Genomic DNA, 57671 nt, shown 5'->3' with positions numbered 1-57671 from the left:
ACTTGACATTGCTTATTTAATTTTAAAAAGCGCAGCTTTCAGAACTGAGAGTCGAGGTGGACATTACCGCACAGACTTTCCATCACAGAATTCTAATTGGCAGTCACATACACTAGTGCAAAATTACAGTTGGTATAAATCGTAAAAATTCGCTTGTAGTAAGGTGTGTGACGCTACTCAACTATAGCTTCGTTTTCCAATTGTTCTGGCATCACACACACCCTACCTTGTGCCGCTACCGTGTTCACTTTCGGGTGCCCCATAATTAGGTGGTTCGTATTCTACGACGGAATCTTGTATTAACTGAGCGTTATTTAAAGTTGGTTCACTCCTAACTGAATTTGCCAAGCTATTAGTTACACCTACAGTGTGATTAAGTTTTGCTGCTGCATCAGCAATCCTAGGAACTAATAAATGGGCGCCAACAAAGAAAAATAGCGCGCTTGCTATTTTTAAACTGCTTACCATAATCTTCCGTATCACTCCTTACCTGGTTAATAAGTACTATTACTTAATTGTTTTTACTGACAAAATTTTCTCAAAAGTTAAGAAACTATAAAGTTTTGACAAGAGCAACATTAAACAAAATTTAATTTTCCTAGTGAAGCAGATGGTTTAAAAGTGATTATACGGGGTAATCTGACTACAACCACTTAGAAAAGAATTTTTAATAACAACTTAGTGATACTACTGCAAAGCTGTCCCTTACATCACCCCTAAGGGTGATATTCCTTCAAGAGATAACATAGCAATTGCTCAAAACATGGTTTTCTTTTACAATATCTTAATTCTCTTCAGTGTAATTACTGTGCTAATTAGATAAAAAACATACTAATAAATCCTGTTAGGTAGTCAAAGTAGGCTCTAGTAAAATCTATGTCAATAGAGTAAGTAACCCAATTTAGAGGCGAAATGTTGTTATTTTGCCAATTGTTGCAATATCTAATAGTTTCAACAAAGAAAATCAATCCAGTATTATTACGTAGTTTGATTACTACTTAAGAACTAATACTTAAGGCATAGTAGTTAAGAGTCACTGTTGTCGGAAGAAGCTTTTTTAGGCGAGCGTTTTCCATTTAAGTTACTTAAGCGAACTCATAACGATTTTTGCCCATATTTTTCGCGCAATACATTGCGGCATCAGCTTGTTTAGTTAAAGTATCAGAGTCATCACTATGAAGTGGGTAAATACTAATACCAATGCTTGCGGATACTCTCACGACGTTGCCTTCTAAAAGAATTGGTTCAGTTATTGTTAATAAAATTTTTTCAGCAACTTTGGCTGCAACTTCTTCAAAAGGTATCGCGCGCAGAATAACTGTAAATTCATCACCACCAAGTCGCGCAACAGTATCGCTTCCACGTAAGCAGTTATTGAGTCTAGCAGCAATGGCAATTAATAGACGGTCACCCATTTCATGACCAAAGGTATCGTTAACTTTTTTAAACCCGTCTAAATCAATAAATAACAGTCCTACCATTAAATCATTGTCTTTAGCCCATAAGAGTGATTCTTCAAGTTTCTCAGCAAATAGTTTGCGATTGGATAGCCCAGTAAGGGGGTCGTGGTATGCTAGGTAACGTAGACGGTCTTCTTGTATCTTTAATTCGCTGTTAGAACGAACCAGCTCAGATGCGGTACGTCTGAGGTCTTCTTCCATCCGCTTGCGTTTAGTAATATCACGAATAACTCCGACCAAATAAAAATTGCCCGCAGCGTCTTTGTGGAGCGAACGCTTAGTAGCTACCGAGTAAGTATTACCTTTTCTATCGGTAAACTCTTCCTCGTTTTCGTGCGGTAGTTGGGTCTGAAAAACTAAATCGTCAATAGTCCGAAATGTTTGAGCTTGAGACTGGGGAAAATAGTCATAGTCGTACTTTTCTAGCAGTGTTTCTTTGGAATAACCAATAAATTGGCAATAAGCTTCATTTAAAACAATCCACTGATGTTTATTATTTTTGACAAAAACTGGGTCAGGAATTGTGTTTATAATTTGATCTAAAAACTCTTTGGAGCGCTTCAACTCTTCTTGGACATAGGTAATTTGAAAAGTAATTACAAGTACAGAACCCCACAAGCTAACCAACCCAGGTACAATTGGTATCCACCAACCATCAAGAAATATTACAAATGCACTACCTGTTAATACACAACTGCTAAGTAGAATGGTTAAAAAACTGGCTGTTGTACCTTGAATTCGATATCTTGTAACCGCACCTAAATACGCGCACATCAAAATCCATAGGTATTCAATTAAATCTGGCCATACTTTAATTAACGCTCTTGAGTCTAAGGCGCCACTTATAAGTTCGCTAATAAAGTAAGCTTGTAGTTCGACACCAGCTATAGTTTTAGCAGTACCAGCAAATTGATTAGAATATGGTGTCAGTACATAATCTTGTAGTGATAGTGCAGTTGAACCAATTAAGACAATTCGGTCTCTAAGCAAGTTTTCAGGAACTTTATCGCTCAGAACATTCCGCAACGGCACCTTATGGAAACCCCATTTATCAGGAGAACAAGTTATACAACTAGGTTTACGAAAATTTGATATAATTTGATAGCCTCTGTTGTCTGCTCCTATATACGAACCATGATGAGGTTCAAAGCGGGTGAATACTGCTTTACCCAACTGTAAAAACTTTGGGTCACTTTGTGCTGCTTTCGGTACAATACCTTTTGACTTTAAATAAAGTTTCGCTATTTTGAGTGCAAAACTTTCGTGTTTTTGATGCTCGTAAGTGTGCGAGTATAACAAACTTCGCCGTACCTTTGAATCAGCGTCAAATATTATATTATTAAAGCCAACTTGATTTCGAGCTAAACCAACTGGTGGTAAAACACGGTTATCCTGATTTTGCGATAGCTTTTCAATACCAATTAAATTAGGTGTAGATTTGTAAACAGAAAGTAGCTGTTCATGACCAGGATTAACCTTGAAATCGCGGTAAATATCCAAACCAATTGCACGAGGTTGATATTTATTTAATTTTGTCAATAATTCTGCGATTACGCCATCTGGTAGTGGCCAAGTACCAACCTTTCTAAGAGATGCTTCGTCAATCGTTACAATTGTAATCCGCTGCTCGGGCGCCTCAAGTGGACGTAACTGAAAGAATTTATCTAATGCACTCCATTCAAAGAGTTGAAAAAAAGTTAATGCACGCAAAGCAATAACGCAACTTGCAACACCAAATGAAACAAGAAACTCCTTTTGCCCTTGAAAAGGCCGCTTCGGCTTCCGTAACCTTTGGTAAAACTTGTATCGCTGCTCACTCATGGACATTACCCATTTGGGTTTCTAAACTTTTGACTGTTCGCTATTACAAAAGTTATGAAAATACGGTCATTAAAATATAACTACCACTATAGCTACTATTAAGGTGTACGTGTATTCAAATGGGTTTGTCAAGATTAATAGAGCAATAATCTTTGACAATACCAATTCGTAAATATGAAATTAACTTATTCAGTCTATGTAAAAAAATTAACTTGCTTACAATTTGTTACAATTGTACATAATTTCTATATAGTTATTTATAAATATGAAAATACCCTCTTGAAATAAAAGAGGGTGTAACTTGAATAAAGTCTTAAATACTATTGTATCAAGTGTATCAAGACTTAAAGTATTTGAAATCACGTGAACCTGTGTAACCAGATGCCTTAGCAAGTTCATCCAAGTTTTGGACACCACCGTAACTTTTGCCGTTAATAATCCAAGTTGGATATCCTTTTACACCAGCAGCTTGGCAGTCTTGTGGTTTACCAACAGGACTATCTTCGCCACATTCAGTCTTGACATTATTTTCAGTAATTATGTTGTAAGCTTCTTTACCAAAAAGTAATTTTTGCTCGTGACAATGTGGGCACCAATAAGCAACATATTCTTTGGCGCCAATTTTAGCCAAATGCGAAGCGAGTTGTTTTTCAGCTTCGCCGGAGGTAGTAGTAATTACCCAACCTGATTTAGGATCAGGTTTACCAGCTTTGCGGGGGTCGAATATAACTTGTCCACCGCCGCCGGAACCAGCTTGTACAATAGTTACACCTAACCGATTCGGGTTGCCTGGGTCTCCATTATTACCATTGGCAATTGAATTGTTGATTGGAGCATAAGCTGCAAGAGTAGCAATCAGCGTTACCATACCAACAATAACCGCCGTAAAAAAGATTTGACCGACATCTTCCCATGAACGACCAATAATAGTTAGTACTAAAAGGCTGAGTGAGAATAACGCTGAGGCGATACAGTAATAACAAACGGCTTTGATTTGAAAAGCGAGCAAGTACATTAAGTAACCGCTAAACACGGTCATAGCAATGCTGCCAGCAAGTAGCAGTAGCCATGTTACATTTTCTAAGTTTCTGCGCTGCTCTTTATTCTTTTCTGGTTTGATTGCTAGTGGCGCCAATGCAAATCCAACCATGCTACTGTATGCCAAAAAACCGAATATAGCTAATGGCACACCGAAAACTGTTGCCCAAGGACTTGAAAGAACATCATTACAACCAGCAGCTTTCTGCGCGCAAGCAGCGGCGCCTCCGCTCAACTTAACAATGCTAAGATAGCCAGTGTTTAAAGCACCGAATCCAGCTATGGCAGCAATCAGAAAGCGTGAATAACGATGAATCCAAGGGATAGAACGACGGCGACTCATAATTTTACATCAAGGAATGGAGTTAGGAGTAGGGTGCGTGACGCTATAACTATTCTTAAACGAAGCTAATCATCAGGTGGCGTCACGCACCTTACGAGGAGCTAGTTCCTATTCTCTATTTTAAGAATGTAGTTTTACCGACGAAGGAATAGACTTGTTGTTGCTGTTAGAATTGCGACTCATTCTAGCTGCTTCGACAAATGCAGCAACACGGATAGGGTCGATAGTTTGCTCAATACGCCCTTGACGTTTGAGTGAACTTGATACAATTACACCATCCGCAGCTTGCATTAGTGTAGCGATATTATCCACGCTAGCACCACTTCCTATCAATACTGGAGTACCATTAGACGCAGCAGAGGCAAGCTCTAAATCTTCTAGGTTTGGTGGACTACCTGTTGCCCAGCCGGATAGAATTACAGCATCAGCTAAACCGCGCTCGATTGTATCTTTAACTGCAACGGTAAGATTAGGGGAACTTAAGGGACGTGCGTGTTTAACTAGCACATCAGCAAGAATTTTCACATCGCTGCCTAACTCGCGTCGATACCGTAACAGTTGATGTGCCTCTCCTTCAATTAATCCTTGATCAGTTGCCATTACTCCAGTTAAAACGTTGACGCGAATAAATTGCGCGCGAACGCAGCTAGCAATGGCCATAGCGCTTTTGGCATCATTCCGTAACACATTTAACCCAAGCGGTTGGGTGACTAAATTTTGTATTCGCTGTACTGCGACTGTTATAGCACTAACAACCGCTGGGTCTACCTGGTTTTTAGTAAATGGCGCATCGAAAAAATTTTCGACTATAATACCGTCAACTCCTCCACTCGCAAGAGCAGCGGCTTCTCGTTCGGCACGGTCTATTACCGCTTTCAAACTTCCTCCCCAACGCGGAGAGGTCGGCAGCGGCAAAAGGTGAACCACGCCAATAATAGGTGTTTGGGTTTTAAATAACTGATACAAGTCCACTCTTCAATTAAACCGCTTTGCGGAGTCCTAATTCTAAAGTCACAGCCTCTTCTATTGAAAAACAATCAATGCTAAAAGGGAAAGGGTAAGGAATGAGGTAATTATTTTCGTATTTTTTTCAAATTCATGCTATAAGGTTCGGTTTTCTGCCTCCTCCTTAAGGAATAATTTAATATCAAAGTTTTCATAAGTTATGTTAAGATAGAAAGTGGCTACAAGAGGAGACTGCCGCTTAATAAAATGCACTCTGACTCGTACTATATGGTAAAGTCTACCAATAAGGTACACTTTCCTGTAGAATGGCAACGTGATAAATAAAGTTAGGTTATCAGCAGCCCACAGCTTTACGCTTTTCATTTGAGCAGCAAGCTGACACACCGCACGGCAGCATAACAATGCGCTTGCGATATTAACCTAGGGGTTGCGACTTCTTTTGGATACGCCACAGACAAATGTTTACGCTTTCTTACCGCGTATTCACATTAGTCATCCAGAGGGCGGACTTTACTACGGGTGAATTCACAACGCATTTCCCGGTTGCGGTAATGTACAATACTTACAGCTAACAATTTTGTAGAATTGTAAAGAGTGTTCAATTTACCCTAAAAAGGAATCTTGTATTTTCTCTGGAGACACTGTTATTAAGCATATCATAGTATGTCTCGTCAAGACTATGAGCAGTTGTATAGTGCGTAATGGAGCGCGCCTGATTGAGGAGCATTTGTAAGGAAATTGAGCCGACCGAATGTTTTTTGATCAAATGTCAAAGGTAGTGATTTGAGAATGATGCTTGAATGTTTGATAATTTGTAGTGAGTTAAACGTGACAAAAACCTGAAAAATATATTAAAATATGGGTGAAAAGCCAACGATTGCTATTTCTCATCTGGGCTGCGAAAAAAATAGAATTGACACGGAACATATGCTGGGACTGCTTGTAGAAGCAGGTTACGGCATAGATAGTAACGAAGAGTTAGCAGATTACGTTATTGTTAATACATGTAGTTTTATTGAAGCGGCGCGCGCTGAATCGGTTCGGACTTTAGTCGAACTGGCTGAAGCGAACAAAAAAATAGTCATTACCGGCTGTATGGCACAACATTTCCAAGAGCAATTATTGGAAGAGTTGCCCGAAGCGGTTGCAGTAGTAGGGACAGGTGACTATCACAAAATTGTGGATGTGATTGAGCGCGCATCAAGTGGCGAGCGAGTAAAAGAAGTTAGCGATGAGCCAACTTATATAGCTTCGGAGTTGACACCACGTTATCGAACGACAACGGAGGGAGTAGCTTACCTACGAGTAGCGGAGGGATGCGATTATCGGTGTGCATTTTGTATAATTCCACATCTAAGAGGAAATCAACGTTCGCGTACTATAGAATCTATTGTTGTTGAAGCCGAGCAATTGGCATCTCAAGGAGTAAAGGAAATCATTTTGATTTCTCAAATTACTACAAACTACGGTATGGACATTTATGGCAAACCGCAGTTAGCTGAATTACTACGCGCGTTAGGTAAAGTAGATGTGCCGTGGATTCGGATGCATTACGCTTATCCGACAGGATTAACAAGCGATGTAATTGCAGCAATTCAAGAGACACCAAATGTTCTGCCTTATTTAGATTTGCCCTTGCAGCACTCACACCCCGATGTTCTTCGTGCGATGAATCGTCCTTGGCAGGGGCGGGTAAACGATGCGATAATTTCACGCATTAAAGAAGCATTGCCAGATGCAACACTGCGGACAACATTTATTGTTGGGTTCCCGGGAGAAACGGACGCGCATTTTGACCATTTGTTGGAATTTGTACAGCGTCACGAGTTTGACCACGTTGGAGTATTTACTTTTTCAGCAGAAGATGGTACACCAGCGATTAATTTGCCCAATCAAATACCGCAAGAAATAATGGATGCAAGACGGGATGCTTTAATGGCACTCCAGCAGCCGATTTCTCAGAAAAAGAATCAACAACAAATAAGTAAAGTTGTCGATGTTTTAATTGAACAGGAAAATCCCTCTTCAGGTGAGTTAATCGGTCGAAGTAGTCGTTTTGCCCCAGAAGTCGATGGGCTTGTGTACGTTAAAGGACAGGCCAAGTTAGGAAGCATCGTACCTGTTGCAATCAACAGTGCAGATGCCTATGACCTTTATGGTCAAGTTAAACAGCTAGTAGCTATCAGTTAGCAGCTTATAGTTAGTAGTCATGGCTAGTAGATATTTTATGATTACAATAATTACCCTTTTTTCTATTAGCCGTTATTAATACCCATTACCGAATTAGAAGAGTCAGGAGAATTAATGAATCCTTCGTTTCAAGAATTAGGTTTATCAGAAGAACGTGTTCAACAGTTAGAAACACTTGGTTTCGCAGAACCTACTAATATTCAGGCACAAGCAATTCCACATTTGCTTTCTGGACGTGATGTTGTTGGTCAATCACAAACTGGTACTGGTAAAACTGCTGCTTTTTCCTTACCAATATTAGAAAGACTAGACGTTAATCATCGTGCTGTACAAGCTTTAGTTTTGGCGCCGACTCGTGAGTTAGCAATTCAAGTACATGACGCTGTTTCAACATTTATTGGCAACTCTGGCTTACGGACTGTTGCGATTTATGGTGGTCAGTCGATTGAACGTCAAATAATGCAACTGCGACGTGGAGTACATATAGTAGTTGGTACACCAGGACGTGTTATCGACTTGCTAGAGCGTGGTTGTTTAAAGCTCGACTCTGTACGCTGGTTTGTATTAGATGAAGCCGATGAGATGTTGAGCATGGGCTTTATCGATGATGTGGAAAAAATTCTTTCCCAAGCTCCAACCGAGCGTCAAACGGCATTATTCTCCGCAACAATGCCTCCAAGTATTCGCCAGCTTGTCAACAAGTATTTGAATGACCCTGTTACTGTTACAGTACAACAGCCAAAAGCGGCGCCAAACAAAATCAACCAAGTTGCGTATGTAGTACCTCGTAACTGGAGTAAAGCAAAAGCATTACAGCCGATTTTGGAAATGGAAGACCCAGAGTCAGCGCTAATCTTTGTTCGTACTCGTCGTACTGCTGCCGAACTTACAAACCAACTTCAATCCGCAGGTCATAGCGTGGATGAGTACCACGGTGATTTATCACAACAAGCCAGAGAGCGCTTATTGGGAAGATTCCGTAATCGTCAGGTACGTTGGGTAGTAGCAACTGATATTGCAGCGCGCGGTTTAGACGTTGACCAGTTGTCCCACGTAATCAACTTTGATTTACCAGATAGTGTTGAAACTTATGTACACCGAATTGGTCGTACCGGTCGTGCTGGTAAAGAAGGCACTGCGATTACATTAGTACAGCCATTCGAGCGTCGTAAGCAACAGTTATTTGAGCGGCACGTTCGTCAAGCTTGGCAAGTGTTGCCAATTCCAACACGCGCGCAAATTGAAGCACGCTACATCCAAAAGTTACAAGAGCAAGTGCGCTCTGCGCTAACTGGCGAAAGATTGGCTTCATTTTTACCAATTGTCCGCGAGTTGAGCGAAGAATACGATGCTCACGCAATAGCAGCAGCGGCGTTGCAATTAGCTTACGATCAAACTCGTCCAGCTTGGTTACAAAACGAAGTTGATATTCCAGAAGAAGAAATGTTATCACCAACACCCAAACCGAAACTTCGTGGAGGTGGTGGTTCATCACGTCGCGAATATTCGGGTGAACGTCGCGGTCGCTCCTGGGATGGTGAAGCTGGGCGTGAAGGTGGACGTAATAGTTCCGTCAAACCCAAATTGAAAGGTGGTTCTTCTACACGAACTCGCGAGTCATCGACAGCAGGCGCCAAGAAACTTGGTTCTGTAAGTACTGCTCAAGAATCAGCAACATAGCTGTAGCAAGATAGCTCTAAAAAAGGCGCCCGTTACCCGTGGGTACTTTCAAAGCGGGGCAGCAAGTAAGTTAATAAAATTGGTTTATTGGTATTCCCAAAACCATTTTAAATTTCGCACCCCGCAATACACTTGCTACCACGTTTTTAACCCGCGCTTAAGTAAGTGGCGCCTCTAATCTTTAGATAATTTTTTTAATTAAAATTTAAATAGCATAAGATTCCCGACTTCTTAAAGAAGTCGGGAATCTTGGCCTTGCGTGAGAGTCAAAATTTAATTTCTCTCCAATTTTGAGCTTCTGCAAAACGACTCAAATGCTTAACATTACCTGTCGCTATCACTACATAATGACCAGGAAATTCTTCTTTTAACATCTGCCAATGGGCACAAATAATCACATCCGCATCAAGGCTTTTGTTGTCAGCAGTGGGTATACCTTGACTGCGCGCGGATGCCCAAATTTCAGCAGCTTGTAAAAGTACTTCAGAAGTAACAGATAAAAAAGTGATAAATTCTTGTAATGCATTTAAATTATAAAGGCTATTTGAATAAGGCTTACTGCGAGTTTCTAAAATCAAGCTTCTTCTTACTTCATAATCACATAATTCGGAAGAGCGAACATCAACGCCTTTAGCCATTAAATCATAAAGCCACTCTAAGCAATCATTAATTCCACCAACTTGATTTGGATTTACAATTTGTCCTAGCACACCTGAGTCAAGAAAAACAATCATGATTCTGAGTATAATTTTTGTCCGGAAGGTCGTTCAGCATCTACTGTTTGCTTAAAGCTTTCAAAAAATTCTTGCTGACGCTTTGCTTCTTCGTCAGACATATTTTTATTACGTTCGATATATTTTGCTAGAGCTACCATTTTAGGAACGTTTCGTCTTAACTGTTCCTCCATACTCCAAGCTGGTTTCTCGTTAGCATAGGATGTATTACCTAAATTTAAAAATTGCCTAATAATATCGGCCTCTTTATGATCGACATGAATAGGGGTGGGGTATCCCTCCAAAATTAGGTCGTAACTGTCGTCTTGTGTGTTCTCTGTTGGAATAAGAGCAATAAAGCGCGCGAGATTAATTATTTTACCACTAGGTAGTTCTACAGTCGTATTCATACATAAATTTCCTTGAATGCAAATGTAAACGTTACGTTTACACATTGTAACGCGCGCTCCGAGGCACTTAAATCCATATTTTCCCTAGCTGACCGATTATACCGTGGTACGTTCCAATCAAACAAGCCCAAATTTTAATCGGTTTCTTACTGTTATCGAATAAAAAAATCTTTGCAATGGTATAAATTAAATATTTGATGCGATGTTTCAAGCTAAATAAACGACACCATCCTTTTGCGTATCTCATTTCTAAATAGGTGTGATTGCGACATATATAATAATGTCGTAATCCAGAATATTTATGTATATAAAGTTCTTTATGTAGAAAATAAACTACATGAGGTTCACCAAAGTTATGCTGCATAATAGCTTGGGTAATAATTAAGTTAGAATACCCTTTTTGTTTTAATCTCAGTCCAAAATCAAGGTCTATTCCATCAATAAATAAGTCAGCGCGCGGAGGATGAATAGTTTTGGCTTTGTCGATAGAAATTAGTGAACCAGAGGTAATGGGAGCATCACATTCATAAAAGTCTATTTGATTTGTGTGTTTACATCCAATAAAGGAATGCTGTGCAAATACGGCACCTTCAACAATAGTATTAGTTTTAATATCAATTGGAGTTGGGGCAATAATGCCAATTTGATGTTGTGTAGATAATCGTTGATATACTTCTATTAGTCTTTCTAAGCAATTTGGTGTCGGTACACTGTCTTGGTCAAAAGTCCATAAAAAATCATACTTTTGTACAAGTGCTAAATTGAGTGCTTTATTTAAGCCGGCGCCGATGCCTATATTTTCTGGATGACGCTCTATAATTATATGATTTGATTCGGGAAGTGAGACTGTATCAACGTGAGAGTTATCGATAATAAATATTTTATCGATTGGAAACGTTTGATTTTTAAGAGCTTGCACGCAATTATTTACAGCTTTGCTATCTTCATAAGCTGTAATATAAGCTAAAATTTTTAATTGTTTCACGTTTTAATTATGAAATGGTTAAAATTGATTGAAAACAATAGATTCGTAGATTATTTCTAGCTCGTTGACTTGTTCTTCAATTCTTCGTATGTGTTGAGTATTAGATGTAAGTTGCTGTTGATATTTCTCTGGTTTTTGTTCTATTCTTTTCAAAATGACTATTAACTCGTTGATATCGTCATGGGAAAATACATCTCCTGTGGCGCCTGGAAAAATATCTTCTGCAAGTCCACCTTTATTGGAAGCAACTACCCATACTCCTGCGGCCGAAGCTTCGCGCGTTATTAAACCAAAGCTTTCTGACCACAGTGACGGCGCCACTAAAACATCAATTTGACTATAAAAGTCTGACATTTTTTCTGGTGGTAGCTTTGGTATAAATTGAACTGAAGTACTGCCCCAAGTTTCGTGTCTTACAGTATCTGATGCGAACAAGTCAATTACTATCACTTCTGTGTTGTGGAGATTAGCTGCTGTGATAGCTTGTTTGAGAAAGTAATATCCTTTATGAACACAAATTCCACCCGCATAACCCAAGCGAATTCGTTTTGATGAAGTTCGCGGTAGAACTGGTAATAATTTGATGCCGTTACGATTTACTTGAGTGTGGGTAAAACCGTTGAGACGATACAGGGAAGCTTGAAACTCTGAAACAGCGAGGATAAGTTTGGCGCCATTAAGCTGTTTTGCTAAATAACGGCGCCTAGCGAGCGACTTATTTAAATCATCGGCGTAGCGCGCGACTACTAAGGGGTCATTTTGGTGAAAATTTCTTTCGACTCCATCACGGTCGAGCATAAATTGATGGTCGCATATCCACCACGCATCATGAACAGTAACGATGAAACTCATATTTAAATCAGCGGCAGCTTCGAGAACCGATGCAGTTAGTCGCTGTACACAATGAAAGTGAATTAAATCAGGTTCTGTCAATTTTAGATATTGACAAAAGATTTCATATACCCTTTGGTCTTGATAACGCCAGTCAATATCAGGAAATGGAGGTAAGCTTAGACGGGTTACATGAACATTATCTTGAAGGTATTCACATAGTTCATAACCGTTGGGGTTGTGCAAGTCGTAAGTAAAAACAGCAATATCATAACGGTCATCAAACTTTTCTTTGAGGGTATCAACAGTATTTTTGACTATACCAGTTGCTCCCCCTAGTGCTTGAGGTGGATATAAAACATTGACGAATAATAATTTTGGCTTTGGTTTGTTGAGTATCGCGCGTCCTTGTAATACTGCTTTTTGAGTTGCTGAGTTTAAAATATCTCTAAAATTTTCTGCCATTACCTGCGGACTGTATTCGCATAAGGCTTTTTGTTTAGCTTGAAGCGCAATATTCTGACGGTACTCAGCATCTCCAACTATTCTGTCAAGCTTCTTTAACCAATCTTCCTGTGTACTGGCAATTAATACATCTTCTTCGTCTCGTAAGACCTCTGTATACATTTTTGTGTCGCTAACTACCGAGGGAACTCCTAAAACTGCCGCTTCCAACCATTTGATTTCGCTCTTACAGTCGTTAAATAGGTTTCGTTTGAGGGGCGCAATATTAATGTCAGCTTGAGACAAAAATTCCCAATATACTTCTAAATTACTTAGCAACCCAATTCTATCGATTCGGTCTGTGTAAGGCGCCAGTAAATCTGGAAGTGTTAAATATCCAACGATAGTTAACCGAACGTTTGGATATTTTTCGAGAATTTGAGCAATTGCAGGCGCCGCAATTAAAAAATCAGCATCGTGGGTTTTTGTGCCACTACCGTAAAAAATCGATATATAATCGCGCGCAATTTTCGGTGACTGTGTGTACATGAATTGCAACAGCGTGCTATCAATTCCATTGCGGTGACACCAAAGGTTGCCATTACCTATTACACGTTCCATTTCGGAAGCGAGTGAAGGAGTCGAAGCGATAGCATAATCACATAGCGTCAAAGCTTCGCGATAAAGCTTTACTCCGCGCACCAAACCCTCGTATTCATCAACTGAAACTTGTCCTACCAAGTTTTCGTATGGTTCAGGATAAGCCTCATGATTAAATATCAAGTCATCAATATCAAAAAATACAATTTTCTTAAGTGATTTTGCGTATTTAATTGTTTCTATAACTTCTCGAAACGCTGGCACTCGATAAAATATAACAATGTGACAAAAATGTAATTGCGCTTGTGCTTGTTTGTAATGGCGCCAAGATATCCAACTAACTTGATAATTCAGTGCTTGTAACTGTTCTAACTTTTGCTGTACACGATAGCGAAAACACTGTGGTAATGTTTCTTCGACTATCAGTAAGACTGTAGGTTTTTCAGGAATGTAGCGAGGTAAGTTGATATCATGAAAGTTAGGATTTGAAGATGAAATTGATGAAGTTTGTATAAAATGCTTCTTTGGTAATAGAGTGTGTAACTTTTGTTTAAACTTGTTTTTAAATTCTATAATTTGATGACGAGCTTTCCAAAACTTGCTCGTCTGCATCCAAGCAACTGTTCCTTGTGATTGCGCTAACTCTGCTTGTGTTGTTTGTAACTGTGATTTTATGTGTTCTAATTCTAACTGGGTTGTGCGTAATTGAGTTCGTGTTTGCTCTGCCTCAAATTCACTAACCATTGCTCTTGATTCCTATATTTTTCAGTTATATTTGTTTCAATAGTTTTTGTTGATCCCCCCAACCCCCCTTAATAAGGGAGGCTAAGAGTTGTTTTATACTCTTAATAAGGGGCTAAGAGTTATTTTTGTCATTTTTAAGCAGGACTTTAACTCCGGTTCCCCCCTTATTAAGGGGGGTTAGGGGGATCAAAATAATATGAAACTTATTTTCTGTTTGACTATTTATTCATGAAAAAATATTTGTATCAGGACACTCAATACTTGAAATTTAAAATTTTATTTTTATACCATCGTTATTCATGTACCCGACTTACTCAAAGTTATCAACTATGTTTAATAGCTCTTTAGCTCGATGTAAATACGAGTGATTCTCTGTAACAAATTTTTGTACCGTCAATGCCGCACGATTTCTAATTTCTGAGTTTTGTTTGGCTTGAATAATTGTATCTATTACTTCGCGTGCGTCTTGTAATTGAAAGATATAGTCTTTTATCTCTGGGTAAAATTCGCCTATGTTGATGTCATTTGATACAATGATTTGACCTGTTCCAGCTAAGGCTGTTTCATAAAATCTGTTGGTTGGAGAACTTTGTGGTTTAATATTACCGTCACCCGAAAAGTCTCTAAACAGTGTTAGCGCGAATAGCGAGTGGTTTTGCAGCTTCGCTAAATCGGTGGGCGCCAGTCGAAAGTCACGCTCAAATTTGATAATGTCTATACCTGATAGTGTGTCTGGTATATGAGGGTTTGTTGGTAGTATAAATCTACTTGTAAGGTGGTTTTGTTGGAGTAAGCTAATTAGTTCTTTGAGAAAGTTGGTACGGTTAGGCCAAGCTGTGCCAATGAAGACTAAATCGTATAGTAGATTTGAGGAATTAATAACTGGATGGTAAAACCAATCTTTTGATGCTGCAAGAGGAAGGTAGTAACAATGCGGATGGTTGTATATATGTTGACTGGCTTTATCTGATGTGAAGATTATATTAAAGTAATTTGATATTGATTTGTTACGATTTATTTCAAATGGATCCTCAGTTGTCCATAGTACCCATTTGATGTGATTGGATTTTAATTGCCTGATTAAGTCTAATGATATTTCTTCTCCTCCGAAGCATATAATTAGTTCTGGTTGAAAGTTTTTGATGAATAACTGTAGTGTTTGAGGTGGAGATATTTGTGCTTGTAAGGGTATTTCTTTGAAGGCTTGCCAGAGGGAGTGGATGAGATGGAAGTTGTTGTTGGTTGTTTTGGAGTTGTATATTAATATACGAGTCATCATTTTTTTAATTTGAACCGCAAAGGACGCGAAGGACGCAAAGAGAAGAGAAAAGAAGAGAAGAAAAGAGAAGAGAAGAGAAGAGTTAAAGGTTGTTGAAGACTTGTTGAATTAGTGTTTGTAGTCTATGTCTGTATAAGTGTTCTCTATGTACTCTTTGCTTGGCTTTGTTGGCTATGTTGTGACGTAGTTGAGAGTTATTGATGTATTTATCTGCTAGATGTGCAAATTCTTGTTTGCTGTTGAAGCTGATTATTTCTTGTTGGGTAAAATATTCGTACAGTTCCGGTCGGTCGAAGTAGACTAGTTGAAATATTCCCATTGCCGCTACTTCAAATGTTCTCGGTGCCAATGTTGATGGTACTATTTCATATATTTTGTTTTCGATGTTGAAGTTACGCGATAAGTTTAAGACTATTTTGCTGTTTCTATATATAGATAAGAGTTCGTTATAACTAACGTAAGGACGTATAAAAAAGTTCTCGGCTATCTGTGTTGACCAGTTTGACCCAATAATTAATGTTGAGTAATTTTTGAGGATATCTTGCAAACCTTCGATAATATCAATACGATTGGGAAACCCTACACCACAAAAAACAAAGTCCCATTCGGGTTGGTTTGTTGGTTCTAATATATCACAATATATATCACAAGATGAAGCAGCTAGAGGTAAATGATAAACGTTTTGAGAATGATAATATTTACATGAGTTTTTGTCATTGCTGAATACAAAGTCAACTAGTTTGGGTAAAAAGTAATTGCAGTCAAACTCGTAAGGGTCTTCTGTAACCCAAGCAGCTATACGTGTACCTAAGTGAGCGCGCGCTTGTGTAACTAAGTTATATATATCAATATTAAGTTTGTAGAATGACCCGAATAAGATAATTAGTTCTGGTTGTTGTGTTTTGTTAGCTTCTTGTAAATAAGATTCGCTTTGAAAAAATTTGATTACACTATCACAGTGTATAGCTTCCGAAATTAACATTTCACGGATATGCTGATTACTATCTAGGTGTTCTGGAAGCATCCAAATGCAGTGGACTGTATGTGGTTTACTCATAGCAACGGATTATAACGGATGTAACGGATAGTTTATTTATTAGAAACAAGAATTTATTAGAGGCGCCAAAGTACACGAATCAAGTTCGTTGCCAAGTATAATTGGAGCAGCGTTTGATGCTAGAAAGTAATCCTTCTCGTTTGTAATATTGCCATGCTCTGTATACAAGATGTTTCTTAGGCGTTGGAGCGACAGGTAGTTGGGCAGGTGATTGGCTATCGTCTAATTGCTGTACTTCTAAATGTGCTTCAATTTGATGTTCGGTAACGACGCGCGATAGTAGTTCTATAGGGTTGAGATTACTGGGAGTTTGCAGTGTCGCGTATAGTGATAAGTATTGATTGATATTAGATTCTAAAGAGGGGTATTCTACTTCGCTAACTCCTCGCAGTAAATTCGCAAAGTCTTGTGCGCTCATTTTAAGGAAACTGTTTAATACTGTGATGAGGGAACCACAGTCTTTGAAATTGTAAAGAAACCCATTTTCACCATCAGCTATTCGCTCACGAAAAGCTCCTATACTGGGAGCTATCGGAATTAAGCCACATGACCACACTTCTGATAAAGTTAGTACAAAAGTTTCAGGCCAAATTGAGGCGAATAATGCCACATGACAATGTTGTAGGAGTTCAGGTAAATCTTGAGGTGTGTATTGACCGTATAATTTAACTAAGTTTAAATTTTTACTTGCCATTTCAGACACAATATTTGAGTAAGGGTCGCGCGCGTCTCCATAAATATGAAATTGAATCTGTTGTTGCGTACACTCATAATAATCAATGACTTGTAGAATTAACTCTGCCCCTTTGTTAGTGTCAAAATTTCCAACACAAGCAACCTTTAATGGCAGTACAAAATTATTTAATTTATCTAATATATTTTCTTTGCAAAAGTAAGAATTAAGGTAACCGTTCAGGGGGGCGCCAATAATACCTAGACCCATTATCATGCTAGATTTATTCTGTAAATGGTGATAAGCTGAATTCATTCTCTGGTATTGGTCTTGACATAAGTAATGAACAGCATCAACATGATAAAGCACTTGTGATATGAAGTTTCTTCGAGTTAGTTGTGTACCTGCTGGAGAATTAAAATTTTGCTTTAAACATAAATCACAGGTTGGGATAGTAATATTCGGGTAATCACAAAAACTATTGTCCTTCTTTAAAAAATTAAACTGTCGGCAAATGAAATAGTAGTCGAAAAAAGAAACAACAGTTTTTGCTCCAGCTTTTTGAGCTATTAACGGCAAGTTCAATGGAAACCTAAGTAGATGAAAGAAATGAACAACATCAATTTTGTGCTGTATAATGAGAGACTCAAATAAAATAGAAAACTCTTGATGGGAGTAACAATCAGAACTAACATGGTAAGTTAAATTTACTTGTTTTAAAGTTTTGTCTTTGATATTCAAAAGTAAATAATTAGTACAATCACTTGCTATTCTTGCATCGGGAAACAATACATAAACTTGGTTATTATTTGTTTGAGAGAATGCTTGAGTAATAGATAATGCATGAATTTCTGTTCCACCATACGGAGTATAGCCAACCCAATTATGTATGACAAATAATAAGTTCATTACTGGCGTTGCAAATAATTTTTCAACTTTAACCATTGTTCTCGAAGCTGCCAAAACTTACTGCTTTGCATTCCCACAATCATATACTCAAGCTCATGTAAATTTGATTCCTTTTGTTGAATTTGAGATTGTAAAGTGTTTATTTGTAGCTGATATTTAAACTGTTCAGCTTGAACTTGTACTTGAGCTTGTTGCAATTCCTGAAGTTTTAATTTTGTATCCGTTAACTCTGATTGTATCTGTTGTAACTGCAATTTTAGTTGGGTAGTCTGTCCAACTAACTGAGAGTGTCGGTCATTTAGACAAGTATACTCAGCTTTCAATGCAGTATATTTATCTTCAATCGTAGTTGGAAATGCTTGGATGACAAACTGTAAAGTATCTGCTTCGTCATCTTGCTCTACCTGAGTAATTATTTCCTGATGAAATTCATCACGGTTAAACGAGGGTACAAGGTGAACTGAAGTAAAAACTTCTAGTTTAGTACGGTCTATTCCTTTAATAAAATACCCTGTTGCTTCAAATAAATCTTCTATAGTTTTTTTTGTAAAGAATCTTAAATGAGTATTATCTAATATACCAAACTGTGTGTACTCAAATTTACCTTGCAGTAAAGCTAAACGAATAGCTCCATGAGCAATATTAGGGATAGAAGCAACTACATATCCACCTGTATTTAAGATATTTTTCGTATCTTCAAGAACCTTCCAAGGGTTACGAAGATGCTCCAAAACATCTCCAAAAACAGCAACATCAAACTTTTGGTTAGGAAATATTTCTGAAACACTAGTAAAATCCAAATCAGCTACTATCACTTCTTGGCAATACTGCTCGGCAATTTTAGAAGCTTCTTGATTATAATCTACTCCTGTAACAATACAATCATTTAACTTGAGTAACTGAGCTAAATAACCAGTTGCACAACCAAAATCAACTACACGTTTATTCTTACCAATAAAATATAATGTTTTTTTTAAACTACTATTATCTTCAAGAGATTCTTCAGTTAATCCATCAAAAGAAGGGTAGTCTTTAATCCAGTCTTGATCTTTTTCCATAATATCATGTAATATAGTAATTATTTTCTTCTTTCTTTGCGACTTTGCGTGCTTTGCGGTTTGTTAAATAAACATTTTTTTATAATTGTTGGGTTGCGCTACGCTTTCTTTGACACTTACATCTATTGGGTGGTCAACTAAAGCGTAAATTTGTTTTCCTGTTTTTGGTGGTAAAATTTGAAACACCATTGCGTTGTCAATCCAATCAAAAGTCAAAGCTTGATTATTTTCGGCGCCAGCTACCGTCAAGCTATAAGAAGCGGGTCTAAGTGGCAATTTAAATTTAAATTTGACAACGACTCGTTGTCTAAATTCTAGCTGGTCGATTTTGGCATTTTCCTCAAAAGTATTAGTACCGATGATTTCATTACCGTTTTTATCACAAATATAAAATCCTAAAATACAGCTAAGGAGTTTTGTATACGCTTCTATCTCTACAACTAGCGTGACTTCTTCGTTGAAACCAAAAACAGGAGTATCACCAGCGTCTTCACCCAAATGATTGAGCATTTTTACTGTTATGATTCTTGCTTTGCCACTTCCTCTACGCGCGATACTTGTATCCTTATTACTTTTACTTTCGTGATGTTCTTGTGCTGCGTTCGACTCGGATGCTGATATACCTAACTCTAAATCTGTGAGTAATTTAAGATACGTAATCGTGACTTCGTTCGGCGCCCCAGTAGTGTATATTTGTCCATCATGAATCATAACTGCTGAGTTACATAACGTTTTGATGGTGCCAGCGTCATGGGATACAAATAGTGTGGTGACACCAGAGTCCATAAGCGCGCGCATCCTTCGCATACAACGGTGTTGAAAGACAATATCACCGACAGCAAGCGCTTCATCAACAATAAGCACCTCTGGGTCAACATTAACTGCGACTGCAAAAGCTAAACGGACAAACATCCCGCTAGAGTAAGTTTTTACAGGTTGGTAAATAAAATCACCTATATCAGCAAACCCAGCAATATCATCAAACTTTGACTCAATTTCATTCTGACTCAACCCCAGCAACCTACCGTTAAAAAATACGTTTTGTCTTCCAGTAAATTCTGGGTTAAAACCACTGCCCAACTCTAAAAGTGCTGAAACACGACCTCTAACTGTTACCTCTCCTGTAGTTGGTGTCAAAGTTCCTGCGATAATTTGCAGCATTGTGCTTTTACCAGAACCGTTACGTCCTATAATTCCTACCGTCTGACCCTTGGGAATATCCAAACTAATATCGCGTAAAGCTAAAAACTCATTGCCTTTACTAGAGTTTGGCAACAATAACTCCTTGAGTCGATCCATTGGACGCGCGTAACGCTTATAACACTTGGATACATTTTTGAGTGAAATTGCGATTTCCTCACTCATTATTTAACACCTTGATGACTATATAACGATTATTGAAATTAAGCAGTAAAAAGAAAAGGACATCACTGTCCTGTTTCTCTTTTTCCTTTTTCTACAGAATTACAACACATCCGCAAAGGCAGGACGTAGGCGCCGATAAACCCACAATCCGCAAACAAATAATACCAGTGAGGTTGCAGTCGCGACTCCAAACTCACCCCAGTGTTTGACTTCGCCATTTAAAACGATATCGCGGTAAAATTCGACTACTGCAGTCATTGGGTTCAACCAAAATATCCAAGTTCGCAGTTCTTCAGGAATCGCTGTAGCAGGGTAAATAATTGGTGTCGCGTACATCCAAATGTTTAAAACAACACCCAAAGTTTGTGGAATGTCTCGTAAAAATACTGTTAAACCAGCTGCTAAATAACCCATTCCCGCAGTTAAAAGCAACTGTGTGAACCAGACCAGAGGCAATAATGCTAAAGTCGTATGTAATGTGTGAGAAGTAAAAGCGACAAAAATAATTAGCAGTGTTAAGCCAAAAGAACTTTCAATAAAAGATGATAATATTGGCACTAAAGGCAGTAAAGACAGCGGGAAAACGACTTTTTTGACTAAATTAGGCTGTACTACTACAGAGCTTGCCGACTGCATCAAACCACCTGAAAAGGCAATCCAAGGTAACAACCCCGCAAATAGCCATAATCCAAAAGTAAAATTATTGTCAGGCAGAGCTTTGAGAGTAAGCTTGACTTTAAGTACAAACGAGAAAACGTAAGTATAAATTAATAGCTGCGAGAGTTGATTTAACAACGGCCAAAAATTTCCCAGTACCGAACCTTTGTAACGTGCTTCCAAGTCACGTCTCACCAGCGTTCGCAGCAAATCATATTTTGCTAAGAACTTTTCGTTGACAGGGAGCAAACGCTTTAACTTTCTTAGCTTACGGCTAATACCTTGCACTTCCATATAATTCCTATGCCTCACACACACATAATATTTTAAGGAATGAATCTGAGTTATACTCTCAGGTTCCGATTAGTTCCTTTATTGTGGCAGATTCGGATAAACTGAGTCTTGGTTTACTGCATAGTTTATAGTTGGCATGGAAATCGGACAAAGAGTTAAAGTATATCGCTTACGCGACCGCGTTAGTGCTGCAACTGTTAAAAAATTAGGACAAACCGGCATAGTCCAAGGTTATAAGATAACCGATTCTAGCGGTGTCGGTGTTGTGGTACTGTTTGATGACAATTATTCTACCTGGTTCTTTGAGGATGAAATCAAACCAGTGTAGAGAGTGCTGAGTGCTGAGTGCTGAGTGCTGAGTGTAGAGAGTGCTGAGTGCTGAGTGCTGAGTGCTGAGTGCTGAGTGCTGAGTGCTGAGTGCTGAGTGCTGAGTGCTGAGTGCTGAGTGCTGAGTGCTGAGTGTAGAGTGCTGAGTGCTGAGTTAACTATCTAGCGACTATCTGAGAAATGCATTTTACTTCTTCCAAGGTTTACAACTTTGGGGGAGGTGAAACTGCTGCATTAAGAGTGCTAAGTTATGAGTGCTGCATTAAATTAACGAGTATAGGAATATTTTTAAATGGCGCTGATACTAACATTTTTAGGTAAAGGCAGTACCGCGCGGACTAAAATTGCAATCGCTGCTGCTATGAAATACGCACGCGATGGTAAGCGGGTACTATTAGCTGGTAACTCCGAACCAGCGATACAAAGTCTTTTGGGGACAACGCTTTCCAATGAACCCGTGGAAGTGGCGCCTAATTTACAAGCAGTACAATTTCATGCAAGCACGTTACTCGAAAAAAACTGGGATGAAGTAAAAAAGCTCGAAGCACAGTATTTAAAAACACCCATTCTTAAAGAAGTATACGGTCAAGAACTCGCCGTTTTACCAGGAATGGATGCAGCTTTGGCTCTTAACGCGATTCGGCAGTATGATGAAAGTGGTAAATTTGATACCATTGTTTATGATGGTGCAGGTGACTCTACAACCTTACGTTTACTAGGTTTACCTGAATCACTAAGTTGGTACGTGCGACGGTTTAGACAGTTGTTTATTAACTCTGATTTAGGTCGAACCATTTCTGAGTCACCTTTAGTTCAACCTCTGATTAGTACATTTTTTAACATTAACTGGACATCAGACAATTTTTCTGAGCCTACTAATATGGCAAATAATTTGCTTGACAAGGGTAAAGCTGCACTTGCTGACCCTAAGCGGATAGCTGCTTTCTTGGTGACAAACGATGACCCTGTTGAAATTGCGTCTGCTCGCTATTTATGGGGTAGTGCCCAGCTAGTAGGGCTAACGGTAGGAGGTGTTATATTCACAGGCGCCACTTCAAATCCAATTAACTCACAACTAAGCGAACAATTTGCGCCTTTAAATGTAACCGCAGTAGACGATGCTAACCAAGGGCAGTATGAAGCGATGGTAGATAAATTACCCGACTTTGCAGCCCAAGCAAAAATGGCGCCTCGACCTATTGAGATAGATATAAATTCCAGTCAAGTACGTTTGTTCTTGCCAGGATTTGACAAAAAGCAAGTTAAACTAACTCAATACGGTCCAGAAGTAACCGTAGAAGCAGGAGACCAACGCCGGAATATAGTTTTACCTCCTCCGTTGAGTGGAAAACCTGTAGCTGGCGCCAAGTTTCAGAATGGTTATTTGATAGTCTCGTTTTGATAAAGTTGCTTCTAACTAGTAAGGTGCGTGACGCTACTAGATAGCTGCTTCGTTTTAAAATTGTTGGTAGCGTCACGCACCCTACCTTTCCAAAAAAAAAGCTTATGTCAGAAACACCGATTACTCCATCTACTGAGGAAGTCAAACCAGCAGTTGACCGCAGTGCGAAGACCAGACAATTACTTGGTATGAAAGGTGCGGCGCCTGGTGAAAGTTCGATATGGAAAATTCGCCTGCAATTAATGAAGCCAATTACGTGGATACCCTTAATATGGGGTGTCGTATGCGGTGCCGCTTCGAGTGGTGAATATACATGGACACTGGAAAATGTTCTGAAGTCATTGACTTGTATGTTGCTATCGGGACCACTGATGGCAGGATATTGTCAAATTACAAATGATTATTACGACCGAGAAATAGACGCAATCAACGAACCCTATCGTCCCATACCCTCTGGAGCAATTTCTATACCCCAGGTATTGACGCAAATTTGGGTATTATTAATAGCAGGTTTGGTATTAGCGTTTGCTCTCGATAAATGGGCGGGTAACAGTTATCCCACTATCACTACTATTGCTGTTATCGGCGCCATTATTTCATATATATACTCGGCGCCACCTTTAAAATTAAAACAAAATGGCTGGCTTGGTAGTTACGCACTTGGCGCCAGTTACATAACTTTTCCTTGGTGTACTGGTCATGCATTATTTGGCGAACTGCACTGGCAAATAATAGTTTTGACAATGTTTTATAGTTTAGCGGGCTTGGGTATTGCCATCGTTAATGACTTTAAGAGTGTGGAAGGAGATACACAACTTGGACTAAAATCACTCCCTGTGATGTTTGGTGTTCAAACTGCCGCTTGGATTTGCGTGTTAATGATTGATATATTTCAAGCTGGAATTGCTGTTTACCTTATCTCTATTCATCAGCAATTATACGCAGCTATTTTATTATTACTCGTGATTCCGCAAATTACATTCCAAGACATGTACTTTCTACGTGACCCATTAAACAACGATGTTAAATATCAAGCATCAGCACAACCGTTCCTCGTTTTGGGGATGTTAGTAACTGGTATTGCAATTGGGCACGCAGGGTTGTAATTTTTACGAGACGCGATATGTTGTGGAGACGCGATATATTCCCTGCGGGACACTCCGTGAACGCGTCTCCACATTATGTATAGATTTTTATCAATAAATTTCAAATTATAACAATCTCTCTTTAGCGGTAAGCTAAAAATATATAATCCAGTTTAGATAGTATTTATGCTCTGTTCTTGTATTTAAAGTTACTAACTTAAGATATTACTGTGTTACAAATATTATTGAAGATAATTAGCGGAATTCAGCCTTTACTTGCCCCCATTTGTTTTGTAGGCGCCTGGGGGTTAATTGTTCTAGTGATTTGGAGTTTATGGGCAACTGCGCGCGATAGTGTATCGACAGCAAAGCAAATGCATCAAATTCCCTGTTCGGGTTGCCAATACTTTACTTCCGACTATCGACTCAAATGTACTATTCACCCGTCAAAAGCAAACACCGAACAAGCAGTTAACTGTATAGATTATCAGGCAAAGACAAATCCGATGTATTACTAATATACTACTAAGATTCGCTCATTTCGAGTAAAACCTTCATTACACCGCGCGTTTTTGCTTGTTCAAACGCGGTAATTCCTTCATTCAGAGGAAATATTGAATGAATTAGGGGTTTTACGTTTATTTTGCCTGTAGCTAGTAATTGAAGTGCAGGTGCGAATGGACCACAACGTGAACCAATTAGAGTTATTTCATCAACAACCAAAGCAGAAGCATCTAAGCTAAGATTTCCGGCGTAGGTGCTTTTTAATACTAATGTGCCGCGTGGACGTAAAGCGCGACGTGCAATATCGAAGCCAGCAGCATTACCTGTACATTCAACGGCAATATCAAAGCTACGTGTTTTTACGGCATCAGTATAGCCAACTTTGATACATTGAGCTTCTAAATTTGCAAGTTTTTCAGTATGACGCCCAATAGCCAATAAATCACAACCAGTTAGCGCGAGTGTTTGTGCTACTAACTGTCCTAATTTACCATCTCCAACAACGAGTACTTGGTCTTGAGAAGAAATAGATATTTGTTGCTGAATTTCTAGTGCTGCTGCTACAGGTTCAGTGAATGTTGCCACATCAGTAGGAACATTATCGGGAACTATGTGTAAGTTTGTTACGGGTAAAGATAAATAATCAGCAAAGGCGCCGTTACGGTTCACAATACCTAAAACCGTGCGGTTTTCACAGTGAGTAGGAATTCCTTTGAGACAATAACGGCATTTTCCACAAGCTGCATTAATTTCTCCAACAACCCGTTTACCAACTAAATCATCTGCTCCACTTTCAACCACACCAACAAATTCGTGCCCTAAAATACCAGTGTAGGGATAATAACCGCGCGTCAGTTCAATGTCAGTGTTACATATACCCGCTTTACATACCCTCACCAAAGCTTCTCCTGAAGAAGGTTCAGGAACTGATATATCAGTACGAAGTTCAAGCTGTTGATTTTCGAGCCAAAGTCCTTTCATAAGTAAATAATATACGTAGGATAGGCGTCCCGCCTGTCCTTATTAATATTGCTAAGGCTAGTAGGGCAGGCAAGATGCCTACCCTACGGTAGCAAATCGCGCGCATTTACGGATATGCTAATTTTAGATGGTGCTACAGAATGAATAAAACCTTTACACTAAACTTGACACGAATATTTGTCTTAACATTCGGATGTTTTGTGCTTTCTACTTTACCAGTAGGCGCCTTACCACAAAACGCAAAAACCTGTGAAACTCGTTTTCCTTTGAGTAAGTGCGTTAACAGCGTCACTCAACTCGTTGCACAAATCGCACGGGCAAACGTAATATATTTAGGAGAGACGCATGATAGCGCATCTGACCACGAAAACCAGTTGAAAATTATTCAGGAATTATATAAACGAAACAAAAAAGTTGCTATCGCAATGGAAATGTTTCAGCGCCCCTTCCAAAACGTTATTAATGAGTACTTAGCAGGTAAAATAACCGAAGAAGAACTGGTTAAGCAAACCGAGTATGAACAACGCTGGGGTTTTGAGTACTCATTATACGCCCCCATTCTAAGATATGCTAAAGAGAATAAAATACCAGTTTTAGCAACAAACACTCCCGCAGAAATTACCCGTAAAGTTTCGCGTCAAGGTTTAGAAAGCTTAACACTCGAAGAGAGTAAGTTGATACCACCATTTTCAGAAATTCGCACCTCTCCAGAAGAATACCGCAAAATGGTTTTAGCCGCATTTGAAGCGCATCAAAGTGCAGGACATGGAAAAAGCAATAGCGCAGAAAGATTTTTCCTTGCACAAGTTTTATGGGATGAGACAATGGCAGAGAGTATTGCCAATTCCCTAAAAACTAATCGCGATTATCAAATTGTTGTTTTAGCTGGACAAGGACACATAGTCTACAATTATGGTATTCCTAGCCGTGTAGAACGGCGCCTACAAGATAAACAAATAACTCAGTATTCAGTACTATTAAGTCCACCATTAGATGATAATCTACCCATAAATAAACAAATAGCTGACTTTATTTGGCACCAGTAGAGGGACAGAATAGTAATTTAAACGTACTAATAGGTGCTAAAAATGATCTCAATATTGTTGTGACGCATATCACGTCAACACAATTTGTCACAAAATATACAAAATTTATCAAATGTTTTCAGCGAATCTATCGTTCCATTTAAAGGATACAAAGCAAAGCATTATTCGCTTAATCCTGAGTATAATAAGTGGCTAGGCAATTTTTTACTAAATTCCGTAAGGTTTGTGCATGAAACCCGGTTTGCAAAAAGGACAGCTTGTAAGATGGAAAGATGAGCGAGGGTTTGGATTTATACAACCTGTAGACGCGAGCAAACAAGTTTTTCTACACATTTCTGATCTTAAAGACACAAGTCGGCGCCCAATAGTAGGCGACACTATTTACTATAACGTTGTACCTGACAAAGGTGGGAAAGTTCGCGCCAGTAACGCTTTGATTGAGGGTGCAAACGAAAATGCATTATCAAAAATTTCATCTAATAGCAACAAAGCTGTATGTAAAAGGTCTTTATCTAAATTTCCAATATTCAAAACAATGCTGGTGTCTAGTTTACCGTTATTCGGGGCTATTCATTTTGCATTAACAACTACCATTATGTTTCCACTCATTGTCTATGCTGTGATGAGTTTATTGACATTTGGTCTGTACGCTGATGATAAATCTCGTGCTAAACACGGAGGATGGAGAACGTCAGAAAAGACGTTACATTTGTTTGAACTTGCAGGTGGATGGTTTGGAGGATTTATTGCCCAACAAATTTTGTATCATAAAAGTAGTAAAAGTTCGTATCAAGCTGTATTCTGGACAATTGTTGTGATTCATTATGCGCTTTGGTTAGGATGGCTACTTTGGGTAAACCTTTATTAAGATAGTTCTCATAAACCTTGCTAGAAATATAGATATAGATAGTAGGTGGTTGTTTAAGTAAGGGTTATGATGACAGCGAATGATAAATTTAGCTTGAAATCTAAAAACGAAGATTCAAAAGATTGGTCTTGGCCATTTTGGTTTGCCGTACCATTTTATCCTTACGGCAGGCGCCGGACTGTGAAGAAAGAAGTAATAAAAGATACGATTTGGACTTTCGACCAGCTTCACGGTATTCTTTACACTATTACACCGATTCGGATGATGGTTGTAAAATTAAAAGCAGGTGGTCTTCTTGTATATGCACCAGTGGCGCCAACCCGTGAATGTGTACGTATGGTTAATGAGATAGTGGCAAAGCATGGTGATGTTAAATACATAATATTGCCAACTAGTTCAGGCTTAGAGCATAAAGTATTTGTTGGTCCGTTTGCACGATGTTTTCCTACAGCACAAGTATTTGTTGCCCCTCACCAATGGAGTTTTCCGTTTAATTTACCGCTAGGTTGGCTAGGGTTTCCTCAAAAGAGAACTCAGGAACTACCAACTGATGTAGAAATGGCGCCTTTTAAAGACGATTTTGATTATACAGTGCTAGATATAAATTTGGGGCGTGGTTCTTTCGTCGAAGTTGCAATGTTTCACAAAAGTTCGCGTACATTGCTTGTATGTGATTGTGCATTATCTATTCCTGAAGAACCGCCAGAAATAGCTCAACTAGACCCATATGCTTTATTATTTCACGCGCGAGATAATTCCACTGAAGTTATAGAAGACAACGCAGCAAACCGTCGCAAAGGATGGCAGCGCATAGCATTATTTTCAATATATTTCCGTCCCAGTGCTTTGCAAGTAGCTGGAACATGGGAGTCACTGCGTGATGCTTTAAAAGCACCTGATAAATCTAGAAAAGCATACTTTGGCTTCTTTCCATTTCGCTGGAAAGACAACTGGCAAGAGTCTTTTAAGGCTTTGCGTGCTTATGGGCGCCCATTTGTCGCACCCATTTTACAAACCCTTATTTTACCACAGGCGCCAAAGCAAGTACTCGATTGGGCAGATAAAATAGCCACATGGAACTTCGCGCGTATAATATCCTGCCACTTTGATTCCCCAATTCAAACAACACCGCACGAATTCCGCAACAGCTTCGCCTTCCTAGAACAAAACTCTTCTACGAGTCAAGCATTTGGATGTGCAAACGAACCCTTAGTAGAAGAAGACTTTAAATTTATTAAAGACCTCGAAGCAAATCTCGTCCAACGTGGTATGGCTACACCACCAAAAGAAAAAGTTTAACACCTGTTGTAAATAAAAATTTACCTCTTGTGGAACGGGCATCCCTGCCGTTAAACATTTAGGGCAAGTCAGCATTAAAAAGCAGGGCTTTCGATACCTTAAAATTTTTAAATTTAAGTAATTGTATGCAAAAAGTAGCGGTGTTTGGCAATGCTGGAGGCGGTAAATCAACTCTAAGCAAGAGGTTATCAGAAATCACTGGTTTGCCACTTTACGTTTTGGACAAGATAAAACATCAATCAGAGGATGCTGAAGTTCCATATGAAGATTATAAGCGCGCGCATCAACAAATTTTAGCTAATGACAGATGGATTATTGACGGGTTTGGTTGCATGGAAACAATTTGGCTACAACTAAACGAGGCTGATAGTCTGATTTTTGTCGATCTACCACTGTATGTACATTTCTGGTTGGTAACTAAACGATTAATCACAGGTTACTTTAAATCGCCAGAAGGATGGCCTGAAAATAGTCCAATATTGGAGAGTTCGTTACTTAGTTATCGCGTACTATGGTTATGTCATAAACATTTGACTCCAAAATATCGTGAGTATATCAAGCAAGTAAAAAGCATCAAAAGTGTTTATCACATTCGCTCGACTAAACAGATTTCGCAATTTTTGGAATTAATTCAAAATGATACTAACGCTCACAATTTACCACAAAGGCAGTAGTGGTTCGTGTCAATAGTTTTGGTGTGTTGTAGCATAGGTGTCTCGCCTGTGCGCGCGGTCAGGCGAGACGCCGTGAGCCGACCAAATTAATTGACACAGACCAGTAGTGGTTCGTGTCAATAGTTTTGGTGTGTAGGCGCCAATAGTAAGCGTGGCGGGCGCCTACCGTTACGGTATGGTAGGGTGTGTGACGCTACGAAAAATTTCACTCAATATGAAGAGACTTGTAGCGTCACGCACCGACACGAGCAATGGATGGTGCGTCAAAGCACATGATTTTTCGTTTTCTTGAAGACCCTAATAGCTTTGACGCACCCTACATACTACAACACACCATGTAAATTAGTTGCTATTTATTGAAAAAAATGCTGATTAATGATAATGATAAGGTGGTAATAATTTATGCTTTACAAAAGTTAAAAAATATTAAAGATAATTAGCAATGGATGAAAAGAATAATTTAAAAGAAATATATAAATTTCTTCAAGAAACTGGTGTTAAATTTGTACGATTTCTTTGGTGTGATAATGCCAATATTATCCGTGGCAAAGCCGTACATTTGGAGATGCTATCTCACTACTTTGAGCATGGGGTAGGTATTTCCGCAGGACAGCAGGGAATTCCTGTGATGTATGATGCAGTTGTACCAGAAACTGATTTAGGTCCAGTAGGTGAAATTCGCTTAGTAGCAGATTGGTCTAGCCTACAGTCTTTACCTTATACTCCTAACCATGCTCGTGCTATGGGCAATATGATATTAAATGGTTCTCCTTGGGCGTTATGTCCGCGAGATTTTTTGAAGCGAATGATTGCAGCTGCTAAGTCTCAAGGTTTGGAAGTGCGGGCAGCTTTTGAAAACGAGTTTTACTTGCTGCGACAGACACCTGAAGGTATTATTTCTGCTGACTCCACAGTGTTTGCCTCAACTCAAGCAATGGATATCAACTATGAAGTAATTGATGAGATTGCCGATGCACTTATCGCTCAAGGCATACCAGTAGAACAATATTATCCAGAATCTGGACCTGGTCAGCATGAAATTTCTATACGCTACACTAATGCTTTGCAAGCAGCTGATTGGCAGATTGCTTTTCGAGAAACTGTTAAAGCAATTTCCTGGCGCCATAAACTCACTGCTTCATTCTTACCCAAAATTTTTGCGGATGCACCTGGTAGCGGTTGTCACATTCATTTTAGCCTTTGGCGTGATGAAAAAAACCTCTTACCCGACCCACAAGGCATCTGTGGTCTATCTCCAGTGGCATTACAATTTATCGGTGGTATTCTGCAACATTTACCAGCACTGATGGCAATAACTACTCCAAGTACTAATTCTTACCGCCGCATTCGTCCTCATAGTTGGAGCGGAGCTTTTCGGTGTTGGGGAATAGATAATAGAGAAGCATCTGTGAGAGTTCCCAGTGACCCTAGTTTGAACTGTCCCAGCCACTTGGAATTAAAAACTGTAGATGCCTCAGCTAATCCTTACTTAGCTTTAGGTGCATTAATTGCTGCTGGTCTTGATGGTGTGCAGTGTGGTCTGGCGCCTGGAAACCCAGTAAATCAAGACCCAGGATATTTATCAATTGAAGAACTTAATGCTAATCAAATAGATCGATTACCAGATAATCTAGGAGAAGCAATAACTCATCTCCAGCAAGACAATATTTTATTAACAGCTTTAAATCCTCAGTTAGCGCAAGCTTTCTTAGCAGTTCGTACTGCAGAGTGGCAAGCGATGAAAGATTGGGAATTAAAGACAGAAGTGAATACATTATTAGAAAAATATTAATGATGTTTAATTTGCACAATGAATTTAGCTGATATTCCTTTAATTGACCAACACGCCCACAACATATTAAAACCAGAGGTAGCTGCTCAATACCCTTATGCAGCTGCCTTTACAGAAAGTTATCATCCAGAAATTATTAATCATCATGCCCGTTATACCTTTTTTTATCGGCGTAGCCTGCGCGAGGTTGCCGCTTTGTTAAACTGTGAAGCAGAAGAAACAGAAATTTTAGCACGGCGCCAAAGTTTAGGTTTAGAAGAGCTAACAAATATTTATTTTAAAGCTGCCAATATAGAAGGGATTTATTTAGACGATGGTTTACAACCAGAAGCTATCTTACCTCTATCGTGGCATGAAAGATTTACTACTGTACGACGAATTTTGAGATTAGAACAGTTAGCAGAACAGCTAATTTCACAATCACCAGATTTTAACACTTTTTTAGCCAGATTCAACAGCGAACTTGACCCGCCACCACTTGGAGTAGTTGGTTTTAAAAGTATTGCCTGTTATCGAAGTGGTTTGGATATTCAACCTGTAGCTTTCGAGGTGGCTAAGGTTCATTTTGAAAACCTCAAACAAAATTCGCCAACTCAAACAATACGACTTACAGATAAACCCCTGATTGATTTTTTGCTGCAACATGCTTTATTAGTAGCAGCGAAATATCGTCTCCCAGTGCAATTACATACTGGCTATGGCGACCCCGACTTAGATTTACGATTGGCTAATCCCTTATATTTGCGACAATTACTAGAATCTCCAGAGTATTCCCGTGTACCAATAGTATTGCTACATGCTTCCTATCCTTATATGCGGGAGGCTGGTTATTTAGCTTCTGTATATCCTCAAGTTTATTTAGATTTTGGGTTGGCAGTACCCTTTTTAAGTGTCTCTGGGATGCGGGAAACTATTAGACAGTTATTAGAATTAACTCCCACTACCAAATTAATGTATGCTTCTGATGCCCACTCAATTCCAGAATTGTACTACTTGGGTGCAAAATGGGGGCGCCAACTGTTAGGAGAAGTGCTGTGGCAAGCAGTTACAGATTCTGACATTACTGTTGCGGAAGCTGAAGCGAGCGCTGTGGCAATTTTACGCGAAAATGCTTTATTTCTCTACCAAGTTGTAGTATGAGTGGTACTGGTTATTGAATACTTGAATCGCATACGTTATTATTGGGCAACATCCGATTGTTTAAAGGCTTCCATCAAAACTGCGCCAGTTCCAAAATAATCATATGGAGTTGGCAAGTCGTAGGTTTTAAAAGGTTCTAGAGGAGAAATATTCTCTACTACATCTAAATCTATTGTAAGTTGGGTTAAGCAAAGCCTCCACCCAACCTACAAGCCTTCAGCTTAAAAAAGGTTTAAAGGTAGGTAATAATTCCGAACGACTTAAAACAAGAGTTGGATAGGAAATATTACTGTAATCAACTTCTGGTTTTGCAGGGAAAGGCTGTGATTTTAGAGGTATCCATGTACCACCTGCTGCTTGAACGATAACCCATGCTGCTGCTATATCCCATATTTTGGGTGTGGCTTCAATACCACCTAGTACGGCGCCAGTCGCGACAGTAAGAAAATTATAGCTTGCTACTCCCAGCATCCTTATTTTACATGGGAAGTCTTTTTGAATTACAGAAGTACTGCGCGAACAAACGTTGAAAAAATGGTTGCCGCTTGGTGCATCGTTACTTGTATGTATAGGATGATTATTACGAAAGGCGCCTATAGGTGTATTTAATCCGGAATTACCTGAGTAATATCCATGATAAAATTCTCTCAATGTTGGAACGTAAACAAAACCGAAAATAGGTGTGCCTTGATACAGTAAACCTAGTGAAATTGACCAGAGTGGAAGACCGCGCGCGAAGTTTGTAGTACCATCAAGTGGGTCAATTACCCAGCACCACTCAGTATCAGGCAATACTTTATTACCTTCTTCAGTTAAAATACCGTAATCCTTAAAATTAGAAACTATAGCATCACGAATTGTTTGGTCTGCCCATTTATCAGCTTTGGTAACTAAACTTCCATCAGCTTTTTCGTCAGCTTGCACTTTTCCAAAATCTTGAAGAAGTTGATTACCAACTGTTTCACAGGTTGTTTGAGCAAATTCAAGAATTGTTGTCCAAAAATCTATCATTTTTTAAGGTTGGGAGGTAGGGTGCGTGACGCCATAACAATCGTAAAGTGAAACTAACGAACTAGTCGCGTCACGCACCTTACGAGGAGCGGAGGCGCGGAGTTAGAACTCCGCGCCTCATAAATGTTAATCCAATTCTTGTTCCAAAATTGAAGCCATTGCGTCTTTTGCGTTGCGCTGAAATTTACTGACTGGAAAACTATCGAAAATACCAGTAAGTAAGGTGCGTGACGCTACTAGTTCATTTGTTTTATCTTACGATTGTTATGGCGTCACGCACTTTTAATCTAATTCTTGTTCTAAAATTGCAGCCATTGTGTTTTTTGCATCACGTTGAAATTCACTAACGTTAACGCGCGCTAAAAACGATAGTGCTGCTATCATGCCAATTGATTGGACTGTAAAGACTAATGCGTATGGCAGTAACGGTGTACTGAAAATATTTTTACCAAGATTTAATACGGCGCCTCCTGATACTGTTGCTAGCGCGCGCGACATAGCTTGTGCTAAACCCCAGGCGCCTACAAATGTTCCTGCTGTTTCGGCGGCGGTTAGGTCTAACATTAAACTTAGGGCGCCTGTCGTCGTGATACCAGAAGCAAACCCAAATAATATTAAACAAAATTGTAGTAATTTTGGGTTAGCTGTTACTCCGGCGAAGATAAGTAGTATAAAGCAAATTGCAACGCCGATACATCCAAATTTTGTGGTAGTTTTTTTACCAATACGTGGCGCTATTAAAAGTCCGGTTAAGGCTAAACCAAACAGCGTCCCGGTTCCAAAAAATGCATTTAATTTTGTAGTTTCGGCAATTGTCATTTTAAATACTTCGCCCCCGTAAGGTTCCATCACCGCGTCTTGCATAAATAAACTGATGGTCATTACGAGTAAGAAGGTGAAAAATATTCCTGTTTGGCGACTGGCAGTTAAGATGCTGAATGCTTGACCTAGAGTAATTTTATCTTCTCGAACAGTTGGTGCAGAACGTTGAGAAAGACGCGAGTATTTTTTCTCAACACCGACTGTTGCAATAATACACAGCAGTAATGCAACTGCTGGTACTATTATAAATAAGCGGCTGACTTGGGTTTGAATGACTTCAACTGGTGCGTTTAGCTCGATTTGTTTTAGTAAGCTACCGCTAGTTATGGCGCCAATAATAATACCCACCATTAACATCGACCAAACAATACCGACTAGTTTGGAGCGGTTGTCTTCGTCAGAAATATCTACAAGTAGTGCTGTGAAAGGTGTAGAGCTAGCACTCAATGCAATTCCATATACAGCAAATATTAACCCTAGCAGTGCTACCCACATTGTAGTTTGACTTGTCCAGGCGCCTCCAGGTTGCAAACTGGCGCCGAGAAGCCAAACAACCTGCACAGCTAAAAATGCCGCAACCGCAAATAAAGCGGCGCCTAACCATATATAACCTGTACGATGATATCCTAAGAATGGCTTCGAGTCAGAAATTTGTCCAAACCATATGCGAACCGGAGCAACAAATTGATGCATCGCAATTGCCAGTGCTGTAATTAACGCTGGAACCTTTAGTTCATCAATCATGATGCGGTTAAGCACACCCAGCGTCAAAACTGACATTATCCCTAGAGCCATTTGAAAAAAGCCCAGCCGAAACATCGTTAAAGTATCGACTTTTGGGAGACTATGTGCATTGTAATCCGAACTTGATAAATTTCCGCTAGCCATTGTGCTTAGTTGTATATAGGGGCGAATAAAAGTTTTCTTATCTTGTTCTAGGATAAACGCCCCCAGCACAAGAGTGAAATCAGAAATAAACTTTTTCCATCAAGTTCTTATGCACTAACTATAATGTTCGTAGGTTGGGTCGAGGAACGTTAACGTAGTTTGCCTTTATGCGAGACCCAACAAAAATGACTGAGAAACTATAAATTTGCAACGGATACAACGGATGTAACGGATGAATTATTGGTTACAAACAAACAACAATGAATTTATATACAAAAACAGGTAGTAGATAGTAACGCTTAGAACTATCTACTACCCGTCAAGCAGAAGTAGGAGAACATTATTACCGGAATTTAGGGAGTCCTTGAAAGACCGAGGAAAGTATGGCAGATAAGGAGGACTACCCTATCTGCCACGGAAAGCTTTGAGGCAACAACTAGCTCAAAACGTTGATTACATAATCAATGTAAGAATTGGCTTCTACAGCTGGGTCTCCAGTTAGACCATGATTAGCTTTGATATGTTTCAGAGCTTCAATATACCAGCTAGGAGACAATTCAAAAGTTTTGTTGATTTCAGCTAAACCAGCAACCAGATAGTCATCAATTGGACCTGTACCACCTGCAACTAATGCATATGTAATAATCCGCAGATAGTAACCAATATCACGCACGCATTTTTGCTTACCACGTGCGTCTGATGCGTAGTTCGGACCTTGCAGTTGAGTCGTGTAAGGAAACTTCTGGTACACAGCGTTTGCAGCAGATTCAGCAAGACTTTGCGCTCTACTAGACAAACTTTTCACCGCTTCAAGTGAAGCTGCTGCTTGTCGAAATCGTCCGAAAGCGACTTGAAATTCAGTGCTGCTCAGAAAGCGACCTTGCGAATCTGCTGTTGCAATTGCTTCTGTTAAAGGGGTTTTAGACATGATTTGATAATCTCCCTGATTGTGTATGTGTACTAAGGTAAAAAGTTTAAGTTGTTTAATTCAGATTTATCCAACTGCTGATGCCGCGCGGTCAAAGTAACTAGCCACTTCAGAAAGTAAAGCGCTGCAATCACCACGAGTAATTCCATTTGGGTCACCTGCAATCGCAAGTGAAGCTTCTTTGAGCTTCTGAATTCCAACAGCTACTGATGCTCCGGGAGTTCCAAGCGCTAAATAAGTTTCTCGCAATCCATTCAGAGCGCGGTCATCTAACACGCTAGTATCACCTGCAAATATGGCGTAAGTCACATAACGCAAGATGATTTCTAAATCTCGTAAGCAAGCAGCTGCACGACGACTAGTATAAGCATTACCACCTGGAGCTATCAGTTGAGGTTGTTCTTCAAACAACGAGCGTGCAGCATTTGCAACAATCGACGAAGCATTGCTCGAAATCCGATTGACAACATCTACGCGCTTATTTCCATCTCTGACAAGATTCAGCAGAGCATCCAACTGCCCATTATTCAGGTATTCCCCACGTGTGTCTGCTTGGGCAACAACCTTAGTAAATGCATCTAGTACCATTGCTCTAATCTCCTTGCTTTATTCAATAACATCTTAGTTAATACGGCAATTACATCGATTTACCGTACTTTCTGACTGTTAGTATGCCACAGGTGTGTGCAAACGCAAAAGACTTTTTTTATTAACTTTTATTAAGAAATTTGTTTGTAAATGGTGTAAAGCAGTGAATAATCGCTCTCCAGCACTGTTTATAGCGAAATTATTGAGATTTTATGCACTTGCGTTTTGGAGAAACTCGTGACAAAGTAAATATCATAAAGTACTTAAAGTCTATCGATAAACAGTATTTTATTTGAGATTAAGGACATTGTATTTGGTCAGGGGCGAACCAGGGCAGTGTAATATTAAGGGTTTTTCAACAGGTTTTTGATAAGGGCGCCCATTGTCATCCTCATGTCATCAAATTTAGATTCAAGGAGAATCATCAATGGTTAGCCAGCATAGAACTATCGAATTATCTTTGGCAGAAAAGGCTGGATGGTTGAATGAAGGGGTATCTGGGTGCAGTGTAGCTTCATCGCTGGATATGCTTTCTTCTTCAGGAAAATTAGTACATGGTGTACCAGAAAATCTTGGTGGGTCGGGTGGGGCATTACTGAGTACAGTTGAAGAAATTGCCACTGTTTCAGAACAGTGTTTGACAAGCGGATTTGTATTTTGGTGCCAACGAACATTCATTGAATATTTAATATCAGGTTCCAATCATTGGTTAAATTCGCAGATACTGCCAAAAATTCTGCGGGCAGAATGCTCAGGCGCCACGGTAATAGAAGATTTTGTTGACGACTCACAAGTAAAAGCATCACTTTCTAGAGACACAGTAACTCTGGAAGGTTTCCTACCGTGGGTATCTAACCTGCAACCAAAAAACTTTTTTGTAGTAGTCAAGGCAAAAACGGATGATGGAAAAACATTGCTCGTCGTTGTTCCATCTAAAGCTAAAGAGATACAACGGGGAGATGATTTACAGTTATTAGGGTTGCAAGCATCATGGACAAGCACACTGCATTTAAATAAAGTAAATTTGTCTCGTCAATGGATAATCAGTGAAAATGCTGATGTATTACTGTCACAAATTCGTCCAAAATTAATACTTATGCAGAGTGCATTAGCACTTGGGATAACGCGACGGTCACTACAAGAAACGTTACAAAGCACAGACGGAAACAACGAAGAAGCATTAATTAATCGTCTTAGATATAACTTTTTCACACTAACTCAGTTAGAAGCTCAAATTTGGAAACTGGGTACTTTGTTAAACTTCAACCCATCAGAACGTGAGATATTAGAACTACGAATAGGTTTAACCAGACTAGCATTAGACGCTGTTTGGTTAGAGCTAGAAGCAAAAGGTACGAATGCTTATTTAAAACCTAGTGGCACTGCTCGACGACTGCGGGAAGTCTCATTTTTACCTGTAATGGCGCCAACTATCATGCAACTTGAACAAGAGCTTCAACAAACAGCTAATATTCTTCCAGGTTTCGGCGCCAGTGCATTTAAGCAAATGTAAAACTTTTGCTTTCGTGAAAAGTGCTAAGACTTTACCATTGTATAAAATGTCATTCTGAACGTAGCGAAAAATCTTGAAAGTCTTGATTATAAGATACTTCACTATGTTCAGCATGACATTATTTATACTTTTAAAACATTTTAATGCATAAAAACAGCTTTGGTAATAAGCTTTGTATGTTATTCATCAATTAAGCGTCCTTAATTATGATGACAATAGAAATTAAAAATTTATTTGATTAACTTAAGATTTATCAGTATTTATATGGTTACTCAAGTTTTGTAACGAAAATGACATGATTACTGTAAAGTTACAATGAGAACTGGTGCGTGACGCTACAGGTCTTGTAACTACGCTCTCCATCTTTGGTAGCGTTACGCACCCTACGTTCTTTATGTGCCAATTGCTGCCGTCTTAACTCTATTGGGTACTGGAATTACACTTACAATTATACCATATAACTACTCAATGTCGGTAAAAATATAGTAGATTAATAAATAATACAGGGTTCTTCTAAAAAAATTTCAGAAAAAAGAGTATATTAGTAACAAATTCTACAAATTACCTACCGATTTGTAGGTGATTATGAGAGTATAAGTAGGTTGTGAGCATTTAATTTTTACAAAGGAGTCCACGAGTAATGGGGATTAGAGTCGAAGGCGTAAACAAACAGTTTGGTAGTTTTGTTGCTCTGAATGATATAAATCTGGAAGTAAAGACTGGTTCACTAGTTGCTTTGTTGGGTCCTTCTGGTTCAGGGAAGTCCACCTTACTCCGTGCAATTGCGGGATTGGAACCACCTGACTCAGGTCATATTTATATTGCAGGTCAAGATGCAACCCATCAAACCGTACAACAGCGCAATATCGGTTTTATGTTCCAGCACTATGCTTTGTTTAAGCATTTGACTGTCAGAGAGAACATCGCGTTTGGACTAGATATTCGTAAAGTTAGTAAACAGCTAGCTACTAAACGAGCTGATGAGTTGTTGGAACTAGTACAGCTATCAGGTTTAGGAAACCGTTATCCATCACAACTGTCTGGAGGTCAAAGACAGCGAGTTGCATTAGCGCGCGCGATGGCCGTGCAACCCAAAGTGTTACTACTTGATGAACCTTTTGGTGCGTTGGATGCAAAAGTACGGAAAGACCTGCGAAATTGGTTACGTAATTTGATCGAGCAAGTTCAAATCACGACGGTGTTTGTTACCCATGACCAAGAAGAAGCGATGGAAGTTTCAGATGAAATTGTTGTGATGAACAAAGGTATAATCGAGCAATCTGGCTCACCTGCGGATGTTTACGATAATCCAGCAACTCCTTTTGTAATGAGCTTTATTGGACCAGTGAATGTTGTACCTATAAATTCGCACTTAGTAAGAAACTTTGGATTTGACAACGGAGCGCAGAATGCATTTGTACGACCTCATGATGTCATAATAGGAACAAATAAAATTGAAGGCAGCGTACCTGCTTTAGTCAGCCGCCTAATTCACTTAGGTTGGGAAATTATCGCAGAATTGACGTTTGATGATGGACATACTGTAACAGCAACAATTACGCGCGAACAGTATGACAAGTTGGATTTACAACAGCAGCAAAAGGTATTTGTTAAGCCTAAAGATGCAAAAGCTTTTCCTGTAGGATATGCAGCGTAGGGTGCGTGACACCACTAAAATTCTAAAACGAAGCGCAGTGATTTGTAGTGTCACGCACCTTTATCGCTTTCATTGCAATCTAAACCCGGGTTACATTTATTAGGAGCTTCCCTACTTCGCTGTTAATGCGGTTTACAGGGATGCTCCTATTTTTTACTTAGAACAAGTAAAAATACTCATCTGTCGGCGCCTACAAGCCAGAAAATATATGCCATACTTATAATTACTACGGTTTTTCGAGCAACATACCGTAGTTTTAAGATGGAGGCATTACAGTATGACCTACAACAATATTCTTGAAGCGATTGGTAGAACTCCGCTAATCAAGCTTAATAAAATTACCCAAGATATTTTATCTCCTGTTTATATCAAAGCAGAATTTCTTAATCCTGGTGGTAGTACAAAAGATAGAATTGCACTGGCAATGATTGAAGCAGCAGAAAGAGAAGGCACCTTAAAGCCTGGAGGTACTATTATTGAAGCAACTGCTGGTAATACAGGTGTTGGTCTAGCTTTGATTAGTGCAGTTAAAAAATATCGCTGTATTTTTGTACTGCCTGATAAGATGAGTCAAGAGAAAATCAACTTACTTAAAGCTTACGGCGCCGAAGTTGTGATTACCCCAACGAATGTACCTCCAGACTCACCAGAAAGTTATAATGGTGTAGCTGAAAGATTAGCAAAAGAAATACCAGGCGCCTTTCGTCCTAATCAATTTGAAAATGCAAATAATCCGTTAGCACATTATTTAACAACGGCACCAGAAATTTGGACATCAAGCCAAGGTAAGATAGATGTGTTTGTTGCAGGAATGGGAACTGGGGGAACTATATCTGGTGTAGCCAAGTATCTCAAAGAGCAAAATCCGAATATAGTAATTGTAGGCGCCGACCCTGAAGGCTCAATTTTATCAGGTGATTCACCCAAAGCTTATAAAGTAGAAGGTATCGGTGAGGATTTTATTCCCAAAACCTTCAACCGTCAGTTAGTTGATGAAATGGTTCGCGTTAGCGATAAAGAATCATTTAACACAGCAAGAAGATTAGCGAGAGAAGAAGGTTTATTAGTTGGAGGTTCCTGCGGTACAGCAGTAGCAGCAGCATTAAAATACGCAGCAAGACTGACAGAACCGAAGTACATCGTCGTTTTGTTACCAGATACAGGTAGAAATTACATAAACAAAATTTATTCTGATGTTTGGATGCAAGAAAACGGTTTCTGGGAAGGAAAAACAGTTAAATCAATTAAAGTTGGTGAAATTTTATTACAAAAAGATTTTCCATCGCTTATTTCTGTAAGTCCTTATGACACTTTAAGCCAAGCAACTAATTTATTACAAAAGCTTAATATCTCCCAAATACCAGTTATAGACAATCACAAAGTGGTAGGAAACTTGAATGAAGCAGCTTTAATGAAGTTACTACACGAAGGAATTAATTTTACAAATCAGGAAGTATTGGCAGTCATGGGTAAACCATTGCCAATATTAGACCAAAATATAGATATTTCTGAAGCTTATCGTTTATTACTCTCAGGAACAACAGGTATTATTATAGAGCGAGACGAGGCGCCTGTTGGACTTATTACCAGAGCAGATTTAATCAAATATTGGATTAGTCAAAATTAGCATATCATAGGGTAAAGCAATGCATTTTGAAACAAGAGCAATTCATGACGGACAAGAACCGGATTCACAAACAGGTGCAGTAAACGTACCTATATATTTAACTTCAACATATCAACAAGAAGCAATTGGTAAGCACAAAGGATATGAATACTCTCGCACGGGGAACCCAACACGTACAGCTTTAGAACAAGCGCTTGCTTCGATAGAATCTGGTAAATTTGGTTTAGCGTTTGCTTCAGGGTTAGCTGCTACTACTACCGTACTTAGTTTACTCAAAAATGGCGACCACATCGTCGCAGTTGATGACTTATATGGCGGTACATATAGATTACTGGAAAAAGTCGTTAGAAACTGGGGTGTGACGACCACCTATGTAGATATTAATGTAGAAGATGTTAACTCTAGTTTTCAAAATGCAATTCAACCTAATACAAAATTAATTTGGATTGAAACACCCACAAATCCATTGTTAAAAATTCTTGATATTGCATCTCTAGCTGAAATCGCGCGTCAAAATAATCTTATCTTCGTAGTTGATAATACCTTTGCTAGTCCTTATTTCCAAAGACCTTTGGAATTAGGCGCCGATATTGTAGTTCACAGCACAACTAAATATTTAGGAGGACATAGCGATGTTATTGGTGGTGCTGTTATCACCTCGAACGAAGAAATATATAACCAACTAAAATTTTATCAAAATGCTATCGGCGCCGTTCCTAGTCCTTTTGATAGTTATTTAGTACTACGAGGAATTAAAACTCTAGGAGTGCGAATGCGTGAACATGAAGCAAATGCTTTGTATCTAGCCAATTTTTTACAAGACAATCCCCAAATCGAACGGATTTACTATCCAGGTTTACCAAGTCATCAACAACACCAACTTGCAAAAACTCAAATGTCTGGTTTTGGAGGCATGATAAGCTTAGAATTAAAAGGTGGTTTTGCAACGGTTGAAAAATTTGTCTCGCGCATCAAATTATTCTTACTCGCAGAAAGTTTAGGCGGCGTCGAATCTTTAGTATGCTACCCCGTTAAAATGACTCATGGCGCCATTCCAGAAGCCGAACGTTTGAAACGGGGAATAAAAGATAACTTGGTACGTTTATCTGTAGGTATCGAACATAAACTTGATTTACAAGCAGATTTAGAAAAAGCCTTAATTTAGTGCTGAGTAGAAAGTGCTGAGTGCTGAGTAATAAGTTATGAATTACTCACTTCTAACTTTACTCAGCACTCAGCACTCTTTAAACGATTCTCCCATTAGTATGGGATGAAATAATTGTAAATAGATAGCCATCAGGTCCACTGATAATAAACCAACTGTGGACTTGATCTTTTTCAATTGGAGAAGGAAACAGATTAGTACTAATGCAAGCGTTTCTGACCGCCACAATATTATCTACCATCAAATCAAATGGGGCCTTTGTGCCAGCAGTCATAATATATCTCTTTGTTTGCTTCAATATCAAGTGAGTTCCACCTCTCAGTTCTAATATCGCAATATCTTCCGATTGATGAATATACCGCAGACCTAACTTTCTGAAAAAATCTATAGCTGTTGAAACATCGCTTACCAATAGTTGGACATGACCAATTGCCACTGTCGGACGGGTAAAGTGCGAATTAGGTGTAATAGCTTCTTGTAACTGCATAATTTATTATATCCAAAGTATGAAGAGTAAGATAAAATAAGGGGAATCACGTCCTGTATTTACTTAAATAGTAAATACAAGACGTGAGGTCAGAAGGGAGACTTGTCAGAAATTGCAGTGAGTCTTAAGACCGAGGTAAGTCACTTTCTAGCTTGTAATTAATCTTATAATACGATAACAAGGTAGGGAAACCGTAGTTTTATGTGTTTTTAAGTTTAAAGCTAGCAATTTTAAGCACTTCAGATAGTAAATATGTGGTCTTGTTTTGAATTTATAACTGCTCTGATTTCTCCTCAAAGTCAAGCTCAGATAGGTTTTTAAGTTGGATGCTACAGAATTACTACCTAAAGCTGACTATGTAAGATTTTGTAAAATACGTTATTCCGATAATTTAACTGGGGATTAATTCTTCCCGCACATTGAATGCATATATCTAAATATCGATAGACAAAGTGTATTTTAAGTCTTGTGTCTGGCGCTATGTTATGCGATGCTAGAATTAACTACAGTAAGTCTATCGATTTAATGTAATTAAGGAAATTATTTACAAGGAGTGAACAAGATGACAGTAGCAAATCAAAGCACAGCAACATCGTTAGCGATTAATATCAATACACAAGGTACAAAGGTATTGTCACAGTTGAAATTGCAGCTAACAGCGTTAGTGCAGCGAATACAGTGGCACCTTCATGCTTACGGGATAGTTTTCAAAGTGATGCTGTTGACTATAGGGAGTTTAATTTTTTTGTATGTTCATTGGGTGAGTCGCAATATACTATCTGTTGTAAAGAGTGAGAAGGCCAGTAACTAGAGTGATTGAAGTGAGTAACAAGAATTTTAAGAATCTGAAGGTAGTTTCCTATCTGGCGCCTAATTGGTTTGGTTTTTATCAAGCGGTTGTGGTTTATCTAAGTCGAGTATTGGGTGTTGAGACTCAACTTCACCAAGGTGAGTATGACCCTTTGGAAGACCCTCTATTATTGCAAGACCAACTCGACTTAGCATTTATTTGTGGTTTACCTTTGATTCGACGTTGGCAACTGGTGCCACAATTAAAACCGTTGGTGGCGCCAGTAATGATTTCTGCGCGTTATCAAAACCGTCCAATCTACTACTCAGATGTGATTGTTAATGCCCGTAGTCATGTAATCAAATTTGAGGATTTGGGAGGTAAAATCTTTTGTTATAATGACCTTGGCTCGAACAGTGGGTATAATTTACTACGGTATAGATTGATTCAAAGCGGATATTTGGAAAATTTTTTTAGTAAGACAATACAATCAGGTTCACACCAAAATTCGATTCGTTGGGTAGTTGATGGCATTGCTGACTGTGCTGCTATAGATAGTGTGGTATTAGAACAAGAACAACATAATTTTCTAGAATTATTAAAGCAACTGCGTGTTATAGAGGCACTCGGACCATCTCCGGCGCCTCCTTTTGCTTATTCACAACATTTAAATAAATCTTTGGTTGAGCAAATACGGTCAGCACTACTTCATCCAGATACAGAATTACAAGCAGCAATGGAGAAATATGGTGTCAAGTATTTTGCAGCAGTCGAATTAGAAGATTATCAAATACTCGGACAAATGTATCAAGCGACATAATAATTACGTGATTTTTTATTAGGTGTATACCGCGTTTCTATATTTCGCACACGGTATATCGAATCACGATAAACATGCTCGAATAATGCTCGTTGAACATGACTTCCACCAATTTCATGTAGACGAGGTAACACTGGTTTAAGGTTAATAAACGCATTTAAATACTCACCGTTGGCATAAGCAACTAATCCTCTAGCTGTTGGTATCGCAACTTCTAACCACTGGCGCCTCTGGCAAGGTGTTAATGACATAGCATGTTCGTGCATACTCAAACGCATCTCGTTCGCCCAATCTGTATATCCTGCTCTTGATAAAGCATAGATATAATGCAAGTCTTGAAAAGGTAATGCGTGTTCGTGCAGACGAGGTAAAAGATAAACAGCTAAGGACTGCCAATATTGACTTACGTCTACTCCGCGTAGTTCTAATCGTAATAAGAGTGATATTGCTCCTACTTGGTCTTTGGGTGAATCTTTTCGCGCGCAACCCCAAATATGAGTATCGTATAACTCTAGTACTTTTCGGTTATCACCACGCTCAATATAATAAAGTGCAATATGCCACCAATTATGGGTATATAGCATTGAGTTACAACTAGCCCAGGTATCAGCCAGACTCTCCATCCAAGCAATTCCTTCATCTATTCTTGCTTGAGTTTCCATCACATGAGCAACTGCGTGATGTGCCCAAGGGTCATAACGATTATAATAAGTCGCCATTTTACCCATTGCTTCCGCTTGCTCTAGCTGATGACACTGTTCCAGACCAAACGCTACCATTCCATACAAGAAATGATTGTCTTCATTCTGAGGTAAGACTTTTTGAGCTATATTTAATAATTTTTCTTTACCACCCAAGTAGAAGTAGTGATACTGTCCCTGCTGAACTGACACCAAGTCGCGCGGGTATTTTTCTGTAATTGTTTCGTGTAATGCAATTGCAATATCAATTTTTTTATTTGCCCAAGCCGAAATTGCCTGTATATAAAGCTTTTCTCGTTCGGTTATTTTGGTTGAATACTTGGTAGCTATTCGCAAATGAGAAATAGCTTGTTTTTTTGCTTGCTCATTCTCTTGTGAAAGAAAATGGGCAGCTGCATAAGCGTGAAGTATCGCGCAGGTTGGGTCTGCTGTAATTCCTTGCTCAATTACATTCAGAGCTTCTTTACCATAACTAAGAGCTTGATAAGTAAAACTATCAACTGCACTAACAGCTTCATGTGAATCGCTTGAAATCTCAAGTCCTTGAGCATCTTTTAACATTTCTATTCCCTGATAACTAAATTTCCAATAACTTACACCAAGCCAAAAACCTAATCGCATAATGTACTGTAAATCGACCGACTTACAGTACATTACTTTTATGAGTATGTCACAGATAATCCAAAAATTGCAACTATTGGTTGCGGGCGGTAAGATTAAGTTTATCTGTATAAGTTAATACTAATAAATAAAATTGATTAAAAGAACAAACAAAAACATTTGATTTTATGAAATAGAGCTTATATCGTATAATCAGCCAGTTAGTTTAAGGTTGAGTTTTCTCACCTCTATGTGAGGTAGCAAAATCTTGCTAGCATAGGTATTAAATTATACACATTCGCTTATGGAGCTATCGAGCAAATCAGAGTATGCGCTTTTAGCCCTATTTGAACTGGCTAGTTGCTACGATAGCGGCGAGTCTTTACAAATTCAACAGATTGCGGATGCTCAAGATATACCTAAACGGTATTTAGAGCAGTTGTTGGCAAGCTTGAGACGTGGAGGACTAATTAAAAGTACGCGCGGAGTTAGGGGTGGCTATGTTTTGGCAAAAGATCCCCGACAGACAACAGTTTTAGATGCACTTAAATGCATCGAAGGAATAGATATTACTTTGCCGGAGGATACGAATTTTAACCGTGCTACTGCATCGGGTGTAATCAAACATGTGTGGAAAGAAGGACAGCAGGCGCTTTACTCGGTTTTGCAAGACTACACACTGCAAGACCTTTGTGACTTACAAGACAAATCGCCGACTACGCTGATGTATTATATCTAACATGTAACATTCCTCTTTTTTCATTAGCTATAGACAAATCAATTTTCATATTGACTGAGTAAATTGTGAATAAATAATAATTAAGAGTTGCGTCTGTTACAAAAAATTAAGTATAGACGCAACTCTTGCTTTATGTACTAAATACCTTTATGATACTTTAATCTACGGTATATTGGTAAAGATGTAGCTGTTTGACAAGTTACTATAAGTATTATCTACAGGGCTACTATGGGTAAGTCAAAGAATTTTACGCTTATTAAACAAATAATTGATGCCGTAACAAGACGTTGGAACGGAAGGTGCCTACCAAGAAGGCAGTTTTTAAGTTTTGTTGCGTTGTTTGGAGTTAGTGCGGTCTTGAGCATCGCATTAGCTGCTTGTGGAAGTAGTTCAGTAAGTAGTGCCGATGTCAAATTGAAACTAGTGTCGTTTTCAGTAACTCAGGCTGCTCACGACCAAATCATTCCGAAGTTTGTTGAAAAGTGGAAGAAAGAGCATAATCAAAACGTGACTTTTGAGACTAGCTACGGTGGAAGTGGCGCCCAAGCTGCTGCTGTTATCGACGGGTCGAAAGAAGCTGATATTGTCCACCTAGCGCTTCCTTTGGATGTAAATAAAATTCAGCAGGCAGGTTTGATAAAAAAAGGTTGGGAAACAAGGGCGCCTCGTAATGGTATTGTCACAAGGTCAGTAGCAGCAATTGTGACGCGCGAAGGAAATCCTAAAGGTATCAACTCTTGGGAAGACTTAGCAAAAGACGGTGTGAAGTTGATAGCAGCAAACCCAAGAACTTCTGGAATTGCTATGTGGGAGTTTTTGGGGTTGTGGGGTTCTGTGACTCAAGCAGGTGGTGATGAAGCAAAAGCACTCGACTTTGTGACAAGAGCGTATAGAAATACTTCTGGTTTAACGAAAGATGCTCGTGAAGCAAGTGACTTGTTCTTCCAGAAGGGTGAGGGAGACGTTTTGGTAAGTTATGAAAACGAAGTAACTCTGGCTGGACAAAACAATCAGAAGTTGCCGTTTACAATACCTCAATTAAACATATCTATAGATAACCCCGTTGTCATCGTTGATAAAAACGTTGAAAAGCACCGTACAAAAGAAGTAGCACAAGCATTCGTTGATTACTTGTACTCAGAGGAAGCACAGCGCGAATTTTCTAAACTCGGTTATCGTTCCGTCAACCCTCTAATCAGCCAAGAAGTAACATCGCAGTTTCCCAAAGTCGAGACTTTATTCACTGCTCAAGATTTAGGTGGATGGGACACTATCCAAAAAAACTTCTTTGCACAAGGAGCAATATTTGATCAGATTCAAGCAAAAAGCAAAGCTTAAACCTATTCTCTAATCCCTCCTTCTCTTCCTCCTCTTCCTTTGTGCCCTTTGTGTCCTTTGTGGTTCATTAAATAAAAATCTTGTTTCACAAATAAATTTGGAACCTTATAAAATCTTATGCCACGACTCAACCAACTAAAGAAAAACTTCTTCATTACATCTCTAATATTACTAAGCCAAAACTTAATAGCTTGTAGCAGCAATCAAAACCAGTCGCAAGTCAGTATAGATGGCGCCGCCGTAGGATTTCCTATATCTTTGGCTGTAGCAGAAGAATACCACAGAGAAAACGAAAATGCTGTAGTTAGCGTTGCATCTAGTGGAACAGGTGGAGGTATCAGTAAATTTTGCGCCGGAGAAATTGATATTGTTGGTGCCTCACGTACTATAAAAGACGAGGAAATAAAAAAATGTAAATCAAAAGGTATTGAATTTGTCGAGTTACCAATTGCATTAGACGGAATTGCCGTAATAGCCAATCGCGAAAATGACTTTGCCAAATGCTTGACTATCAAAGAATTGAGTACAATTTGGAAAGCTAAATCAGATGGAAAAATCTTAACTTGGAATCAAGTCAATCCCAAATTCCCAAATGGAAGAATAAAGTTGTATGCTCCTGCTTCAGACACAGGAACATTTGACTATTTTACTCAAGCGGTTACAGGTAAAGCCAAAAACAGCCGCACAGACTATACTCCTAGTCACAACCAAAATACTCTAGTCCAAGGGGTCGCAGGAGATAAGTATTCTTTAGGGTATGTAGGTATTTCTTACTATATTCAAAACCAAGACAGATTAAATTTAGTCGCGGTTGAAAGTCCTAAAGGTAAATGTGAAAAACCTATCCCGGTCGATAATGTAATAAAGAATGTCTACACACCTTTATCACGTCCACTGTTTATCTACGTCAGTAAAAAATCGTTAGATTCCAAACCATCAGTAAAAGAGTTTGTTAGCTTTTATCTAGACAACTCTTGGAAATGGGTAGATAGCGTTGGTTATGTAGCGCTACCTGATGAAGCTTATACCAAAACAAAACAAAAGTTTCAAACAGGTGAAACAGGCACAAAATTCAAAAAGGCAAAACCAGGTGAACCAATTACAAACTTCATATAAATAATCAAAAATCAAAAATCAAAAATCAAAAATTGTATTATGCAAGGCACTTATCAAGACGACTTCAATCAAATATCAACAGAATCACTCGAAAAAAAAGCATCTGAGGATATACAAGAAAAAGTTATAGCCGCAGTTTTATTTTGCTGTGCATTGATTTCTGTATTTACTACCTTTGGGATAATATTTATTATCTTTCAGGTAACATTTCAGTTTTTCCAAGAAGTAAGTTTTGCCCAATTCTTCTTGGACACAAAATGGACACCTCTATTTGCAGAACGACATTTTGGTGTTTGGCCTTTAATTTGTGGTACTTTTTTAACTACTTTAGTAGCAATGACAGTGGCAATTCCTCTTGGTTTATCTTCTGCGATTTATCTAAGCGAATATGCTCCGCCAACGGTTGCAACAATTTTACGTCCTGCCGTAGAACTTCTGGCAGGGATACCGACAGTTGTTTACGGTTACTTTGCGCTGTTATTCGTGACACCATTCCTAAGAAATTTTTTGCCCTTGGAAATTTTTAATGCTTTAAGCGCGGGTATAATGATGGGAATTATGATTACTCCAACTGTGGGTTCAATCAGCTTAGATGCCATTAAAGCAGTTCCTCGTTCTTTACGCGAAGGCGCCTACGCTTTAGGTATTACAAAACTGGAATCAATATTCAAAGTTGTTTTACCCGCAGCACTTTCAGGGATAACCGCTTCAATTATTCTGGGAATTTCGCGCGCGGTTGGTGAAACAATGACTGTTGTGATTGCTGCTGGACAACAGCCGAGATTAACAGTTAACTTAATGGAATCAGTAGGAACCATGACAGCTTACATGGCGCAAATTTCTGGTGGAGACAGTCCGCGCGGAAGTTTAAATTTCAAAACTTTATACGCAGTAGGTGCCGTTTTATTTATCCTAACCTTGATTCTTAATATAGTTAGTTACTGGATTTCTCGTAGGTTCAAAGAAAAATACGATTAATTATTCAATTACTCAGCACTCAGCACTCAGCACTCAGCACTTAGCACTCAGCACTCAGCACTTAGCACTCAGCACTCAGCACTCAGCACTTAGCACTCAGCACTTAGCACTATGACTACTACATACAGGCGAGATAATCCTAATTCGGAAGCAGAGTTTACCGACAATATCGAAAAAAGAGAAACTATAGGAAAAGTATTTGAATATCTTTTTTTATTAGGTTTGCTTATTGGTTTATTTGTTCTAGTTTTGTTGGTGTTTGATATATCAAAAGATGGTTTAGGTAGATTTCTCACACCAGGATTTATAACCGAAACACCTTCACGTTTTCCCGAAGATGGTGGTATACGTCCAGCAATTATAGGTAGTGTCCTTTTAGGAGTGATTGTAATTTTAACTGCAGTACCTATCGGTATAGGAGCGGCTTTATACCTGGAAGAATACGCACCAAAAACTTGGTGGACATCGCTTATTGAAATTAATATCGGTAATTTAGCTGGGGTACCTTCTATAGTCTACGGGTTGCTTGGATTAGGTGTTTTTAATTACCTTTTAGGATTTGGACCAAGCTTAATTTCTGGTGCCTTAACTCTTTCTTTGCTATCTTTACCAGTAATCATTGTGACAGCCAGAGAAGCAATACGCTCAGTTCCGGATTCGCTGAGAAATGCCTCTTACGGGTTGGGTGTAACCAAATGGCAAACCATTCGTAGTCATGTTTTACCTTATGCAATTCCAGGTATTCTCACAGGGGTAATTATTTCAGTATCTCGCGCGATAGGTGATGCAGCTTGCTTGCTTGTAGTTGGCGCCGTAAGTTTTCTCACCTTTGACCCAGGTTTATTTCAAAGATTTATGGCGTTACCTATCCAGGTATTCAGCTATATTACCCGTCCTGAACCAGGTTTTGGTAATGCCGCTGCAGCCACTATCATCACCTTAATTCTCTTAATCTTAGCCTTGAACGCAATTGCAATTTATGTCCGTCAACGCTTCACATTAAATTAAATAATCAACAACAGGAGATAAAAAAAATGACTAACAGTAACGGTAGAAGCACACAAGGTAACACGGCTCTTAGTGAATATGATACTCGTGTATTCAATCTGGAAGCGGTTAAAGTCTTTTATAACGGTTTTCTAGCGCTTCAAGATGTTTACATGGAAATTCCCGATAAGCAAATTATTGCTTTTATTGGACCTTCGGGTTGTGGCAAAAGCACTCTGCTACGCTGCTTCAATCGAATGAATGATTTAATCCCAGGCGCCAAAGTTGAAGGTAAACTCAACTACCGTAGCCGTAATATCTATGACCCTAACATTAACTCCGTCAAATTACGGCGCCAAGTAGGGATGGTATTTCAAAGACCCAATCCTTTCCCCAAGTCCATATATGAAAATATTACTTTTGGTCCCCGTTCAAACGGTTATAAAGGCAACCTTGATGAACTTGTAGAAACTTCTCTCAAACGCGCGGCAATTTGGAATGAAGTTAAGGATAAATTAAAATCCAAAGGTACAGCATTATCTGGTGGACAACAACAAAGACTATGTATCGCGCGTGCGATAGCTATGAAACCAGACGTACTATTAATGGATGAACCTTGCTCTGCTCTCGACCCAATTTCTACTCGTCAGGTTGAAGAACTTTGCTTAGAACTCAAAGAGCATTACACCATTATTATGGTGACACACAACATGCAACAAGCTTCAAGGGTCGCAGACCAAACAGCATTCTTTAACACTGAAACCGACAGAAACGGTAAACGCTACGGTAGACTAGTTGAATTTAGTCCGACTAAACAAATTTTTGAGGCGCCGAAAACCCCAGAAGCAGCAGAGTATATTAGCGGTCGTTTCGGTTAAAGATATTTAGCTAAAGATATTTAGTTAAAGATATCTATCAATAACACTCAGATTCCCGATTTACTGAAGAAATTGGGAATTTTTTTATTTGTATCATGCTAATCAAAGAATTATCGCTTTGATGTCATACGCTTTACTAAATTATCCTTGGTTGTATCGCCTTAATCAAAAAATTATTGCCTAAACATCGTAAAATACTATAAGTTTATCGATATTTAGGTGTATACACACAATCGATTTGAGTTATGTGTGAAAATCATTACCACAACGGGAGTTAAAATGCTAGAGGCTATTGTTTTGGCTTGGCTACTGCTGTTTATTGGCGACTTCCTCTCAACATTTTTGTATCATATACCTGAGCATGTTTTCGGTAGCTTACATTTGAAAACGCACCACTCAGCGAAAAAAGACTTCCGCCACTACGCAGTTTTGGCGTTGAATTTCGATGTTCTTTTAGATGGTGTTTTAGGCGCCATTCCCTACATTATAGTAGCGGTAGTTTTATGGCAATTTTCACCTATTGGGGTTATTAGCGGGTTACTTTTGGGTCAGTTACACGTATGGTGGAGACATACAAGCGCTCTGGGTTGGCAAACACCAAAATGGTTAGATATAGTATGTCAGTTTTTGTTTATTACCACTCCAGAAAGACACTGGTTGCATCATCAAAAAACCAGCATCGGTTACGGGGACATCTTCTCATGCTTTGAAAAACCAGCAAAAGCTTGGCTGTTTTGGCTACGCTTACTAAGACTTCATCTGCGCTACTCACGAATTTAATTGCACGCTTACCTATTAAAACCTTTGTGATAATATATTTGTGAACGAGTAGTAATTACTTAAATACTACTCGTTTCAAGTTTACCAATTTTCGTGCATTGTGCGAGAGCCACCATTATCGGACTTTGAGCGTTGGGCAAGGGAGCATAATCAAGGTAATCTTAACTCGCCTACCACTTGCTTCATTAGAGTCTATAGAACAAACTTCCCCATTTGTCCTTTGACATAATATAGTGTAAAATTACGTAACTATATCGGCTTACTGTAGATTGAAGTCTAAAATAAGCAATATTAGGAATTACGTATGTCATCTGACTATCGCTTTGAAACGCTGCAAATTCATGCTGGACAGGCGCCTGCCCCTGGAACTAACGCGCGCGCTGTACCGATATATCAAACGAGTTCTTATACATTCGATAGTGCAGAACACGGCGCCAGTTTATTCGCGTTGCAAGAGTTCGGCAATATTTACACGCGCATCATGAACCCGACAACTGATGTGTTTGAAAAGCGGGTAGCAGCACTGGAAGGGGGAGTTGCCGCGCTAGCAACAGCAAGTGGACAAGCAGCACAGTTTTTAGCGATTAGTAATTTAGCTTCTTCAGGTGACAATATAGTTTCTACAAGTTTTTTGTACGGTGGCACTTATAACCAGTTCAAAGTTTCATTTCCTCGATTGGGAATTAACGTAAAATTTGTAGAGGGAGATAATCCAGAAGATTTTCGTAAAGCAATCGATGAACGTACCAGGGCGTTGTATGTAGAAACTATTGGAAATCCTCAGTTTAATATCCCTGATTTTGCCACGCTTGCCCATATTGCTCATGAAAATGGGATTCCTTTGATTGTTGATAATACTTTTGGTTGTTGTGGATATTTAGCTCGTCCTATTGAACACGGCGCCGATATAGTTGTACAGTCTGCGACAAAATGGATTGGTGGTCATGGCACATCTATCGGAGGAGTGATTGTTGACTCTGGTAAGTTTGACTGGGGTAATGGTAAGTTTAAAGTTTTTACAGAACCGGCGCCTGGTTATCAGGGTTTGAATTTTTATGAAGTTTTTGGTCAACAAAGCCCATTTGGTAATATAGCTTTTATTATTCGGGCAAGAGTAGAGGGACTGCGGGATATGGGGCCGTGTTTGAGTCCTTTTAATGCTTTCTTGCTATTACAAGGATTGGAAACTTTATCTCTACGAGTTGAACGTCATACCAAGAACGCTTTAGAATTGGCGCAATGGTTGTCTGGGCATCCACATGTTGAATGGGTGAATTATCCGGGACTACCTGACCATCCTTACCATGAACGCGCGAAGAAGTATTTAAAAAATGGTTTTGGATGTGTGCTTAATTTTGGTATAAAGGGAGGATTGGAAACTGGTAAAGCTTTTATTAATAGCGTTAAGTTGGCGAGTCATTTGGCAAATGTGGGTGACGCGAAGACATTAGTTATTCATCCAGCTTCAACAACACATCAACAGTTGAGTGATATTGAACAGGTTTCTGCTGGTGTTACCCCTGACTTAGTAAGGGTTTCTGTAGGGTTGGAACATATTGATGACATTAAAGAGGATTTTGAGCAAGCTTTTCGGTAAAGTATGAATTATCAAGAGTTTATTTCTCCTAAAAGCGAATTTTTCAAGTTGCCTCAGCCTTTTAGTTTAGAGTGTGGCAAAGTTTTGCCCTTGGTTGAGGTTGCTTATCGGACTTGGGGCAAATTAAATTCATCTGGTGATAATGCTGTACTTATATGTCATGCTCTGACTGGGGGAGCAGATGCTGACTACTGGTGGAAACCTTTATTCGGCGCCAATAAAGTTTTTGACCCAGAGGTTGATTTTATTGTTTGTAGTAATGTTTTAGGAAGTTGTTATGGTACAACGGGGTCTGTAAGCATTAATCCTCAAACAAATCGAATATATGGCGCCAGCTTTCCCCAAATTACCATCCGCGATATGGTGAATTTACAAGCTGTTTTAGTACAAGCTCTAGGAATCCAACGTATCAAGTTGGTGATTGGTGGTTCATTGGGAGGAATGCAAGTACTAGAATGGGCGTTATTATATCCGAATTTGGTTGAAGCAATTGTACCGATTGCAGTTTCTGGTCGTCATTCTGCTTGGTGTATTGGTTTAAGTGAAGCACAGCGACAAGCTATTTACGCTGACCCTAACTGGCTTCAGGGTAATTATACTTTAGATAAACAACCATCACAAGGTTTAGCTGTAGCTAGGATGATGGCAATGAGTACTTATCGTTCATGGGGTAGCTTTGAACATCGTTTTGGACGAAAACAAGATTTAAACGAATTTGCAATCAGTAGTTATTTGCAACATCAAGGGCAAAAGTTTATCCAAAGATTTGACGCGAATACTTACATTACTCTTACCCGCGCGATGGATAGTCATGATATTGCTAGAGGTCGGGATTGTTTCGTCGATATGTTACTTAGTATAAAAAAATCAATAGTAATAGCAATTGATTCAGATATCCTTTACCCACCACATGAACAACAAGAACTTGCAGCATTTATACCTAACTCTAAGTTCGCTATTATAAAATCACTTCATGGTCACGATGCATTTTTAATTGATATGGCAGAACTTAATGACTTGGTGGTAAATTTTCGGCGTGAATTGGCGCCTGTTGACGCAAGATTATAATATAGAATACATGTACGAATCATCGGTCAAATGACCACCTCGACCCTATCAATTAAAAGAAGTACTATCACATCGAGTCCGAAATGTGATTTTAGCTTTAATAGGTGTTCGCATTACACAATTTGCTAAATAAAAACCCGACATCTTTAAAGAAGCCGGGTTTTTATAGTTTATTTATGATACTTACTGAATCATCATTCCTGGGGGCACAATTGCGTCTTCAATATCTGCTCCTCGCAGGTTAGCTCCCACTATATTGGCGCCAACTAGATTAACCTTTTCCATGTCAGCGTTTTGGAGGTTTGCACCTGCTAGGTTTGTTCCTTGAAGGTTCGCTTTTTCTAAATCTGCATCTAATAGGTTGGCATTTTCTAAATTTGCTCCTGAGATGTTCGTTTTACCTAAATCTACTCCCTGTAAGTTTGCACCTGCTAAGTTTGTTCCTTGTAGGTTAGCTCTTTCTAAGCTTGCTCCCATCAAATTGGCGCCTTTCAAGTTTGCTAATTGTAGGTTTGCATCTTTTAGTACTGCTCCCGCTAAGTTACATCCGGCACATTCATTGGTTTGTAATAGCCGTGCTACGTTTGCTTGAACGGGGTTTACAGGCGCCGCAATTTGAGGTGCTACGGGGGTTGTTACAGGAACTTCTACGGGGGTTGTTACAGGAACTTCTACTGGAGCTTCTACTGGAGCAGGTGTAGGTTCTGGCGGTCCGAAAGATTTTTTAGTTACAGCCATTGCACTAGGCTGGTTAAACAAAGAAACTCCCGCTAGAAATACTATAAATACTGCTGTTAAAATCCAGTTTGTTAATTTTTTTGAAATAGATGTTTTCATTTCTCTCTCCTAGTTATAAGTCACTTAACTAAACACTGTTCTTCAAGGCACAATTTAAATGTAGGCTTTATTCTTGATAATGACAAACATTATTTTTTGTTAAATCAATAAATAGAAACTATCCTGCCCAGATTCCCATTAAAAAACGTTCTGCGATATTACCAAGAAAGCAGAACGTTTTTATTAGTACAATATTTACTTAGATATTTACGTGCTGGAATTTATGCACCAAAACCAGGGAAAAGACGATAGGTTCCACTCTTCATAATAATTGAGAATCCTAACCATATCAGTACTAATGGAAAGACTTTACGACCATAGCGAGCTAGAAGCGGTGCCATCAAAGGATTATTAGTCATACGATAAGAAAGAAAACACCAAACTCCTACTGTCAAGTAACAGACTGCAAGGATTACACCTAAGCTATTGATATTGCTGCTAGCGAACAAAGGTACGTAGATTCCGATGTTATTTCCTCCATTCGCTATGGTGACAGCGGAAACACGGTAGGTTTGACGGTCGCGGAGAGTTGCCCATAGCGATTTGTTTGGGCGCCGAGGTTTGTCAGGAGTTATCTCAAGCGATACATCTTGAATTGCTTCGTCGTCTTCTCGACTCATTAAATTGGTGATACCAATGATGATTGGCAGGAAACCAAGCAATCCAATCCACATTTCTGGAACCAATAAACCACCGAAGAAACCAGGTAGACTAGCAAAAACTAATGCAGTAAACCCAAGAAATTCACCGACAACAATATGTTTAGGACGGAAATTACGATTGACTTTACCAAAAAATGCCGTCAAATATACGTTGTCGTCGAAAGTGGTTGCAAACGCAGCAGAAGCCCCAACAAGTGCTGTACTTAATAGCCAATCCATGATTGTTACTCACAATAATTTAATAGTTTTCCCCGGTTCTTTCTTGCTTATCGAAGTGAAGCAAGGTCTAGGTTTGAAGTTTTGCTTCGTGTGTTAAGAAACATTATTATCAATTTTTAACGATGCATTGATTTTTGTTAATAATCATAAAAACTTTTCCTTTTGTCATAACATGTCTATAATTTTTTAAGCGCTAACTGCTTTATTGAGTTGGGTTCTCGCTCGTCAGTAGCTTGATTC

Annotated in this window: 51 protein-coding genes (1 of these 51 running past the window's edge); 28 read left to right on the top strand and 23 right to left on the bottom strand. The window is 39.0% G+C overall.

Annotated elements, in window-relative coordinates; genetic code table 11:
- A protein-coding gene (nadB, locus tag AC2JBO_RS01110) for an L-aspartate oxidase (protein WP_496951771.1) crosses the window boundary here: on the top strand, window positions 1-145 show its end. 1505 nt of this gene lie to the left of the window's left edge; 145 of the gene's 1650 nt are visible here — the last part of the coding sequence; the start codon falls outside the window, past its left edge; it ends in the stop codon at window positions 143-145.
- A 77-nt stretch (window positions 146-222) separates the two neighbouring features.
- On the opposite strand, the gene AC2JBO_RS01105 is transcribed toward nadB, so the two are convergent.
- From AC2JBO_RS01105 to btpA, 4 genes are all read right to left on the bottom strand, one after another.
- The gene (locus tag AC2JBO_RS01105) at window positions 223-468 is read right to left on the bottom strand and encodes a hypothetical protein (RefSeq protein ID WP_496951770.1); all 246 of its coding nucleotides are present in this window, start codon (window positions 466-468) and stop codon (window positions 223-225) included.
- Between the two features lie 617 nt (window positions 469-1085).
- Entirely contained in the window at window positions 1086-3281 is a 2196-nt protein-coding gene (locus tag AC2JBO_RS01100; protein WP_496951769.1) for a CHASE2 domain-containing protein, read from the bottom strand.
- Between the two features lie 337 nt (window positions 3282-3618).
- Entirely contained in the window at window positions 3619-4662 is a 1044-nt protein-coding gene (locus tag AC2JBO_RS01095) for a vitamin K epoxide reductase family protein (RefSeq protein WP_496951768.1), read from the bottom strand.
- Window positions 4663-4782: 120 nt separating this feature from the next.
- Window positions 4783-5634, bottom strand: coding sequence for a photosystem I biogenesis protein BtpA (btpA, locus tag AC2JBO_RS01090; protein ID WP_496951767.1), 852 nt, complete (start codon window positions 5632-5634; stop codon window positions 4783-4785).
- A gap of 852 nt (window positions 5635-6486) precedes the next feature.
- Here btpA and rimO point away from each other — a divergent pair.
- Together rimO and AC2JBO_RS01080 are read left to right on the top strand one after the other, a co-directional pair.
- Window positions 6487-7818, top strand: coding sequence for a 30S ribosomal protein S12 methylthiotransferase RimO (gene rimO / locus AC2JBO_RS01085; protein WP_496951766.1), 1332 nt, complete (start codon window positions 6487-6489; stop codon window positions 7816-7818).
- 114 nt (window positions 7819-7932) lie between these two features.
- Window positions 7933-9498 carry a DEAD/DEAH box helicase gene (locus tag AC2JBO_RS01080; RefSeq protein WP_496951765.1) on the top strand — a complete coding sequence of 522 codons (1566 nt, stop codon included), beginning with the start codon at window positions 7933-7935 and terminating at the stop codon, window positions 9496-9498.
- A 266-nt stretch (window positions 9499-9764) separates the two neighbouring features.
- On the opposite strand, the gene AC2JBO_RS01075 is transcribed toward AC2JBO_RS01080, so the two are convergent.
- From AC2JBO_RS01075 to AC2JBO_RS01030, 10 genes are all read right to left on the bottom strand, one after another.
- Window positions 9765-10232 (bottom strand): PIN domain-containing protein, encoded by a 468-nt coding sequence (locus AC2JBO_RS01075; RefSeq protein WP_496951764.1) that lies wholly within the window; start codon window positions 10230-10232, stop codon window positions 9765-9767.
- Complete coding sequence (locus AC2JBO_RS01070) at window positions 10229-10621, bottom strand: hypothetical protein (protein WP_496951763.1); 393 nt, start codon at window positions 10619-10621, stop codon at window positions 10229-10231. Before AC2JBO_RS01070 ends, AC2JBO_RS01075 begins: the two co-directional genes overlap by 4 nt.
- A gap of 67 nt (window positions 10622-10688) precedes the next feature.
- Entirely contained in the window at window positions 10689-11606 is a 918-nt protein-coding gene (locus AC2JBO_RS01065) for a glycosyltransferase family 2 protein (RefSeq protein WP_496951762.1), read from the bottom strand.
- Between the two features lie 18 nt (window positions 11607-11624).
- Window positions 11625-14225 carry a glycosyltransferase gene (locus tag AC2JBO_RS01060; RefSeq protein WP_496951761.1) on the bottom strand — a complete coding sequence of 867 codons (2601 nt, stop codon included), beginning with the start codon at window positions 14223-14225 and terminating at the stop codon, window positions 11625-11627.
- Window positions 14226-14535: 310 nt separating this feature from the next.
- The gene (locus tag AC2JBO_RS01055) at window positions 14536-15504 is read right to left on the bottom strand and encodes a glycosyltransferase family protein (protein WP_496951760.1); all 969 of its coding nucleotides are present in this window, start codon (window positions 15502-15504) and stop codon (window positions 14536-14538) included.
- A gap of 82 nt (window positions 15505-15586) precedes the next feature.
- Entirely contained in the window at window positions 15587-16561 is a 975-nt protein-coding gene (locus AC2JBO_RS01050; protein WP_496951759.1) for a CgeB family protein, read from the bottom strand.
- A 79-nt stretch (window positions 16562-16640) separates the two neighbouring features.
- Window positions 16641-18179: a glycosyltransferase family 4 protein gene (locus tag AC2JBO_RS01045; protein WP_496951758.1), complete on the bottom strand. Its 1539-nt coding sequence runs from the start codon at window positions 18177-18179 to the stop codon at window positions 16641-16643.
- Window positions 18143-19201, bottom strand: coding sequence for a class I SAM-dependent methyltransferase (locus tag AC2JBO_RS01040; RefSeq protein WP_496951757.1), 1059 nt, complete (start codon window positions 19199-19201; stop codon window positions 18143-18145). Before AC2JBO_RS01040 ends, AC2JBO_RS01045 begins: the two co-directional genes overlap by 37 nt.
- Window positions 19202-19264: 63 nt before the next feature.
- On the bottom strand, window positions 19265-20566 hold the full coding sequence (locus tag AC2JBO_RS01035) for an ABC transporter ATP-binding protein (RefSeq protein ID WP_496951756.1): 1302 nt from the start codon (window positions 20564-20566) through the stop codon (window positions 19265-19267).
- Window positions 20567-20665: 99 nt separating this feature from the next.
- Window positions 20666-21511, bottom strand: coding sequence for an ABC transporter permease (locus AC2JBO_RS01030; RefSeq protein ID WP_496951805.1), 846 nt, complete (start codon window positions 21509-21511; stop codon window positions 20666-20668).
- A gap of 142 nt (window positions 21512-21653) precedes the next feature.
- Here AC2JBO_RS01030 and petP point away from each other — a divergent pair, with 142 nt between their 5' ends.
- From petP to AC2JBO_RS01010, 4 genes are all read left to right on the top strand, one after another.
- Window positions 21654-21845 carry a cytochrome b6f subunit PetP gene (gene petP / locus AC2JBO_RS01025; RefSeq protein WP_496951755.1) on the top strand — a complete coding sequence of 64 codons (192 nt, stop codon included), beginning with the start codon at window positions 21654-21656 and terminating at the stop codon, window positions 21843-21845.
- A gap of 291 nt (window positions 21846-22136) precedes the next feature.
- Window positions 22137-23246, top strand: a complete 1110-nt coding sequence (locus AC2JBO_RS01020) for a Get3/ArsA fold putative tail anchor-mediating ATPase NosAFP (RefSeq protein ID WP_496951754.1) — start codon at window positions 22137-22139, stop codon at window positions 23244-23246.
- Between the two features lie 104 nt (window positions 23247-23350).
- A complete protein-coding gene (gene chlG / locus AC2JBO_RS01015; RefSeq protein WP_496951753.1) occupies window positions 23351-24352 on the top strand; it encodes a chlorophyll synthase ChlG in 1002 nt (333 codons plus the stop codon).
- A gap of 209 nt (window positions 24353-24561) precedes the next feature.
- The gene (locus tag AC2JBO_RS01010) at window positions 24562-24849 is read left to right on the top strand and encodes a hypothetical protein (RefSeq protein WP_496951752.1); all 288 of its coding nucleotides are present in this window, start codon (window positions 24562-24564) and stop codon (window positions 24847-24849) included.
- A gap of 7 nt (window positions 24850-24856) precedes the next feature.
- On the opposite strand, the gene AC2JBO_RS01005 is transcribed toward AC2JBO_RS01010, so the two are convergent.
- Window positions 24857-25816, bottom strand: a complete 960-nt coding sequence (locus AC2JBO_RS01005; protein ID WP_496951751.1) for an MDR/zinc-dependent alcohol dehydrogenase-like family protein — start codon at window positions 25814-25816, stop codon at window positions 24857-24859.
- A 140-nt stretch (window positions 25817-25956) separates the two neighbouring features.
- Between AC2JBO_RS01005 and AC2JBO_RS01000 the strand changes: the two genes are divergently transcribed.
- From AC2JBO_RS01000 to AC2JBO_RS00975, 6 genes are all read left to right on the top strand, one after another.
- A complete protein-coding gene (locus AC2JBO_RS01000; RefSeq protein ID WP_496951750.1) occupies window positions 25957-26862 on the top strand; it encodes a ChaN family lipoprotein in 906 nt (301 codons plus the stop codon).
- Between the two features lie 229 nt (window positions 26863-27091).
- Window positions 27092-27730 carry a DUF1294 domain-containing protein gene (locus AC2JBO_RS00995; RefSeq protein WP_496951749.1) on the top strand — a complete coding sequence of 213 codons (639 nt, stop codon included), beginning with the start codon at window positions 27092-27094 and terminating at the stop codon, window positions 27728-27730.
- A gap of 69 nt (window positions 27731-27799) precedes the next feature.
- Window positions 27800-29029, top strand: coding sequence for a DUF4336 domain-containing protein (locus AC2JBO_RS00990; RefSeq protein ID WP_496951804.1), 1230 nt, complete (start codon window positions 27800-27802; stop codon window positions 29027-29029).
- A gap of 125 nt (window positions 29030-29154) precedes the next feature.
- Window positions 29155-29703: a P-loop NTPase family protein gene (locus AC2JBO_RS00985; RefSeq protein ID WP_496951748.1), complete on the top strand. Its 549-nt coding sequence runs from the start codon at window positions 29155-29157 to the stop codon at window positions 29701-29703.
- Window positions 29704-30145: 442 nt separating this feature from the next.
- Complete coding sequence (locus tag AC2JBO_RS00980) at window positions 30146-31495, top strand: glutamine synthetase family protein (protein WP_496951747.1); 1350 nt, start codon at window positions 30146-30148, stop codon at window positions 31493-31495.
- Between the two features lie 18 nt (window positions 31496-31513).
- Window positions 31514-32635, top strand: a complete 1122-nt coding sequence (locus AC2JBO_RS00975; RefSeq protein ID WP_496951746.1) for an amidohydrolase family protein — start codon at window positions 31514-31516, stop codon at window positions 32633-32635.
- A gap of 216 nt (window positions 32636-32851) precedes the next feature.
- Here the strand turns inward: AC2JBO_RS00975 and AC2JBO_RS00970 are convergent, their stop codons facing one another.
- From AC2JBO_RS00970 to cpcB, 4 genes are all read right to left on the bottom strand, one after another.
- Window positions 32852-33646 (bottom strand): inositol monophosphatase family protein, encoded by a 795-nt coding sequence (locus AC2JBO_RS00970; protein ID WP_496951745.1) that lies wholly within the window; start codon window positions 33644-33646, stop codon window positions 32852-32854.
- A 282-nt stretch (window positions 33647-33928) separates the two neighbouring features.
- Window positions 33929-35356: a BCD family MFS transporter gene (locus AC2JBO_RS00965; protein ID WP_496951744.1), complete on the bottom strand. Its 1428-nt coding sequence runs from the start codon at window positions 35354-35356 to the stop codon at window positions 33929-33931.
- A 436-nt stretch (window positions 35357-35792) separates the two neighbouring features.
- Complete coding sequence (gene cpcA / locus AC2JBO_RS00960) at window positions 35793-36284, bottom strand: C-phycocyanin subunit alpha (RefSeq protein ID WP_496951743.1); 492 nt, start codon at window positions 36282-36284, stop codon at window positions 35793-35795.
- A gap of 66 nt (window positions 36285-36350) precedes the next feature.
- Entirely contained in the window at window positions 36351-36872 is a 522-nt protein-coding gene (gene cpcB, locus AC2JBO_RS00955) for a C-phycocyanin subunit beta (RefSeq protein WP_496951742.1), read from the bottom strand.
- 427 nt (window positions 36873-37299) lie between these two features.
- On the opposite strand from cpcB, the gene AC2JBO_RS00950 reads away from it, so the two are divergent.
- From AC2JBO_RS00950 to AC2JBO_RS00935, 4 genes are all read left to right on the top strand, one after another.
- Window positions 37300-38385, top strand: coding sequence for an acyl-CoA dehydrogenase family protein (locus AC2JBO_RS00950; RefSeq protein ID WP_496951741.1), 1086 nt, complete (start codon window positions 37300-37302; stop codon window positions 38383-38385).
- Between the two features lie 640 nt (window positions 38386-39025).
- Complete coding sequence (locus tag AC2JBO_RS00945) at window positions 39026-40042, top strand: sulfate/molybdate ABC transporter ATP-binding protein (RefSeq protein WP_496951740.1); 1017 nt, start codon at window positions 39026-39028, stop codon at window positions 40040-40042.
- A gap of 277 nt (window positions 40043-40319) precedes the next feature.
- A complete protein-coding gene (locus AC2JBO_RS00940; protein ID WP_496951739.1) occupies window positions 40320-41669 on the top strand; it encodes a cystathionine beta-synthase in 1350 nt (449 codons plus the stop codon).
- A 19-nt stretch (window positions 41670-41688) separates the two neighbouring features.
- On the top strand, window positions 41689-42834 hold the full coding sequence (locus AC2JBO_RS00935; RefSeq protein WP_496951738.1) for a cystathionine gamma-synthase: 1146 nt from the start codon (window positions 41689-41691) through the stop codon (window positions 42832-42834).
- Between the two features lie 79 nt (window positions 42835-42913).
- On the opposite strand, the gene AC2JBO_RS00930 is transcribed toward AC2JBO_RS00935, so the two are convergent.
- Window positions 42914-43321 (bottom strand): VOC family protein, encoded by a 408-nt coding sequence (locus AC2JBO_RS00930; protein ID WP_496951737.1) that lies wholly within the window; start codon window positions 43319-43321, stop codon window positions 42914-42916.
- A 562-nt stretch (window positions 43322-43883) separates the two neighbouring features.
- On the opposite strand from AC2JBO_RS00930, the gene AC2JBO_RS00925 reads away from it, so the two are divergent.
- Entirely contained in the window at window positions 43884-44132 is a 249-nt protein-coding gene (locus AC2JBO_RS00925; RefSeq protein WP_496951736.1) for a hypothetical protein, read from the top strand.
- A 10-nt stretch (window positions 44133-44142) separates the two neighbouring features.
- On the top strand, window positions 44143-44931 hold the full coding sequence (locus AC2JBO_RS00920; protein ID WP_496951735.1) for a phosphate/phosphite/phosphonate ABC transporter substrate-binding protein: 789 nt from the start codon (window positions 44143-44145) through the stop codon (window positions 44929-44931).
- Here the strand turns inward: AC2JBO_RS00920 and AC2JBO_RS00915 are convergent.
- Window positions 44919-46193, bottom strand: a complete 1275-nt coding sequence (locus AC2JBO_RS00915) for a tetratricopeptide repeat protein (RefSeq protein WP_496951803.1) — start codon at window positions 46191-46193, stop codon at window positions 44919-44921. The two genes, AC2JBO_RS00920 and AC2JBO_RS00915, sit on opposite strands and share 13 nt — an antisense overlap.
- A 343-nt stretch (window positions 46194-46536) precedes the next feature.
- On the opposite strand from AC2JBO_RS00915, the gene AC2JBO_RS00910 reads away from it, so the two are divergent.
- The 9 genes from AC2JBO_RS00910 to metX all read left to right on the top strand — a co-directional run bounded on the left by AC2JBO_RS00910 (window position 46537) and on the right by metX (window position 55713).
- Window positions 46537-46971 (top strand): RrF2 family transcriptional regulator, encoded by a 435-nt coding sequence (locus tag AC2JBO_RS00910; RefSeq protein WP_496951734.1) that lies wholly within the window; start codon window positions 46537-46539, stop codon window positions 46969-46971.
- A 228-nt stretch (window positions 46972-47199) separates the two neighbouring features.
- Window positions 47200-48309, top strand: a complete 1110-nt coding sequence (locus AC2JBO_RS00905) for a sulfate ABC transporter substrate-binding protein (protein WP_496951733.1) — start codon at window positions 47200-47202, stop codon at window positions 48307-48309.
- Between the two features lie 117 nt (window positions 48310-48426).
- Window positions 48427-49425, top strand: coding sequence for a PstS family phosphate ABC transporter substrate-binding protein (locus tag AC2JBO_RS00900; protein WP_496951732.1), 999 nt, complete (start codon window positions 48427-48429; stop codon window positions 49423-49425).
- A 39-nt stretch (window positions 49426-49464) separates the two neighbouring features.
- Window positions 49465-50403, top strand: coding sequence for a phosphate ABC transporter permease subunit PstC (gene pstC, locus AC2JBO_RS00895; RefSeq protein ID WP_496951731.1), 939 nt, complete (start codon window positions 49465-49467; stop codon window positions 50401-50403).
- 111 nt (window positions 50404-50514) lie between these two features.
- Window positions 50515-51411 carry a phosphate ABC transporter permease PstA gene (gene pstA, locus AC2JBO_RS00890; RefSeq protein WP_496951730.1) on the top strand — a complete coding sequence of 299 codons (897 nt, stop codon included), beginning with the start codon at window positions 50515-50517 and terminating at the stop codon, window positions 51409-51411.
- Between the two features lie 26 nt (window positions 51412-51437).
- A complete protein-coding gene (gene pstB, locus AC2JBO_RS00885) occupies window positions 51438-52268 on the top strand; it encodes a phosphate ABC transporter ATP-binding protein PstB (protein ID WP_496951729.1) in 831 nt (276 codons plus the stop codon).
- 279 nt (window positions 52269-52547) lie between these two features.
- Window positions 52548-53048, top strand: coding sequence for a sterol desaturase family protein (locus AC2JBO_RS00880; RefSeq protein ID WP_496951728.1), 501 nt, complete (start codon window positions 52548-52550; stop codon window positions 53046-53048).
- Between the two features lie 304 nt (window positions 53049-53352).
- Window positions 53353-54645, top strand: coding sequence for an O-acetylhomoserine aminocarboxypropyltransferase/cysteine synthase family protein (locus AC2JBO_RS00875; RefSeq protein ID WP_496951727.1), 1293 nt, complete (start codon window positions 53353-53355; stop codon window positions 54643-54645).
- Window positions 54646-54648: 3 nt separating this feature from the next.
- Complete coding sequence (gene metX, locus AC2JBO_RS00870) at window positions 54649-55713, top strand: homoserine O-acetyltransferase MetX (protein ID WP_496951726.1); 1065 nt, start codon at window positions 54649-54651, stop codon at window positions 55711-55713.
- Between the two features lie 183 nt (window positions 55714-55896).
- On the opposite strand, the gene AC2JBO_RS00865 is transcribed toward metX, so the two are convergent.
- Entirely contained in the window at window positions 55897-56550 is a 654-nt protein-coding gene (locus tag AC2JBO_RS00865; protein ID WP_496951725.1) for a pentapeptide repeat-containing protein, read from the bottom strand.
- 221 nt (window positions 56551-56771) lie between these two features.
- The gene (locus AC2JBO_RS00860; protein WP_496951724.1) at window positions 56772-57431 is read right to left on the bottom strand and encodes a cadmium resistance transporter; all 660 of its coding nucleotides are present in this window, start codon (window positions 57429-57431) and stop codon (window positions 56772-56774) included.
- Window positions 57432-57671 lie beyond the last annotated feature (240 nt).

The organism is Calothrix sp. CBUCES-K 9914 (genome assembly GCF_059640475.1).
The sequence above is the reverse complement of the archived record's forward strand: the minus strand, read 5'-3'. Positions and strand labels throughout refer to the sequence as shown.

Bases quoted from the DNA above. Each gene is read 5' to 3' on its own strand.
- AC2JBO_RS01105 (WP_496951770.1), bottom strand. From the start codon at position 468: ATGGTAAGCAGTTTAAAAATAGCAAGCGCGCTATTTTTCTTTGTTGGC.
- AC2JBO_RS01100 (WP_496951769.1), bottom strand. From the start codon at position 3,281: ATGAGTGAGCAGCGATACAAGTTTTACCAAAGGTTACGGAAGCCGAAG.
- AC2JBO_RS01095 (WP_496951768.1), bottom strand. From the start codon at position 4,662: ATGAGTCGCCGTCGTTCTATCCCTTGGATTCATCGTTATTCACGCTTT.
- rimO (WP_496951766.1), top strand. From the start codon at position 6,487: ATGGGTGAAAAGCCAACGATTGCTATTTCTCATCTGGGCTGCGAAAAA.
- AC2JBO_RS01080 (WP_496951765.1), top strand. From the start codon at position 7,933: ATGAATCCTTCGTTTCAAGAATTAGGTTTATCAGAAGAACGTGTTCAA.
- AC2JBO_RS01075 (WP_496951764.1), bottom strand. From the start codon at position 10,232: ATGATTGTTTTTCTTGACTCAGGTGTGCTAGGACAAATTGTAAATCCA.
- AC2JBO_RS01070 (WP_496951763.1), bottom strand. From the start codon at position 10,621: ATGAATACGACTGTAGAACTACCTAGTGGTAAAATAATTAATCTCGCG.
- AC2JBO_RS01060 (WP_496951761.1), bottom strand. From the start codon at position 14,225: ATGGTTAGTGAATTTGAGGCAGAGCAAACACGAACTCAATTACGCACA.
- AC2JBO_RS01055 (WP_496951760.1), bottom strand. From the start codon at position 15,504: ATGATGACTCGTATATTAATATACAACTCCAAAACAACCAACAACAAC.
- AC2JBO_RS01050 (WP_496951759.1), bottom strand. From the start codon at position 16,561: ATGAGTAAACCACATACAGTCCACTGCATTTGGATGCTTCCAGAACAC.
- AC2JBO_RS01045 (WP_496951758.1), bottom strand. From the start codon at position 18,179: ATGGTTAAAGTTGAAAAATTATTTGCAACGCCAGTAATGAACTTATTA.
- AC2JBO_RS01040 (WP_496951757.1), bottom strand. From the start codon at position 19,201: ATGGAAAAAGATCAAGACTGGATTAAAGACTACCCTTCTTTTGATGGA.
- AC2JBO_RS01035 (WP_496951756.1), bottom strand. From the start codon at position 20,566: ATGAGTGAGGAAATCGCAATTTCACTCAAAAATGTATCCAAGTGTTAT.
- petP (WP_496951755.1), top strand. From the start codon at position 21,654: ATGGAAATCGGACAAAGAGTTAAAGTATATCGCTTACGCGACCGCGTT.
- AC2JBO_RS01020 (WP_496951754.1), top strand. From the start codon at position 22,137: ATGGCGCTGATACTAACATTTTTAGGTAAAGGCAGTACCGCGCGGACT.
- chlG (WP_496951753.1), top strand. From the start codon at position 23,351: ATGTCAGAAACACCGATTACTCCATCTACTGAGGAAGTCAAACCAGCA.
- AC2JBO_RS01005 (WP_496951751.1), bottom strand. From the start codon at position 25,816: ATGAAAGGACTTTGGCTCGAAAATCAACAGCTTGAACTTCGTACTGAT.
- AC2JBO_RS01000 (WP_496951750.1), top strand. From the start codon at position 25,957: ATGAATAAAACCTTTACACTAAACTTGACACGAATATTTGTCTTAACA.
- AC2JBO_RS00995 (WP_496951749.1), top strand. From the start codon at position 27,092: ATGAAACCCGGTTTGCAAAAAGGACAGCTTGTAAGATGGAAAGATGAG.
- AC2JBO_RS00990 (WP_496951804.1), top strand. From the start codon at position 27,800: ATGACAGCGAATGATAAATTTAGCTTGAAATCTAAAAACGAAGATTCA.
- AC2JBO_RS00985 (WP_496951748.1), top strand. From the start codon at position 29,155: ATGCAAAAAGTAGCGGTGTTTGGCAATGCTGGAGGCGGTAAATCAACT.
- AC2JBO_RS00980 (WP_496951747.1), top strand. From the start codon at position 30,146: ATGGATGAAAAGAATAATTTAAAAGAAATATATAAATTTCTTCAAGAA.
- AC2JBO_RS00975 (WP_496951746.1), top strand. From the start codon at position 31,514: ATGAATTTAGCTGATATTCCTTTAATTGACCAACACGCCCACAACATA.
- AC2JBO_RS00970 (WP_496951745.1), bottom strand. From the start codon at position 33,646: ATGATAGATTTTTGGACAACAATTCTTGAATTTGCTCAAACAACCTGT.
- AC2JBO_RS00965 (WP_496951744.1), bottom strand. From the start codon at position 35,356: ATGGCTAGCGGAAATTTATCAAGTTCGGATTACAATGCACATAGTCTC.
- cpcA (WP_496951743.1), bottom strand. From the start codon at position 36,284: ATGTCTAAAACCCCTTTAACAGAAGCAATTGCAACAGCAGATTCGCAA.
- cpcB (WP_496951742.1), bottom strand. From the start codon at position 36,872: ATGGTACTAGATGCATTTACTAAGGTTGTTGCCCAAGCAGACACACGT.
- AC2JBO_RS00950 (WP_496951741.1), top strand. From the start codon at position 37,300: ATGGTTAGCCAGCATAGAACTATCGAATTATCTTTGGCAGAAAAGGCT.
- AC2JBO_RS00945 (WP_496951740.1), top strand. From the start codon at position 39,026: ATGGGGATTAGAGTCGAAGGCGTAAACAAACAGTTTGGTAGTTTTGTT.
- AC2JBO_RS00940 (WP_496951739.1), top strand. From the start codon at position 40,320: ATGACCTACAACAATATTCTTGAAGCGATTGGTAGAACTCCGCTAATC.
- AC2JBO_RS00935 (WP_496951738.1), top strand. From the start codon at position 41,689: ATGCATTTTGAAACAAGAGCAATTCATGACGGACAAGAACCGGATTCA.
- AC2JBO_RS00930 (WP_496951737.1), bottom strand. From the start codon at position 43,321: ATGCAGTTACAAGAAGCTATTACACCTAATTCGCACTTTACCCGTCCG.
- AC2JBO_RS00925 (WP_496951736.1), top strand. From the start codon at position 43,884: ATGACAGTAGCAAATCAAAGCACAGCAACATCGTTAGCGATTAATATC.
- AC2JBO_RS00915 (WP_496951803.1), bottom strand. From the start codon at position 46,193: ATGTTAAAAGATGCTCAAGGACTTGAGATTTCAAGCGATTCACATGAA.
- AC2JBO_RS00910 (WP_496951734.1), top strand. From the start codon at position 46,537: ATGGAGCTATCGAGCAAATCAGAGTATGCGCTTTTAGCCCTATTTGAA.
- AC2JBO_RS00905 (WP_496951733.1), top strand. From the start codon at position 47,200: ATGGGTAAGTCAAAGAATTTTACGCTTATTAAACAAATAATTGATGCC.
- AC2JBO_RS00900 (WP_496951732.1), top strand. From the start codon at position 48,427: ATGCCACGACTCAACCAACTAAAGAAAAACTTCTTCATTACATCTCTA.
- pstC (WP_496951731.1), top strand. From the start codon at position 49,465: ATGCAAGGCACTTATCAAGACGACTTCAATCAAATATCAACAGAATCA.
- pstA (WP_496951730.1), top strand. From the start codon at position 50,515: ATGACTACTACATACAGGCGAGATAATCCTAATTCGGAAGCAGAGTTT.
- pstB (WP_496951729.1), top strand. From the start codon at position 51,438: ATGACTAACAGTAACGGTAGAAGCACACAAGGTAACACGGCTCTTAGT.
- AC2JBO_RS00880 (WP_496951728.1), top strand. From the start codon at position 52,548: ATGCTAGAGGCTATTGTTTTGGCTTGGCTACTGCTGTTTATTGGCGAC.
- AC2JBO_RS00875 (WP_496951727.1), top strand. From the start codon at position 53,353: ATGTCATCTGACTATCGCTTTGAAACGCTGCAAATTCATGCTGGACAG.
- metX (WP_496951726.1), top strand. From the start codon at position 54,649: ATGAATTATCAAGAGTTTATTTCTCCTAAAAGCGAATTTTTCAAGTTG.
- AC2JBO_RS00865 (WP_496951725.1), bottom strand. From the start codon at position 56,550: ATGAAAACATCTATTTCAAAAAAATTAACAAACTGGATTTTAACAGCA.
- AC2JBO_RS00860 (WP_496951724.1), bottom strand. From the start codon at position 57,431: ATGGATTGGCTATTAAGTACAGCACTTGTTGGGGCTTCTGCTGCGTTT.